This is a genomic window from Candidatus Nitrosopumilus salarius BD31 (genome assembly GCF_000242875.2).
Taxonomy (GTDB): domain Archaea; phylum Thermoproteota; class Nitrososphaeria; order Nitrososphaerales; family Nitrosopumilaceae; genus Nitrosopumilus; species Nitrosopumilus salarius.
This window is the reverse complement of the sequence record NZ_AEXL02000016.1, coordinates 1-57671: the sequence shown is the minus strand read 5'-3', so window position 1 is coordinate 57671 and position 57671 is coordinate 1. Positions and strand designations below refer to the sequence as shown.

The following is a 57671-nucleotide window of genomic DNA, read 5'->3' as shown; positions in this document are numbered from 1 at the left end:
CTAGAAAAGATAACAGAAGCAGGATTGATGGTAAATTGAAAAATGCACTAATTTTTGGATTGACTGGTCAAGATGGAACTTATCTGGCAGATTTTTTATTAAAAAAAGGATACAATGTTTTTTGGTACTTTTAGACGTACTAGTCACAAATGTTTTGAAAGATTAGAAGAATTTGAAATAGTTGATAAAGTTACTGAGATCAAAGCAGATTTAGCAGACTATGGTTCAATTCAAACTGCCATAAAACAATCAGAACCTGATGAAATATACAACTTGGGAGCTCAATCATTTGTAGGAGCATCATTTCAACAACCAATTTTAACTTCAGATATTACAGGATTGGGAGTTTTGCGAGTATTGGAGGGAATTAGAGAAAATGTTCCAGATGCAAAATTCTATCAAGCTTCTTCAAGCGAAATGTTTGGGGATTATCAAGGAATTAAAAATGAAAAATCACCTTTTATTCCAAGAAGTCCTTATGGAGCTGCAAAAGTATTTGCACATCATATGACAAATCATTATAGAGAAGCATATGATATTTTTGCATGTTGTGGAATTTTATTTAATCACGAATCACCATTAAGAGGTCTTGAATTTGTTACAAGAAAAATAACTTGGTCACTTGCAAAAATTAAATTAAAAACACAAGAAAAACTCCATCTTGGAAATATTAGTGCAAAAAGAGATTGGGGGTTTGCTGGTGATTATGTAGAAGCCATGTGGATGATGTTGCAACAAAAAACTCCAGATGATTATGTAATAGCAACTGGAGAATCCCATTCTGTTGAAGAATTTCTAACTATTGCATCAGAATATGCAGGATTGGGAGACTGGCATAATTTTGTTGAGATTGATAAATCTATGATGAGGCCAACTGACATTAAAGAATTGGTTGGAGACGCTTCAAAAGCGAAAGAAAAGATTGGCTGGAGTGCAAAAACAAGTTTTGAGGAATTAGTAAAAAAAATGGTTGATCATGATATAGAATATCATAAATCACATCCATTGAGTTTTTAGAGAAATGAACGATGCTGCAATAGTAACAGTAAGGAATTCTTCATCTAGATTACCAAATAAAGCTATAATGAAGGTTAAAGGAGATCTAACAGCAATTGATATTGTAATTAAAAGAGCAAAAAAAACTGGGTTCCCAGTGATTATTGCTACTTCAACTGCTAAAGAAGATGATATTTTTGAAGATGTTGCAAAACGAAATAATGTAAGTATTTTTCGTGGATCATTACTTAATAAAATTAAAAGATGGTTTGATTGTTTTAATGAATTTAAAATCAATAATGCATTATTAGTGGATGGAGACGATCTATCATATAACTATGAGATTGGAACAAGGGCAATTTCTGAATTAAAAGAAAAATCAGTAGATTTGATTACACATCCGAAAAATATTGTTACAGGATTTTTTACATATGCAGTTTCTAAGGAAGGAATAAACAAATTATATTCTAAAGCCAATTTGGAGGAGACTAACACAGATGTAATCACTAGATTTATTGAAAAATCAAATTTGAGTAGTGATATAATTACACTAGAAGATTTTGAAAAAAATGAAAAAGTGAGATTTACACTAGACTATCAAGAAGATTTAGAATTTTTTAGAAAATTATATGAGGAAAATGATATTTTGACTAGTGGAAAAGAAATTTTAGAGTATTTAGAAAGCCATAAAGAAATCATTGAAATAAATTTTCATAGACAAAAAGAATTCCTAGAAAATCAAGCAAAATTTAATGAAAAAATCACATAAGCATTTCTAAAATAATTAAATTCGTTTTTTAGTAGGTTTAATTTTCATAGACCAGATAGATTTTTGGCATTGTACCTTCCAAATATTCTTCATAATTTGATTCTTTAACATTTTTAGTTACAAATTCACATGCATTCTCCAAAGCATGAAGGGTATCATCAATATCTTTCTCAGTGTGAGAATAACAAAGGAAAGTTGGTCCTAAAACAGACATGAATATACCACTTTTTACCATTTCTTGAAGTATTAGGGATTTCATTGCAATTGATTCTTGTTTATTTGAATCAAAGCACTGTAAGTGCATTCGGATTGGGTATCCATACATTTTTGCATCCAAATCAAATTTTGAAACAATTTGATTCCACCCATCAAACAATTTTTTCCCCATATTCCAACAATGAGGTATCGTATTCTTTTCTTGCATTTCATTAATTACTGCCATGGTTCCTGCAAGAGAAATGTTTTCACTATTATTAGTAGATGATACCCATAATTCATCAAATGATTTCATAAATTCTGATGGACCAGTAATTGCTGAAATTGGAAGGCCATTACCCATACCTTTACCAAAACAGACTAAATCACCTTTAATATCAAAATATTTTTGTGCTCCTCCTAAATCAAATCTAAATCCAGTTACAATTTCATCTAAAATTAAAAGTGAGTCATTTTGATCTGCTAATTTTCTTACTTTATTAAGAAAATTATTTTCAGGTTTATCATAAACTGTGGGTTCTAAAACTATTGCTGCAATCTCATTTTTGTTATCTTCAAAAATTTGTTCTAAACCATCAGCATCATTATAATCAAATAATTTTATCAATTCCGAATTAAATTTTGGAACCCCATTATCTCTACTAACCATTGCAGCTTGCCAATCATGCCAGACTCCTCCAGAACCACAATATGCAATTTTATCTTTAGTGGTAAAAGCTCTTGCAGCTCGAACTGCACCAGTAACAACGTTAGATCCTGATTTCTCAAATTTTACCATATCAGCATGAGGTATTACTTCACACATTTTTTCAGAAAGTTCAACTTCTTTAGGATGAGGAAGTGAAAATAGAATTCCTTCTTTTAATTGTGAAATTATTGCATGATTTACTGATTCATAGTTATATCCTAATGTTATTGGACCCAAGGCCATCAAATAATCAATGTATTCATTTCCATCCACATCAATAAAATGAGAACCATTTGCAGATTGAGCATATACTGGAAAAACTCCTTCAACGAATGATGGGGCAGCTCTGCTAAAAGTCCCAGTCATATGAGGAACTACTTTTTTTGCCCGATTCTTGAGACTGTTTGAATTCTCTAATGTTCGTGGCAATGAATTGATAAACTTCTACTAATCTATTTATCTTTTGTTAAGTTTTAATTATATCAAATCAATAAAATTCTAAAATGAGTGAACCAAATTTGAAGAAAATATCAAAAATTCGTGAAACACTTCTAAGACTTAATTTAATCAATGAAGAAAATGTTGAAGTTTATTCAAAAAAAACTCGTGATAATAATAATCTGACTGTCTATAAAGACAACAATACAAAAATTGTTTTTATTGATGAGTATTATGTAGGAGATGAAGAATATGAAAATGGTGATTATCGAAATAAAGTAATTCCATCAATGAGATCCCAAAGTGGAAGTTTAGAAGATACAGTAGATAATGAAAGAAGATATAAAAAATATAGACAATTTGTTGTAAACAAAAATATTTGTGATTATGGTTGTGGAGAAGGGAATTTTTTACGACTAGCAAAACGATCTGCTAAATCAGTTTTAGGAATAGAATTACAAAAAAATTTTAACGATACTCTGAATAATGAAGGAATAAAATGCATCACAAAATTGAATGAGTTAACAGAGCCCGTCGATACGTGTTTTATGTTTCATTGTCTAGAACATTTGCCAGATCCAGTTTGTACGCTCAAAGAAATCTTTCAGAAATTAAAACCAGATGGAGAAGGGAAAATTGTAATTGAAGTTCCTCATGCTAGAGATTTTCTACTAGATCAATTACAGTGGAATTCATTTAAGAATTTTACATTATGGTCACAACATCTGGTATTACATACAAGAAATTCATTAGAATTATTTTTAATCGATTCAGGATTTAAAAATGTGCATATTGAAGGTGTTCAACGATATAATATTGCAAATCATCTAAATTGGTTGATGAACAATAAACCAGGAGGTCATGAAAATCCACTTAGTATTATTGAGACTGAAAGTTTAAAGAATTCTTATTCTGAGGCCCTTTCAAGGATTGATGCAAACGATACTCTTGTAGCAATTGCAACGACTTGAAAATAGAAAAATTAGGATGATTTTAAGTTCAATATTGCTTCAGAGATTCTTTCTGTAGATTTTCCATCAAATTTGTAGAAAAAAATTCTCACGAGCAGAAATAAATGAAGAATCTAAAATGAATATCCTGTTTTAAAAAAATCAAAAATCATATTATTAATTTGAGATAAATTTGAACATTTCCTAATTATTCCATATTCAATACCTTCTTTGACAAAAGGAAATAAAGGAAAATTGAAATCAAGATCTATCAAAATTGTCTTCATGCCTACTACAGAAAGTTGAGAATGAATTGTGGAGAAACCAAATGTTAAAACCATATCAAAATTTCCTAAAATATCCCAAACATCTTCACTTTGATATATTTTTGAATTAACTCCTAATTTTTTTTATAAGATTTTCATATTTTATTATATCTTCAGATGCAGGATGTATTTTAAATGAAAAAGAAAATTCGGATTTTTGAGATAGTTTATCAATTAACTCATTGAAAAATGAAGAGAATTTTCGGTTATTCCATATACCGTGTTCAACTAAGGCATCAGTAATTATTAAAATGGATATTTTTTCAAAATCAATTTTTTTGGTCTAAATTCTTTAGTTTTATAGAATAATTTATCCCAAAAAGGAGAACCAGTTACACAGATTTTATTTTTTGCAATTCCCATTTTTCTTAAAGGTTCCACCCAAGAATTATCAGGCAATATATGAAGATCCGGTATGCTAAATACTTCTTTCTGATCTAATGAAGCTGTAAAATTTGAGATGAGATCTTTAGTAAAACTAGTTTTTTTGGCCAACTGTTTTTCGAGTTTTAGAAAGAAATTTTATTTTATATAAAATGAAATTTAATCTTCTTAGAAATGATTTTTGTTTGTCAGAATCAGTTGGGATTGAATTAGAAAAAATATTTCTTAAAGTAGAAATAATTTTTTTTGGACCTCTAATAGATTGAAATTTTTCAAATTCGTATCCAAAATAATAAAATACTATTAATGGAATTTTTAATTTTTTACAACTAATACTGAAAGCATATTGGATTGGCTCAAAATTAGGGCCAATCATAACACAATCAGGTTTAATATCCATCAAACAATCTAATGCATTATTAAAATCATGGATGTCCAAAATCTTAAAATCTTGATGTGTGGAGGAATTAATTCTATCAGGTTGGTAAATGAACCAAAAAAAATCTAAATCTATTTTCTTTTTAACTTGTTTCATGATCTCAGAAACATATACTATTCTAACACTATTTTTATCAGGAGTAACAGGAGACGGTACTAAAATTTTCATATTTGACTCACAAGTTAATGTGTATTTAATTCACCGGTGAAATGATAATATTGTAGTTTATGAGTAAGATTATTTTATGAGCGCTTAAGGAAAAAGATATGTTTGAAGGGAAAAAAATTCTTATCACAGGGGGGACCGGTTCTTTAGGTAATGCACTAACAAAGCGTCTTTTAGAATACAATGTTGACACAATTAGAATTTTTAGTCGTAATGAAGATAAACAAGTAAAAATGCGTTCTGAATTTAAGGATGAAGATCGTTTAAGATTTCTCATAGGAGATATTAGAGATCTTTCTAGGTTAAACAGAGCATTTGAAGATATAGATATTGTTTTTCATGCTGCTGCCTTAAAGCATGTTCCAGTGGTTGCATACAATCCATTTGAAGCTGTAAAAACAAATGTGATTGGGAGTCAGAATATCATAGATGCCTCGTTACATGAAAATGTTGAACTAGCAATAGCTATTGGTACAGATAAAGCAGTGTCTCCTTTGAATACCTATGGCGCAACAAAACTTTTGATGGAGAAACTCTTTGTTACTGCAAATAATTACATTAACCCTGCAAAACATAAAACAAAATTTGTTGCATTAAGGTATGGTAATGTATTAGGAAGTAGTGGATCTGTAGTTCCACTATTTATCAATCAAATAAAAAATAATCAGAAGATAACTATCACTGATCCTGAAATGACAAGATTCAGCATTACAATGACTGATGCACTTGATTTTATTTTAGAATCGTGTAAAGAGGTAAAAGGTTCCGAAGTTTTCATTCCTAATTTACGTGCATATACAATCAAAGATATCAAAAATGCATTAACTGAATTATTAAACGATCCAGGTGAAGAAGTAATTGGAATCAGAGAGGGTGAAAAAATGCATGAGATATTGATTAATCATGATGAAATGCGTTATACATGGAAATTCAATAACAAATACGTAATATTGAATGAAAATAAGAAAACAAAAGAGATTGAAAATAATTATAAGGACATTTCGAGAGTGAAAGCATCATCAGAATATGATTCTAATACTGCCGAAAAAATATCTAAAGAAGAATTAAAAAAGATTATCTTAAATTCAGGTCTATTAGAAAATTAAACACTAAGACGTTTACCAGTTTTACCACTTTTAATAATTAAATTAGAAAATTTGTGTGAATTTATTCCATTATCTAAACCTATAACATTTGAAGGCTTTTTTTGTTTAATACAATGTAAAACATGTTTTATTTCTTGCACATACATGTCATTTGTATTCTCTTTGGTTGAATAAATGAGCCATTTGTTATTTTTTGAATTAAATATTTTGATTTTATTTTCTTTTAATGACCAAAAAAGTATTCCATTTTCACATAATATTTCAACAGAGCGTCTGTATTCTCGGCGAATAAAATCAAGATGAATTGTACCAAGAAGATTATTCTTAAATTTCAAAATAATTTCTGCAATACCTTCAACATCAGTTTTTATAATATCAGTCGTCACGTAATTGGATTGAATCTCTTTTGGATTTCCAAATAACCAAATCAGGTAATCGATTTCATGAGAGCTGTCATGAATAATTCCACCACCTAATCGCTTTATTGCGGAATAATTTTTTTTATAATTTTGTTTTGGTCTCCAATCAGGAAGATATTGACCAAAATAAGCAGACACAGAAAGTGGCTTCCCCAATTGTTTTTTTTGAAGAATTTTTTTTATATTATTTAAACCAGAATTAAATCGAAAAGTATAACCAACAAAAACTAAAAGATTCTTTTTTTTAGCTAATTTTTGTAATAACGATATTCCTTTTGAATTTGAGGATAGAGGTTTTTCAATAAATACATGACATCCGCACTTTAGAGCATTAATTGCTAGTGATATATGAGTAGATGGCGGTGTACAAATAAACAAGCAATCATAAGCATCATAAATCAATTGATCAGTAGAATTAATTTTAAATTTTTTTGATACAAAATCAAGTTGATTTTTTTCTACATCATATAGATAGATACAATTCCTAGAAATTATTTTAACAAGATTTGAAATGTGACGTTGGCCAATAGACCCACCACCTAAAACTAATATCTTCAAAATAGATCAATTTTTTATGAGTTTTAATATGTAATTAATTGTATCATCAAGATCAATAGAATCATGACTAATTTTAGGAATATTTTGCAGAAATTGAGATGAAATATGTAATTGTTTTATGTCTTCAAAGGAAATTCTGGAATTAATTCCTCTATTGATTAATTCGTTAGATATGGCCATTTGTTCAGGATGGCTATCATCTGCCAGATAAAAAAATGGAGTTCCATTACTTAAACACTCAGAAATTAAACCATATCCACATTTGCAAATAACTAAATCTGCAATTGAAACTAAATTTTGACCTTCAACAGTATCAGAAAGGTCATGTGTTGTAATTGAATCTTCAAACTTTGTGTTTAAAGATATGATTTGGATGTTATCGTCATATGAAAATGAAATTTTATTTTTTGAACCACCTAAAGCGAATAAAACACATGGCAATGATTTTTTAATACCATATAGTTTTCTGATCTCATCTAAATTTTCGGTTAGATTTCTTGCAATCAATTTAACTTTATATTTTTTTTTAAAATGATTCATCTCGGTTCCCAACGGTAATTGAAGACAAAAATCAGCCAAATCATAATATTCCTTAAATTTTAATCTAATATTTTCTGGAAGGAATGTTAAAACATCATACCAAGAAAAATTTGAGATGACAACTGATGGAATATTTATTGAGTTTGCTGCAATTAATGGCATTGGCGATACATCAGATATGATGAGATCGGGATTTTCATATTTTAGAAATGCTACTTCTTGGCTAGAAATACTATTAATATTATTTATCCAATTAGAAATTTTCTCAATTGATTCGTTATGATTGATAGATATTCCATCAGAATTTAAAACAGGTCCAATGTCAGTAACACCTTTTTTAATCTCAATTCCAGGTAAGGATTTTTGGAGAAAATCTACAACATTGGAATTTCTGATTATTATCTTGATTCCATAGAGTTGTAATTTTCTAATAAGAGCAACTGAACGTGTAGCATGTCCTCTTCCATGATCGGTTATATAATAAATCAATTTTTTCAATTTCTAAAATAGTTGTGAATCTGTTTTGATAAATGGGTTTCTAGGTTAAGAATAAAACTAATAGTCACGCTAATTTGATATTGCTTGTGGATAAAACTGTCATTATAGGATGTGGGTTTTTAGGATCTAAAATTTTTACTAATTTAAAAAATAATAACAAAAAAGTTATTGGAACAAATTTTCAAAATACATCAAATGAATTTAAGAAATTAGATATAACAAATTTTGATCTTGTGAATAGTTTTTTAAATAAAGAAAAACCAGATTTAGTAATTAATTGTGCAGCAAACACGGATATTGACTATTTAGAAAAAAATGAAAAATTTGCAAATATGGTAAACGGTATTGGAGTAGAAAACATTGCAAAGACATGTAAAGAGATCTCTTCAAAATTAATTCATATTTCTACAGATTCAGTATTTGACGGAACTCAGGGATTATACAAGGAAGAAGACGATGTAAAGCCCATCAATGTTTATGGAAAATCAAAATTATTAGGAGAGAAATTACTTCAAGAAAATTTAGATGATTTTATAATTATTAGAACAAATTTATTTGGATACCATCATCAAGGAAAATTTTTATTCAATTGGATATTAAAAAATTTAAAAGAGAATAAAGAATTCACAGGATTTGAAGATATTATTTTTAATCCTTTAGAAATATCATTTTTGAGTGATTTAATATTAAAATTTGGAAATATGGAATATTCAGGTATTGTTCATCTTGGTTCTGATGAAATTATAAACAAATATGATTTTGGATGTGAGGTTTCTGATATTTTTGGTTTCAATAAAAAATTGATAAAAAAGGATCTATTGAGCATTCAAGTTTGATTGCAAAAAGACCAAAAAACACATCATTATCAAATTTAAAAGCAAAAAAAATACTGAAAATGAATTTTCCTTCATTAAAAGAACAAATATTAAAAATCAGAGAGGAGATCAAGATAAACTATAATGACAATCAAAGCCATTAAAATCAGGAAGAGAAAAATAGGTGAAAAGCGTCCTTGTTACATCATAGCAGAAATAGGTTCAAATTTTGATGGAAGTTTTTTAAAAGCAAAAAAAATGATTAAACTTGCAAAAGATGCAGGAGCAGACGCAGCAAAATTTCAAAGTTTCACTACTGAGCAAATTTTATCAAAAAAAGGATTTGAGAAAAAAACAACTTTTCAGTCTAAATGGAAAAAACCAATTTGGGAGGTTTACAAAAATGCAGAATTTCCTTTATTGTGGCATGAAAAACTAAATGAATATGCAAAGAAAATTGGAATTGATTTTCTATCAACACCTTATAATTATGATGCAGTGAAATTATTAAAAAAAATCAACATTCCAGCAATAAAGATAGGTTCTGGAGACATAACAGATACAGAATTTTTGAAAGTGGTTGCTAAAACAAAGAAACCGATTTTTCTTGCTACTGGAGCAAGCACGATGAAAGAAGTAAAAGAAGCTGTTAAGATAATTAAATCATCAGGCAATAATAAAATAATTTTAATGCAATCAATTACACAATATCCTTCTCCAATAGAGGAAGCAAATTTAGAAGTTTTAAACACCTTTAAAGATGAATTTAAACTCAATGTTGGATACTCTGATCATTCTCCAGGTTCATTGATAATTCTGGCAAGTGTTGCATTAGGTGCATGTGTAATTGAAAAACATTTTACAGACAATGTAAAAATAAATGGGCCTGATCATCCTCATTCTATGAATCCAAAGGAATTTGCAAAAATGGTAAAAGAGATCAGATTAATTGAAAGTGCAAAAGGAGACGGAATAAAAAAAGTGGAAAAAAGTGAAAAAGAAACAAGAATCATACAAAGAAGATCAGTATTTACAATTAAAAAAATTAGAAAAAATGAAAAATTTACTAGAGACAACATTATGACATTAAGACCATTCATAGGACTTCCAGCTTCAGAATTTGGTGAAATTTTAAACAAAAAGGCGAAAAGAGATCTTGATGAATATGTAGCCATATCTTTAAAAGATGTTTGAATTAAATGTGAAAAAATGGAAACAATTAATGAATTTTCAATAGATGAAGTAGAAATAACAGAAAACATTGAAAAATTATTTAAAGAATTATTTCCAATTTGTAGAAGTATTACAGGTAATGGAGTAAGAAAATCATTAAAACTTTTAAATCAAGTAACAGAATTTAACGTAAAAGAAATACCATCTAAAACTCAATGCTATGATTGGGTAATTCCAGATGAGTGGAATATAACAGATGCATATCTAGAAGACGAAGAAGGAAAGAAAATAATTGATTTTCAAAAAAATAATTTACATGTAATGAATTACAGCATTCCAATTGACAAATGGGTGCCATATGAAGAATTGAAGAAACATTTACACACTCTTCAAAATTTGCCAGATGCAATACCATATAGAACTACATATTATAAACGAGATTGGGGATTTTGTTTATCATTTAATGATTTTTGTAAATTAGACAAACAAAAAAAATATCATACAGTAATAAATTCTTCACTTGAATTAGGTTCTCTAACATATGGTGAATATAATATAATAGGAAATTCAGGAAAAGAATTTATTTTTTCATCATATTGCTGTCATCCGTCACTTGCAAATGATAATATGTCAGGAATGATCCTATGGATAATATTATTAAAAATTCTTAAATCTTTAAAATTAAAACATTCATACAGATTTGCATTAGTTCCAGAAACAATTGGTGCAATAGCATATCTTGCAAAAAATGAAGAAATGATGAGTGGGGTGGATGGAGGATTTGTATTAACCTGTGTAGGAGGACCAAGTAAATTTAGTTATAAAGAGACATTTTTAGGAAATAGTTTCATAGATAAAATTGTAGATGAGTCATTTAAAGAATCAAATGTAGATTACATAAGATATCCATTTGATATCAATGGAAGTGATGAATCACATTTTTCTGCACCATATTTTAGAATTCCAATAGGAACAATTTGTAAAGACAAATACTATGAATTTGATTATTATCACACATCTCTGGATAATCTAGATTTCATAAAATCAAAAAGTATAGTAGATACATTGAGAATTTATCTAAAAATCATTTCAAAATTAGAGAAAATTGAAATTATTGAAAAGAAAGATAATTTTAAAATTAAAAAAGCCAAAAATAAAACATTGACTTCTTTAAATCCATTTTGTGAACCAATGTTAAGTAAAAGAAATTTGTATCCTTCTACAGGAGGGCAAATTGCTCAAAAGGCAATTAACTTTACAAAAATTCATAGAACCAGAAATTACACTAATACTAATAACGATAATCAAAAATATTCTGGGAAATTTATTGATGCAATAAGTTGGATAATGTTTTATGGAGATAATCTTACCACAATTGAAGAAATTTCAAAAAAATCTGGATTAGAAATAGAATTACTAAATGAAGCTACTAATACTCTATTGGAGCATGGATTGATTAAAGTCAATGAGTGACAAATTAGAAATTTTATGTATTAGTGGGAATCACCGTCGTCATTTATACTATCTAAACGAAATAGCAAAAAAATTTGATATAAAAGGATCTATTATTCAAAAGAGAGAAAATATCAATCCAGAACCACCAAAAAATATTTCCAAAAAAAATAGAGAGAATTTTATTTTTCATTTTAAAACAAGAGATGAAAAAGAAAGACAATATTTTGGAAAACAAGAATATCCTAATCATGATATTTTAGAAGTTTTACCAGAACAACTGAATACTACAAAGAGTATCGAATTTATTAAAATGAAAAACCCAAACGTGGTATTAATTTTTGGCTCTGATTTAATTAAAGATCCTCTCTATAGTCAATTACCAAAAGATTCTATAAATTTACATTTAGGATTATCACCTAGATATAGAGGTGCTGCAGGATTATTCTGGCCTTTTTATTTTTTAGAACCAAATCTAGCTGGAAGTACATTTCATCATATTATTTCTGAACCAGATGCAGGAGAAATTATTCATCAATCTCTTCCTACATTACAGGAACAAGATGGTATTCACGATGTAGCATGTAAAACAGTTATCGCTTCAACTCAAGATATGTGTAAATTACTTGAAATAAAACAAGAAAAAGGTTTTTGGAAAAGATTTGATCAAAAAGGATCTGGAAAGAATTTTTTAGAAAGTGACTTTAGACCTGAACATTTACAATTGATTTATGATTTGTTTAATGATAAAATTGTAAAAGAATATCTTCAAGGTAGAATAATTTCAAAGAAAATGAACATAATAAAACAATTTTAACAAATTTTTCTATCATTTTTTAATGATTTTATGTAACCAGAATCTCTTTGAATATGTTGATTTATCTGTAAGAGTTTTGGTTCACTGGATATAACGTTTAAAATTTCATCTAACGAAAAAATGGTTTTAGGTTTCAATTTTTTAAATATATGACGTATCAAAGTAAGATCATTAATTTCATCAACAGTCAATCTAATGCCAGATAAATCTTTTTTATTTTCATAATTAAATAATTGAAATTTTTTAGGATTATTTTTTATATATGGAGTTACATGTTCAAGTTCAGATTTTAATTTGGATAGTTTATGAGCTTGTGTTAATGTTTTAAATGAAAAAATTTCTACATCCAACCCATCAGGAAAAGTTGGTTTTAATGTATTTGATAAATAATCATAATTATTGTTTAAATAAAAATTTAACATTTTTTGAATTAATTTTGGATCTAATAACGGACAATCAGCTGTTATTCTAATAATTATATCTGCATCAAATTCTTTAGCACATTCATAATATCTATTTAAAACATCATTGGTTTTACCTTGGAAATAATCTATATTGTTTTGTTTTGCAATTTTTATTAAAACAGAATCCTCATTTTTTGTAGTAGTAGCTAATATAATATTATCAATTTTTGGGATTGTCTTTAAACGATTTATCACGTGCCAAATAATTGGCTTTTTTGAATTAATTTGATGACTTTTTTTGGAAATCTGGTAGAACCTAACCGAGCTTGAATAATTATTACTATTTTTGACATTCTTAGCAATGAAATATTCTTCTATTTACACATATAGAGTAAAAAATTTGTGAAGTTTTTTGATTTTAAAAAAAAATCATTTAAAGATCATGAATATATTTTGCAAGAAATTCTGATGAATTCCCTTGGTTAATCATGTATTTATTTATAAATTTAGTTCCATTATTAATAATATTTTTCCTAAACTTTTTGTCAACAATGATTTTATTGAGAACTACAGAAAACTCTTCTAAATTTGTTACATATGCAGTAGCATTTTCCTGAATTATCGGTTCATCATGAAAATTATTATGATCAAAAAGCAGTGTAATAGTAGGTTTTTGAAGAATCATAGCATCTAGTAAAACTGTCGAAAACTCTGTAGAAATAACTACGTCTGAATTAACAATATAATCAAAAATGTTACCTGTTTTAGAAACATTTAATGGAAATTTAATTTCTTCCAAAATTTTTGGGATTACATCAATAGGAGGTCTACCAGGATGCAATTTGATTATTAATTTTTTATCTGAAATGTCATTAATAATTTCAATTAATTTTTTTAGTTTAATTTTATAATCATTATAAACTCTAGAATCAATACCTTTGTAATTTTGACCCAGTATTACATTAGTTGCCAATAAAATAGCATTGTTTAATCTATTAGAAGATGTGGAATTAAAAAAGAAATCATGACGTGGACTACCAGTCAAAATTAGATCATTGACATCAATACCTAGTTTAATGAAATGATCCTTAGTTTCATTCCCCCATATTGCTTCTTTTTGATCTAAGTTAGGTAAATATCCAAGAACAGGAATGAATTTTTGAAAATATTGGTTTTGAGCATAAATTCCATGCTGCATTAATATTGATGGAATTTTAGATTTCTGTGCAACTGATAAAATTGCTCTTTCTTCAGCACCAGCATTATACATAGTTAATACACAATGGATGTTATTGTTTTTGAAAAAATCCTCTGAATTTAAAATTCTGGATACAGCCTCTAAAAATCTATGATTGCAAATAGAGGTAAAATCTTCTTTAATTGCAAACCAAAATGAATTATTTTCAATTGTAAAAATGCTTGTAAAATCATTATCTTGGGAAAATAATTTCTTAATTTTTTTAATAAATCATTTCTTTCATTGTCAATTTGATGTAAAACATTATCTGAAGTTGTTGATAATCTCAAAATTTTAGATTTGGTATTTTTAACTATAGTTAAACTTTTTAAATTCCAAACTGCCGGTCTGCGTTCATTCAGTAAAATTATTTCATCATTTAATGAATATATTTCATGCATTAATTCATTGTATTGAATAGGATTAAACTCCAATAACAATATTTTGCTATTTTTAGAATTATTGTCATGATATTTTAAATTAAAAAATAAATTTGTTGATTGTTCTAAAAACTTTTTAATTTTTAATGCAAAATTTCTAGAAGTATGAATATTAATTTTTTTAATTCCTAAATTAATTGGAATTTCTACATTATCAAAATAAAATTCTGAAGAAGTAATTTTTGGAAATGTTTTTAAAATAATTTTATTTTCATGATCAACAGATTTAAGAATTGAGTTTAGAAAAAATGAAGAAAAAATTTTCAAAGGTTTTTCTTTTTCAATTATACGTAATATCCCTATCACATGCTTCATTACTTGAAGTAAATATTGATGAAATTCTATTTCTAATAACCAACCTAAATTGATATTGTTAAAAATTAGTAATTCTTCAAATTTATCATTTTTATACCATGATAATGCTTTTTCTAATGCTAAATCTTCAATTTTTTTTTCGTCTTCTAAAGAAACATAATTTTCCATTAATTCATGATTTATACCAAGTTCAGATAAAATTGTGGTAGATTCAATATCAAAACAAATAATTTTTTTGTTTTTAGTATTTTCAGGATTAGAAAGGATTGAATGGATATCTGAGGATTTGTCTAAAAGTAATAAGGAATTTTCCATGTTTTTCAATGTTTGTTGGTTTTAATGTATTTTGACAATTTTTTGCCAATCATAATTTAAAAATTGAATGTTTTCCATTTCATTATCATTTGGCCTCCATGCTACATCTGCCAATGTAAGTACTCTAGATACATCATCAGAGAGATTTACATGTGCAGAAGCCATTCCTTTAGGAACTAACACCATCATGGGTTTTTCAGAACTGGATTCTATTTCAACATATGATCCAGTCTTATCTTGAATTATGAACACAACTTTTCCATGAATACATGTAAAATAGCTATTTCGTTTTTTGTGTAAATGCGGACCTTTAATTTCACCTGGATTTACAGAACTCACATAAATCATTTTAATTGGATGTTCAATAATTTCATCCCAATCTCTCCATACAACTGTTAATGAACCATTTTCATGTTGATCATGAATGTCTTTTGTTTTATGAACCTCCAACTTAAATTTTTTAACTTGATCTTGCATACATAAAATTAAAAATTTTTGGTATTAAATCTTGTTGAAAAAATGACAAGTAATTATTTCTCTAGGTTTAAATAATTATTTTTTTACAATGTATTAATTGAAAACCAATTTTAAAAAAGACAATGTCAATAATTCTACAAACTCTAGTTCCAGTACTAAAGATGTAGAAAAGGATCTTACTCAAGAAGAATTTGAAGAGTACATTTCAAAATCTGGTGCCAAGGGTTCGTTTATGATCTATAGATCAGCAAAAAAAGATGAAGAATTAGGTATCGATGAATTATAGATTTAAAATTTAATTCTGAGCTAAAATGAATCTAAAAGAATCTATAGAAAATACAATGAAAGAAACTCACTATAAATCGTTTGATCAGTGGGTACAAAATTTTGCTCTAAATCTTCCTAATATTTGGAATGAAACATCAGCAAAAGAAATTTGTCATATTAATTCAGAATATGATCAAAAATCATCCGCAATTGTAATAGGTCGTGGACCATCTATTGACAAACATGAACATTTGAAAGTATTGGCTGAAAGCAATTATAAAGGAAATATAATTTGTTGTGATGGAAAACTTGTTGATGCATTAAACGCAGGAGTCACGCCAACAAAATTTCCTAAATTTTTTGTAACATCAATTGAACCATATTCTGGAATACGAAAACATTACGATGATCCTATTATAGATAAATACGGAGATCAAATAAAAGGGGTTTTTTCAGTTTTGACAGATCCTTCTGTTGTAGACAGAGCAAGAAAATCAAGAATTAAAATTCATTGGATGCATTCGTTATTTGACTATAATGAAGGTAAAAAATCATTTAATCATATTTCAGCATTAATGGTAAGAGCAAAAAATCATTCAAATGGATTACCAGCAATACAAACAGGGGGAAATGTTGGAACTTCGTCATGGTTTGTAGGTTGGAAAATTCTCAAATGTTCTACTGTTGCATTAATTGGATTAAATCATGGTTGGGAAGAGGATGATTCTTGGGAGAAGATTATCTCTCATGGAAATTATTATGATAGCTCTAAAGGAGTTGACAGAGATAGTCCTACTTTCAAAAAATTATTTAAAAAAATTTACAATCCAGATTTTGGTTGCTACTGTATTTTGGATCCTTTGTTTCAATTTTATAGTACAGCATTTAAGGAATTTATTTCACGTTCTCCAAAATGGCTAACAACAATAAATGCTACAGAAGGAGGTTCTATTTTTGGAGATAGAATTCATGGTATGAAATTTAAAGAATTTTTGAAAAAATATTCGAATTGATGATTTGTGACGACTAGAATTGATACTAATTTAAATATGCTTTTGGAGAAAAACCTTCATGAAGGTTTTATTTGTTGTTCCAGAAATACGATTAGATAGTGCCCCAAATCATTTTCCTTTTTGGGCAGGAATCTTAGCAGCAATTGTTGAACAAAAAGGTGGACAAGTTGGGATTTTAGATCTAAATGCATTAAGGGATAATTATGATGGAAGAGCAGTACCTGTAAAAAAAATTGTAGAAGAAATTTCATCTGAAAAATGGGACATGATAGGTATAGGAGGGTTAACTACTACATACGCAAGAATAAAACAACTATCAAAAATAATAAGAAAATGTTCTCCAAATTCTCTATATGTTGGAGGAGGAGGATGGAGCACTTACAATCCTACAGAGATTTTGCAATTAATTCCAGAATTGAATTTAATAGTTATTGGGGAAGGTGAAGAAACGTTTTCAGAATTATATGATGAACTTGAAACAGGATCAAATGATTTTGAAAAAATTAATGGTTTATGTTACAGAGATAACAATAATGAGATCAAATTTACAGGTCCTCGTGCATTAATATCTGATCTTAACACAGTTCCTTATCCCGCATATGATTTAATGGAGACAGAAATTTATTTTAAATATTCATCATTTTCGCTTTCTGCAGCATCATTTAATTCAAAAAGACGTGCTTCAACTGTTTGGGAAAGAGGTTGTCCCAGAGGTTGTACTTTTTGTTCACATAATGGAATGTCAAGAATCGATCTTCAAAATATTTATGGTGAAGGAGATAGAAAAGAAGGTGAAAAATTAGTTAGAATTTCAGATAAGGAAAATGATACATTTCAATTGCCTGCTAGATGGCCAACTCCAGAATATGCTGTAAATAATGTAAAATTATTAGTTGAAAAATTTAACGTTGATTTTGTTTCAATCCTAGATGAAAATATGACGAGTAACTTGAAATGGACCAAAGAATTTTGTGATTTGTATGTTTCTGAAGGATTAGACAAAGATGTAAAATGGGGCACATTAGGTGATGCACCAAGTGTGGCAGTTAAACCAGAAATAGTACAAACTATGAAAGATGCTGGATGCGAATACATTTCTTTTGGATTTGAATCAGCGTCAGATAAAGTTCTCAATCAAGATATTCAAAAAGGGCAATTACGAAAACACCTGCAAATTACTGTTGACACAATCAAAAGAGCAAAAATGACGCCAATTACCACATTCATGATAGGTAATGCTCATGAAAATATTGATGATTTGATGGAAACAGTAGATTTTTGGATACAAAATAATGCTGAAATTGATCCTTTCATTTGTACACCTTATGTTGGAAGTCCAATCTTCTACGATAATCAAGACTATCTGCTACAGCAATATGATTCTAAATTAAAAATGATTTCTGACAAAGGACTTAAAATAAGCGATGACGTTCTTAAAAAATGGAAATTAGATGCATTAGATAAATTTATGACAGAATGTGGAGATGCAACAAAATATACAGCAACAGTTAGTCAATATTTCACAATTGCAGAATTATTTGCTTTGAAAGAATTCATGTATAAACATGATACAAGAAGAATGCTTCAGATGGCACATCAAAAATTTGATGAAACAGGTTTGCCACAATGGAGACATAATGAAAAATGGGAAAAGTATTGTGAAGTATGTAAATCTAAAAAAGAATTAGAAAAAACAATGAACTGTGTAATCTCAAACGAAATTGGGGCAAATTAAAAAAATTATAAAATATTGATGTGTTTCATTAATGGTAGAAAGCAAAAGAGAACGTGTAAATAACTTAATCAAAGAGAAAGGTTTTCTTTGGACTGTTTCCTATATTTTTAATAGCCAGGTAAAAGAAAAAATTTCTGATAAATACGCTCTTTGGATAAATAAAAAACAACTAGATGCAAAAGACGAAAAATCATTTATAGATTTGCCATCGCATACTGTTGAAGAAAATAAACGATTATGGAATAACTATGATTGGTCTGAAGAAGGTGAGGAATGGACAAGTGAGGTACAAAAATACAAAGGAATTGATCCGAATCAATGGAAAAAACAATTAATCAATGATTTGATGATAAAGAATTTTACAGCAAATAAAACAATTCTAGAAATTGGTCCAGGTGCAGGAAGATGGACAGAACACTTGCGAAAGATTGGAAAAAGAGTAATTTTAGCAGACATTACTAAAAAATGTCTTGATGTTTGTCAAGAACGCTTTAAAGATGACAATAAAATTGAATATCATTTAATTGAAAACAATTTAGATTTTCTTCCAGAAAATTCTATTGATCAAATCTGGTCATATGATGTTTTTGTTCATATCAATCCATCAGATATTAAAAAATATATCAAAGAATTCCAAAGAGTTCTAAAACCAGGAGGGATAGCTATAATTCATCATTCAGGCATGATTTCAGATTATATAGATAAAAAGGAAGGATGGAGATCATTTATGGGCAAAAACCAGTTCAGTAAGATCTTAGAAGACAACAATCTAAAAATTATTTCTCAAAATGAGGATTTGGTGCATTTGAAGGGAGATATTGTCTCAATTTTTAGCAAATAACAAAAAAATAATTTTAGCAAAAAGATTTTACACGTAAGTGATTTACAAAGAATATGAAATTATTAATCACAGGCGGTCTTGGCTTTATCGGAAGTAATTTCATTCTAAAATTACTTGAAAAATTTCCAGATTACCAAATTACTAATCTTGATGATGAATTGTATGGATCAAATCATCAAAATGTTTTACAAGTAAAAAATCTAAATAATTATGAATTTGTTAAGGGTAACATTACAGACAACTCAATCGTAGAAAAACTTGTTTCAAAAGTAGATATTGTAATTAATTTTGCCGCAGAATCACACGTAGACAGAAGCATTTCAAATGCAAAGCCATTCATTGATTCAAATATTTTAGGGGTTTTTACAATTTTAGAAAATATAAAAAAATATAAAAAAAAGTTAGTACATATTTCAACAGATGAAGTATTTGGAAGTTTAGAATCAGAAAGTGCTAGTGAGGATTACAAACTAAATCCTTCAAGTCCATATGCTTCATCAAAAGCCTCTGCTGAGCTTTTAATTAATTCATATTTCAAAACATATGATTGTGAGGTTATAATTACAAGATGCACTAACAACTATGGTCCCAGGCAATTTCCAGAAAAGCTAATTCCTAAAACTATCATAAGAGCAGAGTTGGACAAATCAATTCCCGTATACGGAACAGGTAAAAATATCAGGGACTGGATTTTTGTAGATGATCATTGTTCAGCTATAGAGATGATTATTCATAAAGGAACAGAAGGAGAATCGTACAATATTTCAGCATCAAACGAAATAGACAACATAACAATTATTGAAAAAATTTTATCATTTTTAGGCAAACCATTGGATTTGATTAATTTTGTAGACGACAGACCTGGTCACGATTTTAGATATAGCTTAGATTCGTCAAAGATTCGTAGTTTAGGTTGGAAACCCAAAACTAGCTTTGAAGAAGGAATCAAAAAAACTATAGAATGGTATCAAAAAAATAAATTATGGTGGAATGATATTGATAGGAATATCCTAACAGAGACACCATGGAAATAGACTCTATTTATTAATAATAATAAAATTGATCCACATATGAAAGGAATAATTCTACACGGCGGTCATGGGACTAGACTCAGACCATTAACGCACACAGGTCCAAAACAACTCCTTCCAATTGCTAACAAACCAATGTCTCAGTATTGCGTAGAATCAATAAAGAATGTTGGAATTGACGAAATTGCCATAATTATTGGAGGTATTGGTGCAGATAAAGTGAAGGAATACTACGGAACTGGAGAAGATTTTGGTGTAAAATTTACCTATATTTCTCAAGACTATCCAAAAGGCATTGCTCATGCAATACAACTTTGTGAGGATTTTGTAGATAATAAAAAATTTCTTGTTTTTTTAGGAGACAATATAATTCAAAAAAATATTGAACAGATAGGAAAGAAATTTGAATATTCTGATGCAGATGCATCTATTTTGTTATGTGAAGTTGATAATCCTTCTAGATTTGGTATAGCGGATGTAAAAGATGGGCAGATTTTAAAAATTATGGAAAAACCAAAAGAACCACCTACTAATCTTGCAGTAACTGGAATCTATTTTTTGACTCCTAAAATTTTTGAAATCATAAAAAGAGTAAAACCATCATGGAGAAATGAATTAGAAATTACTGATGCGCTTCAAATGCTTTTAGAAGAAGGAAATAAAATAACTTATGATATCATAACAGATTATTGGAAAGATACAGGAACTCCTGAAGACATAATTAATGCCAATAAAGAAATTTTGAAAAATATGAAGTCTTCCAATAAAGGTAAAAAAGAAGAAAATGTATCAATTAATGGAAATGTGATTATTGGTTCTGGAACAATAATAAAGAAAAATTGTCAGATTATCGGTCCGGTAATAATTGGGAATAATTGTATTTTAGAAGAAAATGCATCGATTGGACCTAATGCAAGCATAGGAAACAATACGAAAATAGCAAAATCTCATATTGCAGACTCAATCATTATGGAAAATTGTGAAATAATGACTGATATAAAAATCAAAAATAGCATTATTTCTGCAAATTCAAAAATTTTTCAAGCAGAAAATGAAGAAAAAATACTGCTGTTAGGTGAAGGAACCAATATCAAAATTTGAAGTTACTTGAATAGTAATTGTTAATATAAATAAATTAAGGATTTAGAAGAAATGAAAGAAAAAGAATCATTAATCAGCATAATTATTTTAAACTATAACGCAGGAAATTTACTTTTAGAATGTGTAGAATCAATTTTCAATTCAAATTATAATAATTTAGAAGTAATTGTTGTAGATAATGTTTCAAATGACAATAGTCACAAGATTTGTAAAGAAAAATTTGCAAACATAGTTTTGATTGAAAATGAAAAAAATTTAGGATATTGTGGAGGAAATAACATAGGAATTGAGCATGCAAATGGAGAGTTTGTGGTAATTTTAAATCCAGATGTAATTGTTGAATCAGATTGGTTGAATCAATTATTAATTGCTTTTAGAAAATATGGTGATGGATTATATCAGCCAAAGATTTTAGCCACCACAGATCATAATACCATTATCAGTACTGGAAACATGATCCAATTATTTGGATTTGGATTTTCAAGAGGAAAAGGGGAAAAAGATGTTGGGCAATTTGAAAAAGATGAAGAAGTAGGATATGCTTCTGGAACTTGTCTATTTTCATCAGCAGATATTTTTAGAAAAATTGGAAATTTTGATTCATTTTTGTTTGCTTATCATGATGATTTAGATTTATGTTGGAGAGGTAGATTAAAAGGAATAAAATCTTTCTATGTTCATAAATCTATAATTTATCACCCACTTGAAGGTTACAGTTTCAAATGGAATTCGTTCAAGTTTTTTTTAATGGAGCGTAACAGATTATATTGTTTAAAAAAAAATTTTAGCAGAAAGACAATTTTCAAAATGCTTCCTTCTCTCATATTAGTTGAGATTGCGGTAACATTGTTTTACTTGAAAAAAGGATTTGTGTCAGCAAAAATTAAAGCAAATTTAGATATTTTAAAAAATCTTAACACGATTTCAAGAAATCATAATTTAATTCAAAAAAACAGAATAGTTAACGATGATGAAATAATTAAAAAATTTGTAAACAAAATTGAAGTTCCAAAATGGGTAATAGAGAAAGAAAATAATAATTTATTAAATAAAATATTTGAAAAATTAAGCGTATTTTCTCGCTTAGGTTTTAAATGAAATTTTTAATTATTCAAAATCATATTTGCCCAATATAGCTTCTACAAAAAGAGATTTCCACATACTTCTTTCTCGCAACAAAAATCCAATAATTCCAAGTGGGAATGTTCTGCCATTATTATTTAGAGTTCCAATCATAAATTGTCTGAAAAAGATCATCGTCCTGCCTCCAGATTTACGAAACCTTGCATTAGCTAGTAATGTATCTGCTCCATAATCAAATTTGAATGCAAATGCAAGACTATCAGAATCCATAATTATATCTGCATCTTTTTTTGAAAAATTTGATTTGTTGATTCCATGAACAAGATCAAATGTTACTGAAAGTTCTAAATCTTTAAGAAATATTTTTGCAGTTTTTAAAAATGATATAGAATGAGCTAATTTTATCAGTGTCCAATTATTTCTACTACGTATATTTTCGATGTAATTATTTGAAGCTGTTTGAAGTTCTTCTAAAGAAATTTTAGGAGAATTTCTATGCGGTTCATGCTCTTTTGCAAAATCATTTTCATAAAGTTCAATAGCCTTATTGTTACCATGATCTTCACCTAAAATCCATTGATCGCCAGGATAAAGAATTATTGGGGTGGATTTTGTTTCTTTTCTAATAAATTCTTCAACATTTCGGATTTTATTTACCTCATCATTCATGTAAAAATTATCTTCGTGTGAAAACCAGACAAAACTTGCAAAAGGAATAACATATTTTGCATTAAATATTTTTGATTGAATTTGAATTCTTGATAATTTCTCTTTTGAAGTTTGTTTTCTTAATTCTACATCTTCAGGATCACCAATATGAGCAGCATATCCAAATTGAGTCAAAAGCAAATCAACATTGCCAGTAATTTTATGAATATACTCTGCTTGCCTGATACTATCCACTCCACAATCATTGAGATTTAGAATTTTTTTATCTCCTATTTCCAAATACAATAAGGAATCATAAAGAAGATAAGGCCTGCATTTGACTTGGAAGTCATTATCAAGTTTATAGAATTTATTATGTTTCATCTCAATTACTGAAAATCCTAGCTCTCTGCATTTTTTAGCAACTCTATGATCTAAAGTGTCTTGAAAAAGAACAGTAATTTTCTTACGAATTTCTTCAGGAATTGAAGATAAAACACGAGGGTAAAAGTGATCTGGGTGCTCATGTGAAAACCATATATGAGAAACATCTTTGAAATCTTCTACTTGCATTTTTGATTCAGAAATTAAATCCCAGCTATCGTTAAAAGCACTACCAAAAAGCCATGGATCAGTAATTAAATTAATTTTTTTAGATGAAAAAATTACAGATGCATGGTTGACGAACGTGATAGTTGGTTGTGTCAATGGAAGCAAACTAGTTGGATTTTATTTAATATTTGCGTATATTTTCATTTTAAAAATTTCATCTAATATCTATACACAAAAAACTGTTTAGAATAGTCAAAAATACACCTATTTTTGAGATTTAAAGTAATCCAATGTTTTCATAATTCCTGATTCAAGAGAAACTTTTGGTTTCCAACCCAATTTTTGTAATTTAGTATTATTAGCAACAAAATTTCCAACATCAACTTTTTTTGTATATTTAGGAGTAGGAGTGAATATGACTTTTGTTCCAGTCTGTTTTGTTAATAAATTTCCAAATTTATAAAACCAAGTTTTTTTACCAGATGAAATCCAATAGAGATTACCAGATTTTCCTTTTTTCATAATAACTTTCAAAGCTGAAATAACATCTGAAACATAAATCAAATCTCGATAAAATTGACCCTTGTTAAATAAAGTAATTTTTTCACCGTTAAATGCTTTGTATATCAGGTAGTTTATTGCATTTTTATCAGAAATTACTTGTTCTCTTGGACCGTAGCAATTAGTAATTCTAAAAGACATGGAATCTAATCCATACATATTATGATATATTTTGCAAAGATGTTCACTGGTTAATCTATTTGCACCATAAATTGTAGTAGGATCACATTTACTCCCTTCGGTAACAGGCAATCTTTCAGGTTTGCCAATTACAATAAATGTACTACCAAGAATAAGTTTACAGTTTGGAACATGTTGTCGAATTGATTCTAAAATACACATAGTAGATTTAATATTCACGTCAATGTCATAGAGAGGATTTTCAAATGAATGTTTGTGAGATGTTGTACCTGCTAAATGAAAAATAACATCAGGTTTTTTTTCTTTAATATATTGCTCTAGTGAAACAGTATCAGTAACATCAATTTGTACAATATTTATTTTTGAAGAGTTTTTTGAAATATTTTTTTCTTTGTTTAAATTTCTTACAATTAATGTGATTTCATGGTTTTCTTTAAGCAATTCGTCAGAAAGATGACTTCCAATGAAACCAGATCCTCCAGTAATGAAAATCCTCATAAAACCATAAAGAAGGCGATTAGTTAAAAAATCTTCATTAGAAATGTATTAAGGAATTTAGAAAGAACGTTCTAATATAATGGGGTTATCATTTTGGGAAAAACTAAAGATTTTGATTAAATCTATTAAAATGGTCAAAAATTGGTATTGGATTCCATTGATCTATCTTGATTTAGTTAAAAAAGAGAAAATAGTCCTAAAAATGAGGGAAAATCTCAACATCGTAGTAAGAGGCACGTTGTCGGATATTATGCAATTCTCAACAGTTTGGTTAATCAAAGATTATGAACATCCAGATTTTACAATAGATGACACGGATACGATCATTGATGTGGGAAGTCACATAGGATTATTTTCAATCTACGCTGCACAAAAATGTAATCATGGGCAAATTTTTTCATTTGAACCTGTTAAAACAAACTATGAAATCTTTCTTGAGAATATACAGTTAAATAATTTAAAAAATATTTTCCCACAAAATATGGCAGTTTCAAAAGAAACAAGCCAAGTGATGATCAACCTTCATGAAGATGAATCAGGGCACAGTATGTTTAGAACAGGTGGAAAAGAAGTAAAAGTAAAATCGACTTCACTAAAAGATTTTTTTGAAGAAAATAGTATTAAAAGATGCAATCTTGTAAAGATGGATTGTGAAGGAGCAGAATATGAAATCATCGATTCTATTCCAGCAGAGTATTTAGACATAATTGATAAATTTATTATTGAATATCATTTTGAAGATGAGAAACCAGATGCGGTGAAAAAGCTTATTGAAAAATTAAAATCAAATTCATTTGCTGTTGAAAAAAAAGAATGGAAGGATGGTATGGGATTGATTTATGCTAAGTCTAAAAAAAATGCATATAACTAAAAGGCGATCGATATATGATTAAAAAAATAGTCTTATCAGTTTTTGTAGCATTTGTTATGACATTTACAATATTTTTGCTTTTTCAATTAACACTTCAAAATGAAATATATTCTATTCAGAAAGATTTCTACTCTCAAAATTTTGAGCATCAATCAAAGAAAATATTTTTAATTGGTTCAAGTCATGTTGGTCAAATTAATGCAACTCATATTGAAGAATATGTTTCAAAAAAATCTCAAGCGTATGAAGTCTATAATCTAGCAGATACTGCAGATAAACCAAAAAGCCGCCTTAATTCTTTAAACAAAATTATTTCACTCAAACCAGATGTTGTGGTTTATGGAATAGGATATCGCGATTTTACTGAACCTGAAAAAATGCTTAAAGAAAATATTTTACCCAATCCACAATCAATTTTTGAGCGTATTTTTTCAATAGAATTGTATGGAATAAACACAGAGTTTTTTGAAAATCCGAAACTTAACACATTAAAAATTTTGCAGGGAATTATAGGAATTAAAACACTGGTATCAGATTCAATTTTTGAAGAAAATACACCATTTTACCCATATCATAAAACTAAAACAGATATCATTGTGAAACAGTCAGAAATTCAAGAAAACGATTTTCATGTAGAAAAATTAATTCTTAAACCTAATATTGAAAATACACAAGTACAAGCATTAAATAAAATTATTTCAGAATTAGAAAAAAACAACATTAAAGTAATAATTTTCATTACTCCACACAATAAATTCTACAGAGATTCGCTATCTGTAGATACTAAAGAAGGATTTAATTTGTTGATTAGTAAATTAGCACAAAATCACAATATTAAAATTTTTAATTTTATTGATTCCTATGATAATTTAGAAATTTGGCGTAGTACTAATCACATTTCACATAATCCTAAATCTTCTATCTATAGTGAAGATATTGCAAAGATAATTGTTGAGGAGTTAAATAATTAATGCTGTTTAACACTATAGATTTTGTTGTATTTTTTGTAATTGTTTTAACATCAATTACCATAATTAAACATAGAAAATTCCAACATTTATTTTTGTTAAGTGTAAGTTATTTTTTCTTTTATTATTCTAGCAATTATCTAATTGTTCTTTTGATAGCATCCACCATATTAGATTTTTACATTGGAAAAGAAATATGGAACACAAAAGATATTACAAAAAAGAAAATTCTTCTCATAGCTAGTCTTGCAGGTAATTTAGGATTATTGGGATTTTTCAAATATGCAGATTTTGCAATTTTACAGTTTAATTTCTTAGGAAATTACTTTGATTTAGCAACGAATATTCCATTACTGAATTTAGCTTTACCAATTGGAATTTCATTTTATACTTTTCAGACCATATCTTACACAGTAGATATCTATCGTGGAAAATTAGAACCCAGTAGATCTATGGCTGAATTTGCATTATTTGTATCATTTTTTCCACAATTAGTGGCTGGTCCTATCGTAAGAGCAAGTGAATTTCTCCCTCAATTGCGAGAAAAGATTGGAGATTCCAAAATAGGAACAAAATTAAGGCAAATTACAATTGAGGAAAAAAATCTCAAACTAGGTATTACAATAATGGCATTTGGTTTTCTCAAAAAAATGTTCTTTGCGGACAACATTTCACCATTTGTAAATGAAATATTTACAAATCCAATTGGTCATGAATCACTTACAATAATTCTTGCAACAATTGGATTTGGTATTCAGATATACGCTGACTTTTCTGGATATTCAGACATTGCAATTGGCGCTGCATTAATTCTGGGATTCAAGCTGCCAATGAATTTTAACAAACCATATTTTGCTACATCTCCATCTGATTTTTGGAAGAGATGGCATATTTCACTATCATCTTGGTTAAGAGATTATCTGTATATTCCACTTGGAGGCAATAAAAAATCAAAGAATAGAACTTATCTGAATTTAATGACAGTTATGTTTCTAGGAGGTCTATGGCATGGTGCATCATGGAATTTTGTAATATGGGGTGTTTTGCATGGTGTATATCTTGCGATACACAAGCTCATGTCTGATCGTTTTCCTAAAGTTGCAAGTAATTCCTTTTTCAAATCAAAAATCGGAAAAATCATATCAGTAATTGTAATGCAGTATTTAGTATTTTTAGCTTGGATTCCATTTAGAGTTTCAGATATTGATCATATATTATACTCAATTCAGAAGTATGTATTATTTGATTTTCAAATATCAGGAGTTATGAATTTAAATTCTTTGCACAAAATTTCAATTGGGCTTATGGTAATATTTCTGGTATTGAATTATGTTTCATACAAAAAATATAATTTACATGAAATAATATACAGATTGAAAACAAGTTATTGGGTATTATTCTTAACAACAGTAATGGTATTGATAGTATTTTTCTTTGATGGTAATCCTGAAGATTTCATTTATTTTAGATTTTAAAGAGATTCATAAATCATTGATAGTTGTTTACAAATATTAGACCAAGATACTTTTTGAGCGAAATTTATAGCTGAATTACTAAAAAGCGATTTTTGAGAAAGAGATTGTTCTATTTTTTCACAAAGTTCAGATGCATTATGTTTAAAAAATATCATTCCAGCCTTAGATTTCTCAATTATTTCCTTATGAGGTTCTATGCCATAAAGAACAAGAGGTTTACCACATGCCATGGCTTCCAAGGTTGGAACAGGACAAACCTCAAAAGTACTAGCAGATACATATAGATCACATGATGAATATCGTATTCTTAACTCATCATCAGATATTTTTCCGGTAAGCTCAACATATTTTGCTAAATTTTGTTGGTCTATCATAGATTTTAATTCTAACAAATCTTCACCATCACCTACAATCTGTAAATGAGCTTTTGGGAATTTTTTTAAAATCGTAGGCATTGAAGAAACTAAAAAAGTTGTTTTTTTGTAACTTCTAAGGGCACTGACAAAAAGTAGTTGTGGATCACCTTTCTTATATGTAATCGGAAGTTCAGGATGATAAAAATTTGTATTGACACCGTTGTAGAGAACATCAGCAAGAATTTTTTTATTTAGTTTTTTCATTTGTGTTATTCCGGCATTAGAAACAGATAGAATTTTTGAGAATTTTGTTCTATGTAAAAACATAGAGATCTTAAAATTAATTTTTTGAATTTTGTTTGATGCTCCATGATAATGAAATAAAATTGGTTTATTAGATTTTCGTGTCATTAAAAAATAATTAACTTGAGTCTGATGTGAATGAATAATATCAAAATCTAAAGATGAAATTCCATGAAATAATAATTTTAATTTACTTAATTTCACTTTTTGAATTCCATTGGGGGGATCTTGTTCAAATCGAAATGAACCAATAGCGGTTTTATATCCTAAATTTTTTAATTCTAAACACAGATTATTAATCACACTAGTATGTCCATGCGTTGCAGGATATTTTGCTACAATCATAATCACAGATGTGTGTTTCATTGTCTATACTGTTAAATCTCTTAAGGGGTTATTTATTAAATCAACAAGAAAAATATGATTCTTAAACAAACCTTTATGACTTCATTCCTATAATGCCTCATAAAGTGACTGATTTAGGATCAACAGTTGTTACAGGTGGAGCAGGTTTCATTGGAAGCCATATTACAGAAAAGCTGATCTCGATGGGTGAAAGTGTTACTGTAATAGATAATTTTTCTTCAGGAAGTAAACAAAATTTAGAACAATGCAAAAATAGTAAATTGTTAAATTTAATTAAAGCCGATTTGAGTACGGATCGAATCGAATTTGATAATATCAAAAATGTTTTTCATTTAGCTGCTTATCCAGAAGTCAGTACAGGATTTGAAAATCCAGGGTTAGCATATAAAGAAAATATTGAAAACACTTTCAAATTATTAGAGTCAATAAGAAAATCTAATGTAGAAAATTTGGTTTTTGCATCTTCGTCAGTTATTTATGGAGAACCAGAGAAAATCCCTACTCCAGAATCATATGGGCCACTATTACCAATTTCAGCTTATGGAGGATCTAAATTGGCTTGTGAGGGTTTGATTTCATCATATTGTAATAATTATGGAATTCGCTGTAGCATGGTTAGATTTGCAAATGTGATTGGATCAAGAAGTAATCATGGGGTGATATGGGATTTTACGCAGAAACTTCTAAAAAATAACGAAAAATTAGAAATTTTAGGAGACGGTACACAATCAAAATCATATATTCATGTTGACGATTGTATTAATGGAATTTTAATGAGTTTAGAAAAATCAAAAAAAATATAGATGTGTTCAATATTGGAAATAACGATAGTGTGGATGTACTAACTATTGCAAAAATAGTTTGTAATTCTTTATCATTAGAAAATGTAAAATTTATCACATCTGGTGGAACATCTGATGGAAGAGGGTGGATAGGTGATGTCAAACATATGTTATTAGATGTATCAAAAATGAAAAATTTAGGTTGGACTCCCAAATTATCTAGTTTGGAAGCAGTACAATTAGCCAGTAATGAAATTTTGCAATATATTCAAAATACTAACTCAAATTAATTAATCCAGAGCTTTATCAATACCATAAATGATTTAAAAATTAAGCATGATATGGGATAAGATTAAAAAATTTTCGGGTAAAAAAGATCTTGCATCAATAGGTATAGCAAATATCGTTAGTAGTGGAATTTCTGGATTATTTTGGATTTATTTGGCAGCTTTGATTGGAGCTGAAAATTATGGTGAATTAAGTTATTTACTTGCAATTGTAGGAATTGTAGCAACTGTTGCTTCAATGGGGTCTGGATATACTACAATTGTATACACTGCTAAAAATATCAATATTCTTCCAGCAACTTTTATTATCACATTAATTGGTAGCGCAATAGCTGCAGTTGCGATATATTTGGGATTAAACAATCCAGTGTTATCGACATATGTTCTGTTGTATGTTGTATTTAATTTGGGTGTAGGGGTAATATTTGGTTTAAAACAATATAAAAAATATGCATTTCTTGCAATTTTACAAAAAGTCATTATGGTGGCATTAATACTATCATTATACCAATTTTATGAAAACAATGGAATCATCTTGGGATATGCACTTTCATTTTTAGTTTTTCTTCCAACAATCTTTAATGAAATAAAAACAAAGGGAGTACAATTTTCGGTAATTAGACCAAGACTTGGTTTTATGATTAATAGTTACGGTATTGATTTAGTAAAAGTGTTTAGCGCAAATACAGACAAAATAATCATAGGTCCATTATTAGGATTAAGTATTCTAGGAAATTATTATTTGGGAATTCAATTTTTGGCCATTGCAACATTGATACCAAATATTGTAATGCAATATACTTTACCAAGAGATTCTAGTGGACAATCTAACGAAAATTTAAAAAAAATTACTGTAGTTTTTTCTGTTTTAGTTGCCATAATAGGAATAATAGCAGGTCCAAGTTTGATAAAGTGGGCATTTCCACAATTTGTTGAAGCTATAACAATCATTCAAATAATAATAGTAATAGTTATTCCAAAAACAATTAGCCAAAATTTAATATCAAAATTTTTAGGATTTGAAAAGAGTAGGTTTGTAATTATTGGATCAGTTATTTTTCTTGCAGTTCAAATTCCATCAATATTCTTACTTAGTGAAACATTGGGCATTATTGGAATTGCAATATCACTAGTTCTAGCAGAAACTATACAAGCTGTATTTTATATTATTTCAAATAAATTGTTCTTGGCAAGAATGAAATGAACAAGATATTCTACATATCATTAAAAAGAGGTCAGTCATGATAAAAAAGGACAATAATCAAATTGATGAATTTAACGGAAACAGATTTTCAACAAAAAAAATATGTTTGTTTTTAGCGAGCATTCTAGTTGGTTCTTTTATAATAAGAATTTATTTTGTAAATTTTGAAATACCCCTTACTAATGATGCTTTAAACTATTTTTTTTATGCTCTAGATATTAAAATCAATAATCAGTTACCTGTGAATTATTCATTAGCAAATCCTGGATGGGGAATTTTTCTTTCTACATTCTTTTCAATTTTTGAATCACAAAATGTTATAGATTATATGAATTTACAAAAAATTTTATCAATTTCTATTTCTTCATTGACAGTTTTACCAACGTATTTTCTATGTAAAAAATTTTTTAAAAAATCCTATTGTTTAATTGGTGCGTTAATTATAGGATTTGAACCACACTTAATTCAAAATTCCTTATTTGGGATCAGTGATTCATTATACATTTTTTTGATTGTAATTAGTTTTCTGTTATATTTTAATGAGAATAAAAAAATAACATACATTTCGTTTGTAATGGTGGGTTTTTGTACGATTGTAAGATCTGAAGGTATTTTTGTATTAATGACATTTTTGATTATGATCATTTTAAGAAGGGATAAAAATGAGAGGAAAATTTTAGACGTGTTAATATCAGTACTAATTTTTTCTGCAGTTTTTTTACCAATGGCATTAATTCAAATAGAAATTAGTGGTAGTGATATGGCATTTGGGCGAGCCATTAACAGTATAGAAACACATGTAATAGATCCTAAAAAATCTACAGACATCACAGGAATAGATTTTATCTTTAATGGAATCCAAAACTTTCCAAAGTATCTAGGATGGAATTTGATTCCAATTTTTCTACCTTTTGTACCAATAGGATTTATTTTGATGTTTAAGAATTGGAATTATAAAATAAAGACAGTTTTTACAGGTTTAGTTTTGATGTCAATGCCTGCATTTTACGCATATGCAATTTCTATTCAAGATGGGAGATATTTTTTCTTTTTGTATCCACTTTTTGTAATTTTGTCAATGATTACAATAGAAAAAATAGGAAAAAAATTCAATAAGAAAATTGTTTTTATTGCGATAATTACTTTCGTTATAAGTTCATCAAGTGTATATTCTATTTTAAAAGTTGATAATAATCAAAGTGATGAATATTTGATAATTGCACAAAAAATTTCAGAATCTCCAAAAACAATTAATAATTATAAAAATAGTGAATACTTAGAACCACTAAATTATCCTAAAGAATTTAATGAGTTCAAAAAATTTTATGATTTAGATAGAATAGATAAAAAAACAATTAGATTTAGTGTTACACAACAAATTTCAATTATAACCATGTTAAATCATCAGGAAATTCATGATTTTATTGCTTTAAATAAAAATAGTCTGACTCACATAATAGCTGAAAATGATATAGAATCAAAATTTTATGATGTCTTTTTAAATGAAAAAAAATACCCCTATCTTGAAAAAGAATTTGACTCTCCTGACAATTCTAAATATCAGGTAAAAATTTTCAAAATAAATTATGATAAGTTCAATTGTATTACAAAAGAAATATGTTCTTGATGATTTAATACAGTTCTTTAAGGATTAATAAAATTTCTTTTTTTGAAAGAGTTTTCATGTCTTCAAAGTAAGATTTTGTATTTTTTGGTTTTTTGGCAGCAGGATATTTAGAATTTTTAACAGACATATTTAGTGATGGAATAATAAAGAAATCTTTTGTTTCAAGAACATTTTCCATCTCAAATGAAGTTAACAAATATTCAATTAATTTTTCTCCAGGTCTTGAACCAATAATTTTAGTTTTTATTTTTGAGGGCTTGTAACCATATTTTGATGACAGGGTTTCTTTCATTGCTTCAAAAAGATCTTTAAGACGAATTAAAGGCATTTTTAGCACAAAAGTTTCGCCACCCTTTGCAAGGGTTGTAGCCGATATGATTAATTTTACTGCGTCATCTTTAGTCATGAAAAATCGCTTCATTTCAGGATCAGTAAGTGTGATTGGTCCACCACCAGAAATTTGCTTTTCAATTCTAGGTAAAATAGATCCTCTAGTATGAAACACATTGCCAAATCTTACGGATGTAAATATGGTGTTTGTTTTATGAGATGCTTCAGCAGAGATTAGTTTTTCTCCCAATAGTTTTGTTGCACCCATTACACCAATTGGATTTACTGCTTTATCGGTACTGATCAGAATCATTCGTTTCACATTTTCTTTTTGTGCAGCCTTTGCAATGTTTTTTGTTCCTATAATATTTACATTAATTGTCTCTAACGGATTTAGCTCACATCTATCTACATGTTTTAAAGCGGCAGCGTGAAAAATAATATCTATATCTTTTACAATCTCTGATACTGTTTCTTCGTTTTGAATATCACCTATCACATATTCAATGTTTTTGTGATTCCCATATTCAGACTCCATTTCATACAAACCATTTTCATCATTGCTAAAGACTCGAATCAGTTTTGCTTTATCTGAAATTGCTTTTTTGACTAGAGCAGTCCCAATGGAACCAGTACCTCCAGTAACAAGAATGGATTTTTTAGTTAAAATTGACATTAGAGATCTTTGTTATATCATTTTAATAAATTAATTACTTTATTTGTTGACTAGTTTTATGTAAAATTCTTAATTCTTCATCAATTTCAGTTTGCGTTCTCCATCTATGAATATCTAAGAAAAAGCTATTTCGTATAAAATCTTCAGCATTATTGCGATTCTTCTTTGGACGATATTTTCTATAAAGAGGGACATTGTATTGAGTTGTTTTGTAACCAGAGCTAATAATTTTTCCGGGTCTAAAATTCAATCCTTTGATATCAGATGTTTGTTCATTGGCAAGAAATTTTTTTCTATTTTTTGTTAGTTTTTCTAGAAACTTTTCTCGTGAAATTCCTGCCTTTTTTTCATCGTATTTACAACCTAATATCAGAAATGAGTGTTGAATGTCTTTAGAAATAGTAGGTGGTAAAATCATATCAGGAAGATTTTTCATAATATAATTTGCATTGTTACGAAAACTTTTCAAAATACTAGGCAATCGTTTTAGTTGAGATAATCCAAATGCTGCCTGAGTATCAGTTAATCTCAAGTTAAATCCCACAAAATTCTCATCCTTATAATATTCACCATGATTTCTTATACTACGACATTTTTCTGCAAATTCTTCGTTATTTGTAATAATCATCCCACCTTCACCTAATGTTGTAATATGTTTTGTTTCTTGAAAACTAAAAATTCCACAATTGCCCACACTTCCAACAGATTTATTTTTATATTTTGCACCCGTTGCTTGTGCACAATCTTCAATTACAAACATACCATTTTCTTTCATTTTTTTTATCATATCAAAACTACATGGATGACCTAACAAATGAACTGGAATTGCAAATTTTATTTTCTTTTTAAAATCAAAATCCATGCAATATGATTCAGTGTCTATGTCTGTAAAATATGGCACGCCACCAGAAGCAATTACTTGTGATGTAGTTGCAGTAAAGGTAATGGATGGAACGGCAACTTTGTTATCTTTTACTCCTGCAGCTAATTGAGATACAAATAATGCACTAGTTCCAGAATTTACTGATATTCCATATTTACAATTATGAAATCTTGCAAACTCTTTTTCAAATTTCTGCAAAATCTCCCCGCCTAGGAATTTATTAGTATATCCTGAAAGAAGTGATGCTTTATTTATCGAATTGACCACTGCATTAATTTCTTCTTTTCCAAATCTTTTGATCATGGTATAATTTTTTTAATCCTTTTCTTAAGCGTTGTTTCTACATTGCACCCATCATGGAATCAAGGGTTTGAGAACCACCAATTCCTAATTTTTGTTTCTTTCTGATTATTGGGGCAAGTTTATCAGAGTATTTTTCAATTAATCTGGATTGTTCTCTACGCAGTTCTTGATTTGTGAGATTATTAGAACTCCATGTTGTGTTTGAAAATTCGTCTATTTGAGACCAATCCAACTCATCGTATTCCGGTTTCCAATATGCAGTTCCTGGATATGGTGCTAAAATTGAAAAACCAATTATTTCTGGATCAACATAATCAATTAATTCCTCAGTTTGTTTTATTGTCTCATAAGATTCTAAAGGAGTTCCTAATAACGCATAAGTTCTTCTTTTTATGCCGTATTTCTTTGAAACATCAAATGCTTTTTTGATCATTTCTACAGTAGTTCCTTTGTTTATGTCGCGATGAATTTCAGGTGAGCCAGATTCTAATCCCATCCAAAATTCTTCACAATGAGCTTTTACCGCTAATGCACACATTTCATCATCTACTTTATCGCATCTCATATTGCATCCCCAAGGAACATTTACCTCTTGTTCTATCATTTCTTTACACAATCTAATGAAATGCGGTTTTGAAGGATTTGTTTCAGCATCATTCATTTTAAAAAATGTGATGTTAAATCGATCTCTAACTTCAAGCATCTCTTCTACAACTAATTTTGCGCTTCTTTGTCGTAATCTAACAGCTCTTTCGTATTCGAGTTTTTTATTACTAAGATCTGCTTTTCGCCATATAGTTCCAAATTCACCTTCGGCGCAAAACGTACATCCAAATGCACATCCTCTCTCAGTCATTATTGAGGTAACTCTTCGTCCTTCATCTTTTTCAGCAATTGAAATGTATCTATTCAGATCAATTGAGTCTCTATCAGGATTTGGAATAGAGTCAACATCCATAATTGGTTGATTACTCACTAATTTTTGGGTAGCAGTACCATTAAGAATATCTAACATGGATTGTTCTCCCTCACCAACAACAAGATAATCAATTGTTGGATCATTTAGAAAAGTAAATGGTTGTAAAGATGGCCCATAACCACCAACAATTGTTTTCATGGAAGGATATTCTTTTTTTACTAATTTGCTTAATTGTTTAATATGTGGAACTTGAGGTGTAGTCCCACTAAAACCTACATAATCAGAACCAGAAATTTTATTCAGAATTTGTTCATCAGAATCAAAAAAACCATCTAAAATTTGTACATCTAGATTACCTTTGTATCGATCTTTTACAAAAGCTGAAACATACATTAAATTTGTAGGCTCCCAAACACTGGGATATCTAGCTCGCACGAAACTAACTTTCAATATGTTTCATCTTTCAAATTTAATATAAAAACATATGAATGAAAACTAGATACTATTATAGACATCAAGATATTTTTGTCCCACAGATTCCCAATCATAATTAGATACCATTTCATAAGCATTCTCAGACAGAGTTTTCTGCTTTTCAGGATTAGATAACAAGTCATTTACAGCATCGTAAATTTCAAGGGGTCGATTTGGGGTTACAACATATGCAGTCTTCATATGAATTATTGTCTCTTTATTTCCACCAACAGATGTAGCAATTATTGGTGTTTTACATGCCATTGCCTCTAAAAGAGTAGAACTTGTACCACCCTCCATAATTGATGGCTGAATAAGTATATCAGAACCACGAATTAATTTTATAGTGTTTTCTTTTGGCTGGTATCCTAAAAAATGAATATTGGAAAATTTATTTGCGACATCTTTAACTTTAGATTCTTCAGGACCAGAACCGACAAAAATAATATGAACATCTTTAGGTATTTTTTCTGCAATTTTTAATAAATCCAAAATTCCTTTTTCTTCAGATAACCTGCCAGCATAGATTAATTGTTTTTCATATCTTCTATCTTCATCTTTTGGGAATGATGATATCTCAATTGCGTTTGGAACATGAAAAACTTTGTAACCATTTTTTGTATATTCATCATACATTTCTTTGGAGGGAACAGTGATTGCATCAGCCCATTCTAGTGCATTTTTCTCTAATTTTGCGGATATGCTACCTAAAGTGTTTCCATGAAGCAATGAAATTTGTTTAGAAAAATTTCCTTGTAAAGAAAGTATTTTTTTTCCTTTTACATTTTTCATAGCTATAGCCGATATAGGATTTTGCGCATGAACTACATCAAAATTTTTTTTAAACTTGGATTTAAAAAAGGATGAAATCATGAAACTGGGGTTTTTTAGGCCTTTAATTGGAATGGTAAATGTGTTTTCTGAAGAAATTATTTCGACTGTATTTCCTTTACTTTCCAAAAAAAATTTCAAACCCTGAACGTGTTGAGAAATTCCCCCTATCCCAGAGCTTGTAGGGGAGATCATTAAAATTCTCATTGAAATTCAAAATCATCATTTCTATTAAAGGTGTTAGGATCAATCGTTAAACGAAAATTCAAGATTAGGATATTTTTAAGATGATTGTTCTTTGAAAAATAATTTCAACATTTACAAATGTCTAAGATCGGTAAATCCCGGTTCTTTCAGATTATTTTTATCTCTGTATTTTTTTGCTTCTAATGCTAGTTGAGTAAAATAATAGCCAAAATTTTTGGCTGTTGGATCATTTTTGTTCCTTTCATTTTGTTCTCTTTGAATATCATTTTGTAAAGCAATCCAAACTCTTCTAACAGTATCTGAATATAATGCAAATAACATATCCTTAATATCAAATTCTTCTACAAGAAAACCAATCTCATCAAAATCACCATTTAATTTCTCTATAATGGATCTTGTTTCTTTGTCTGATGATGTCCCTAGTTTTTTATCCATAAATAATTCATAAATTTTTTTACGTGCAGTTATATTTTTTTCATCCCTTAAGATTCTTAAAACTTCAAGAAGTACTAACGTTTGTGAGTCAGATAGTTTAGTATTCATTAAAAACAGTATTTTTCTTTTAATGAAAAACTTTTAGTCAGTATATCAAAGTGAGATTTTAAAGTATCAGATGATGTACACTACATTGTTGCTTGTGCAGCGTCATGGAACATCTGACTCTTTGCACAGCCAGCAGCAAGTTCATCACCTGCTCCACGTCTCATTAATCCTCTATACAGACCGTCTTCTAGTTTAACGCCTTCTCTTTCTTCCCATTCCTCTACGGTAATAGAGTATTTCTTTTGGATTCTGTCTCTGTACCATTCTGGAATTACATTAAATGCACAGAATGGAACTATCCTAAGGTCTGGAGTAAGATAGTGAATATCACATCTTTGTAGTCTTTCCAAGTCTTCATTGTATTTGTCTTGAAAGTGCATCATACCAAGGAACAATCCCTTGACATGCCATGAACCAACTGAATCAAATGATCTCTTCATGAGAATATTTCCAAACATCTTTGCTAAATCTAATCCTGCTGGTTGTTTTTTAGTATCAACAAATCCTTTGAGTTTTCGTACAACCTCAAGCATTGTAAAGTACTTGTTCTTACCAGAGCGAATCTCTTCTGCTTTGTCTTCAAACAATTCAAGCATTCCTTGAATATCACAGAATTTAGTTAGTGGAACAAACTTCTTTGTATCTGCATCCTCAAAGATGTATGTTCCTGCACCACAAGCAAAGTGGATTGACAATTCATACTTTGGTTTGCTTGAGAATGCTTCAATTACATTAGTTAGTGGCATACAACTTGGGACTGGGAACCAGTCATCTACAGTTACCTCGCCGTTTGTTTGCTCTTCAATTCTTTGAATACAATCAGGAACGGTAATTCTGTATTTTTCACGTTCACCTTTACCCATTCTTCCAGTTAGAGATACTGGTTGAAAGTTTACTGCATGAACAACGTCCATGTTCTTTTGTGCATATCTAATAATTCCACCTAATTCGTGGTCGTTAATTGATTTGATTACTGTTGGAACAAATACTACTGTAGTTCCAGTCTTTCTGCAACTGTCAAGTGCGTATGGAATCTCCCAATGGTTTTTAGGGTTTGTTCTTGCAGTTACACCGTCAAATGACAGATACAGGTTGTTACATCCAGCTAGTCTTACTTCTCGTGCAGCCTCTGGATCCATTGCGTGTCTGATTCCATTGGTGTTCATTTGAATATGGTCGACACCCTCTTCCTTCATTATTTTAATGACATCTGCAATGTCTTCTCTTAGCATTGGTTCGCCACCAGTAATCTGCATAGAGTTTCCTGGAATTGGTCTTTCAGCCCTCAGAGTCTTCATCATTGCTCTTACTTGAGTATGGTCTGGCTCGTACATGTAAGCGCCTTCAAGGCCTTTCTTTACATAGAAAAAGCAATACCAACATGTTAAATCACATCTGTTAGTTACGATCATGTTTGCCAATCCGCTGTGGGACAAGTGGTTTGAGCATAATCCACAGTTGTTTGGACATGAACACTTGTCAATCATTACGTTTGGAGAATGAGCACCTTTGCCATCCATCCAGTATGTACTGAATTTCTTGTACATTTCATAAGAACCAAAGTATAATTCCTCACATTCACCGTGAGTAGGACATACTTTGGACATGAAGACCTTGTTATCTCGCTCAAAGACTTCTGCATCCAAGATCATGTTACAGTCTGGACAGATACTTTGAGTGAATCTAATTGTGGACTTTTTACCTAAATTTTTGGTTGATTGATTTGATATTTGAATTAGTGCCATACCTACATTGGTCATTTTTCTGAGATGGTATATAATGCATTTCATACTCGCCCCCGGGTGGAATTTAGTAGTCAGGCATATCTGATTTAAATACCGAAAATGATCGATTAGATCGCATATGAGCATATCAGACAATACAAGAAAGGCCTTGGAAAAAATTGGGCTAACAAGTTATGAGATCAGAACGTTTTCTGCACTCCTCAAATCAGGAGAGCTAACTGCATCAGATCTTAGCCAAAAATCAGGAGTACCATACTCAAAAATTTATGAAGTGTTGGGAACTCTAGAAGATAAAGGCTGGATTGGTTCAGATGATTCAAGACCAACAAAATACTTTGCAAAATCACCATCTACAGGGCTAGAAACTACAAAACAGAAAATGGAAAACGATTTTTCTGTAAATCAAAGTGTGATTTTAAACGAATTAGTTCCACTGTATGAGAAAAGTGGAACAAGTGAAAGACCAGACATATGGGTGCTTTCAGGTGCCGTTAACATTGTAGCCAAAATTTTAGAAATGGTGGAGACATGTAGGAGTGAAGTAATGATTGCATTACCTGAGGCAGGAGTAGATCTAGTAAAACAAGCATTACCAAAATTAAGATCACTTCACGATAAAGGAGTAGACATTACAATACTCACATCAGATAAAATGGATAAAGAATCTATCAAGGCAATTAAAAGAGTTGCAACTGTGACAATCAAGAAAGGCTTGTTTGGAGGAGGAATAATATCAGATAAAAGATATGTGGTAATTTTACTAGGTCCAGAGATTGGAGGTGTAAATACTTCAGAAGTTGTTGCAATATGGGCAGATCATGCAGGATTGGCAGGATTTGCACGTCAGTACTTTGAATATTTATTAAAAGACTCGAAAAAAGCATAGTATGGAAGAATTAGATGATGAGACACTCTTTGTTGGAACTGCAGAAGCAGAACATGTAGAGATGTATCTAAAAGCAATTTGGCACATCAAAGAAAAAGGAGAGGATGTAAAAATTAGCACCATTGCAAAGATGCTAAATGTCAGACAACCAAGTGTTGTGCAGATGCTCAAAAAATTAAACAATAAAAATTTAGTAAATTACAACAAGGCAGGTGTGAAACTCACAGAAGATGGTGAGCGAATAGGTGCAAGCATGATGCGAAACAGTAGATTATTAGAAGTACTCATGGACAGTGCATTGAAAGTAGAGATTGATGAAGAAATGGTTTGTGGCATAGAACATCACATGAACAAACAATTTACAGATGCTCTTTGTACAATGTTAAAGCATCCTAGAAAGTGTCCACACGATCACGAAATTCCAATGGGTCAATGTTGTAATTCCGTTTAACCATCCCAAAAGATATATCGTCTTAGAAATTATATTCAATCATGGCATGTTTTTGTGGCTGTGAAACATATGAAAAAAATGATGACGGGTTCAAGATTGCATGTGTAAAATGTGGACATGGACCTCAAAATCACGATGAGGAGTTCAGAGCTGCTGCAAGAAAGAATGAATCACAAAGTCAAAAGCGTGATGCAGACTTTGGATAATTATTCTCCGATTATTTTGACTAAAACTCGTTTTGGTCTTTTCCCATCAAATTCCCCATAGAAAATTTCTTCCCATGGTCCAAAATCTAGATTGCCATTAGTGATTGCAATCACTACTTCTCTTCCCATAACTTGGCGTTTTAAATGAGCATCAGCATTATCCTCACCAGTTTTGTTGTGCTCGTATTGACTAGTTGGCTCATGTGGTGCCAATCCTTCTAACCATTTTTCATAATCATGAAGCAAACCACCTTCATTGTCATTGATGAAAACACTAGCAGTAATGTGCATTGCATTTACAAGACACAACCCCTCTTGGATTTTGCTTTTTGTAACTAGTTTACTTACATCTTCTGTGATATTTACAAAGGCTCTTCGTGTTTTTACTTCAAATGTAAGATATTCTGTTAATGATTTCATAGATTTTCAACGGTAATCATCCATTAAAATCATAAGGCAGGCTCAGAACTCAAGATCTTCATCATCAATCAAAGGGATAGATTCATCACTGCCTGCAAGCCATATTTTAGTCAGATTCCTATTGAGTCTTTCAAAAAGCTTGATTAATGGCTAATAGTTTAATCATTCAAAATGGTTACAATTGACACTCCAGCTTCATTAGAAAGTTTCAGACGATTCATCATTTCAAGTACATGCAAATCTTATGCACCAAGAAGTTATTTAGAAGATTCTGAAGTATTTGCAGAAAGAGAGGATAGCCTGGGAGCAATTTATGTGGAGGCAGCTGACAAAGTGACCTTGAAAAAGATCAGAGACATTACATTTGTAAATGCAAGAGATGTTCTTGGAATAATTTATAATTCAAAAAGTGGCAACACTGCACTAAAGTGGCGTCAAATTAGAAGAAACAATGGCAAAGTTACAGGGGAGGCATCTGCAAACTCTCTTACAAATCTCTCAGAGTCAGGGGTTCTTACTTTAGATTGGGTTGAAAACTATCTAAAGAAAAAATCTGAGGAAACAAAGACTACAGAAACTACGAACTAAACTCTTTTCTTCCTGTAGTATTCAACGTTATCATGATTACAAAGATTATAGATGAGAATTCAATTTCAGTCATTCCAGAAGATTCTGAAGATCTCTTGAATTTACGTAGAATAATTAAAGAAAATGACAGAGTAATTGGCGATACAACAAGAGTTCTAAAACAAGATAAGGATTATTCAAGACCAGACAAAGGTGAGAGAATTAAGATAAGAATTTCGTTAACAGTAGAAAAAATTTCATTGGATGGTGTACTAGATAGATTAAGAGTTGGTGGAACAATTTCTGAATCAAGTAATGAATCAGTACCACATGGATCACACCATTCATTTATTCTAAAATTAAATGATGGAATTACAATTTCAAAGAAAAAATGGTTACCAATAGAAAAAAAACTTTTAGAGTCATCTAACAACCAAGTAAGTTTTGTTCTAGTAGCAATCGATACAGCTGATTGTGGAATTGCACGATTACGAGGAACACATCTAGAATTTATGCCAAACATTTATTCTGGTTCAGGAGGAAAAAGATACAAGACTAATTTCAATATTGAGAAATTCTTTGAGCAGACACAACAAGCAGTATCATCAGTTCTCAAAGAAGGAGATACAATAATAATTTTTGGTCCTGGTGAAACAAAAAAACGATTTGCAAATTTTCTAGAGAAATTACAAAAATATAAGATTCAGGTTGTAGAAGGCATTGATTCTGGAGGAGAAGATGGAATTTACACATTTACAAAATCTCAAACAATGCACGAAATAATGTCAGATAGTAAATTGGCAAAGGCTGCATCAATCATAGATGAAATAATGATTCTTGCAAATAAAAAGAGCCGAAAATTTACAATGGGGTACAATGAAACTTTTAATGCAAATCAAATGGGAGCAGTTGAATCTCTTGTATTTTCAGATAAAGCCATTCAGGAAAATGATGAGCAACAAATTATCGACTTTCTAAACGATGTTGAAAGTAAGGGAGTAAAAATTTACAGCGTTGATTCATCTACAGATATCGGTCTAAGAGTTACGGGTTTAGGTGGAATAGTTTCATTGTTACGATACCCCATAGAATCCTAGTTTGTGGATTCTATTAACCAATTCAGATATGACTTGTTAATAGAGGTAACATCAACTTCTGCAATTTCAGGAATCTCATATGGATGAGTTTCTTTGATTTTCTTTTTTAGAAGAGTTTTGTTTTTTGTTATTGTTTTGAATATTGCAAGATATTCCGATGTATTTTCTATTTTATCATTCCAAGAATAAATTGAAGATATTTTTGAAATATTAACACATGCCACTAACTTGTTTTTTACAAGATTTTGTGCAATTTTTGATATTGATTTTTTGTTAGGATATGTTGAGATAATTACTACTGGTTTCACAGTAACCGATAAATGTCCGTACCTTAAAAAATTAACAATTAGTTTGGAACTTGATTTTATTACTCAAAATTCGATAATCTATGTCTTAATAGCTTGGGTAGTAATAGTCGTAATTGCGAAAGCTCTAAAACTAGAAAAGTATGGTTTTGAGATAAAATCTTACAGTCTCGTGTACAAAAATAAGGGAGTAAATTCAGCTCTATTAAAAATTCTAGGGAGAACAAAAAGGGGAATCAGAGTTTTTGCAGATACAAGCGTAATTGCAGGTTTTATAATGATGGGTTTTGCTTTTTGGTTTTTATTAAATAACGTTTCAAACTTTTTTGTAGCACAAACAGATTTTCAAGAATTAACTGTGCTTATTCCAGGAGTTACATTGACTTCTGCATCATCAATTGCATATTTTTTACTTTCAATTCCAATAGTACTAGTTGTTCATGAAGGAGCACATGGAATAGTAGCGGCACTTGAAAAAATAAAGATCAAAACAGGTGGCTTTGCAATATTTATTGCAATGTTTGCAGGTTTTGTAGAGCCTGATGAAGAGGAATTCGAAAAAGCAAAAAAGATTTCAAAGTTAAGAGTTATTGGTGCGGGAGCAACATCAAATGTAATTTTTGCATTTGTTTTAGGTGCCATTCTATTAACAAATCCATTTTTTGCCATGGTATTGCCTGAACCTCTCCTAAGTGTATTCTATGAATTGCCTCAAGGAGTTTTGATTTTATCAATAATTGAAAACTCTGGAGCCGAACAAGCAGGATTACTTGCAAATGACATTATTACTTCAATTAACGACATACCGATTCATAGTCCTGTAGATTTTCCCAGCTTGAATCCGGGAGAAACTGCAAGTGTTACTGTACTCAGAGACGGTCAGACATTAAAATTTGGTCTAGAAGTAATGCCATCACCTGAAGATCCCGAAAGAGGACTGATAGGAATCATGAGAGACAATTCTTTTGCATACAAACCTGTAATGAACTTCATTGAATGGAATGATCCAAATGTTTCAATGTTTTTGCTGTGGTTATGGATGATTTCATTTTTCATAGGAATAATCAACATGCTGCCATTACCAATATTAGATGGTGGAAAATTCATTCATACAATTATTGATAAAAGAGCTTCAGATAAAACAATCAATATTGTAATGTGGGGAATTTACGCATGCACCTTTGCCCTATTTGGCCTCAACATTGCGTTATCATATATGAAATCTGGATGGTTTACGATATAGAAAATACCTAAAGAATCATTAATGAAAAAAAATATCCTAATTTATGAAATGCGATAGATGTGAAAATCTAGCGGTATATACTAGAAAATATTCAGGTGAGAAATTATGCTCAAAATGTTTCTCAAATTCAATAGTGAGAAAAACTGCCAAAACAATTTCAAAATATAATATGATTCAACATAATGAATTGGTTGCAGTAGCAGTATCTGGAGGAAAAGATTCCTTAGCACTTTTAAAAATCATTAACGAGATGGCATCAACTCATAATTTTCAAATTAAAGCAATTACAATAGACGAGGGCATTCCAGGATATAGAAATGAAGCATTAGAGATTGTAGAAAAGTTTTGTAGTGAATTAAATGTAGAGCATAAAGTTTATGCCTACAAAGATCTATTTGAGATGACACTTGATGAGGCATTAGAGTTAAGAGATAACAAAAAAACTTCATCATGTTCAATTTGCGGTACACTCAGAAGAAGAGCGATCGACTTTGCAGCAAATGATGTTGGAGCAGATGTTATTGCTACAGGTCATAATCTAGATGATACATTACAAACATTTGTGATAAACATGCTTTCAGGAGATACAACCAAAATTGGTTGGATGGATCCTGATACGTCTTCAAATTCTTTAAGAAAAATAAAACCATTTTGTGAGATATATGAATCTGAAATAGTATTTTATGCATTTACAAATAATATGCCATTTCAATCCGAACCTTGTCCACACATGAATGAAGGAATCAGAACAGAAATTCGTGAGTTTCTGAATTCATTGGAAAATCAACATAGTGGAATTAAAAATAATTTGTATCAATCAATTCTCAAAGTATCTCAAATTGTAAAGAATTCAAATTCCAAACAAAAAACAACATGTACAAAATGTGGAAGTGAATGTACTGGAAATGTATGCTCAGTTTGTAGCATGGTTTTAAAACTAAAAGAAAATCAAACCTAATGCAAATATAACAATACTTTCTAAGAAAAAATGGTAGTAGGTAAGATCAGGGTGCCAGCCGTGCCCTATTCTGAAACCGGCTATATGCAGAGATCAGCAACTGTTGGGTAAATCTCTAGATGGGTAATTCCCGCTTGGTGTGCGGAAATGAAATCACGCCGAGGCGGGTGGTTGCAGGACTAGAACTATTCGAAGGAATAACTTCTAAGACCGAACTATCGAAAGGGATGAGGTCCGGGAGGGAGCAATCCTAAGGTGGAGCATCCACGCTTCCTCGTCAACGTGGCGGATCTTGTATGCCTTGAAATGGGGCTATTCGTCTAGACTGGAACCAGCAGATCTACTACCATTTATAATTAAAATTAAATTTCTAAACTCATGGAAGGAATAATCTCATTTGGAAATAAAAAAAGTTATGAGGATTTTAAGAAACAGATTCCAAATTCGGTATTACCACTTTTTGATTCAATTAGAGAATTTTGTTTCTCTTTAGGTGACAAAGTAGTAGAAGATGTAAGAATGCATAGAGTTGTTTTTTGTAAATCAATGACATTTAGATGGTTTGTAGATGTGGAACCTGAGAAAGAAGGAGTAATTATAAAAATTCAAAAAAGCAGAAAGGATCCAATTCAAACAATTCAGATCAAAAAAGATCAAAAAATTTCAGAATTTAGTCAAACAATAAAAGACGCATTTGAAGAAATTCATTAGTATAAAACATCAAATGTTGAAAATTCGCTGGTAAATTTTTCATTACGTATATCCACATCTTCAACTCTTGCATTAGCTGGACCTCCATGAGCCCATTCTACAAGTCTGCTAACTTTTTCTTCATCTCCTTCCAAAACAGCTTCAACGCGTCCATCTTTGAGATTTTTAACCCATCCAAAAACATCATTTTTTTTTGCCATTACTTTTAGTGCCTGACGAAAAAAAACGCCTTGTACTTTACCAGTCACAAAAATTCTAATGCGCTGTTTGGACATTAAAGTTATTTTTCTAAAAGGTATTAATCAATTTTAGCCTAAAAGAACTACTTTCTTTCTTTAATTCTAGCTCTACCAGTCTTTCTGGCAGCAATACTACCTACCTTTGCACCAGGAGGTGCATCTCTAGAAACTGTTGAACTTTGTCCAACGTGTTGGTGACGACCACCACCGTGTGGATGAACATAAGCTGCTTGAGCAACACCTCTAACAATTGGATATTTCTTTCCTTTAGCTCTAAAACTACGCCATTTGTTACCTGCACTCATAAAAAATCTTTCAGTAGCCCCACCACCAGCAAGAGTGCCAATCATCGCTCTATTTTTTGGGTTTAATGTAGCAAATTTACCAGAAGGTAGTTTGACAGTAACACCATCATCACCATGAGAGAAGACTGTAGCATTAGTACCTGCAGATTTAACAATAGCACCACCATCTCCAAAGTGCTTCTCAATATTACATACAATTGTACCATCAGGAATATTTTGAATACTAATTACATTTCCATTTTCTATTGTTGATTTTAATCCAAATTGTAAAACTTCACCCACTTTAGCACCAAGTATTGCTGGAACAAATGAAACAGAACCATTTTCAAATCTGATTTTTGCTAATGGTGCTTCTCTACCACGTTCATGAACTAGATCGATAATTTCACCTTCATGTTGTTCTGCTAGTGGAAAACGAGGATAATTTGCTTTTGAGCCTACTTTACCAGTAGATGTAGATCTAAATTGATGTCCTCCTCGGCCTCGTCTTCGAACTAATGGTCTCTTACCCAAGTTGATCGTTTCCTACGTAAAGAGGATTTTAAGCTTGTGGTATTCTTTGTAATTTCGAGAAATTACCACAAAGGTATAAAAATTAGAGTGAGGGGTTTTATTTATGAGTCAAAATGCTCTTTCTCTCAAAGTTCTTGAAGCATATACAAGAGATGTTGGAAGAGGAGTAGCAAGAATTGATTATGATTCTATGGACACATTAAATGCATCTACAGGTGATGTAATAGAAATTAAGGGTAAACGAAGAACAGTTGCAAAATGTCTTCCTCTATATCCATCAGATGAAGGAAAAGGGATTATCAGAATTGACGGACTAGGAAGAAATAACTCAGGAATTGCAATTGGCGATACAATTTCAGTTAGAAAAATAAAAGCAGTAGCTGCAGAAAAAGTGGTAGTTGCACCATTAGAGGCAATACCTCCTATAGATGAAAGATATCTTGCAGATGCTTTAGAAAGCGTTCCTTTGATAAAAGGAGATAATGTAATGGTCCCATATTTCGGTGGACGTTTGACTTTTCAAGTAATAGGAGTAACACCTTCAGCTGATGCAGTACTAGTAACTCAAAAAACTGTTTTCCATATTGCAGAAAAAGGGGAGACTCTACGTGGAGTTCCACAAGTGACCTATGAGGATATCGGTGGAATATCAAATGAGATTAAGAAAGTCAGAGAAATGATTGAGCTTCCATTAAGACATCCAGAAATTTTTGAAAAGTTAGGTATTGAAGCGCCAAAGGGTGTTTTGTTGTATGGACCTCCAGGAACAGGAAAAACATTACTTGCAAAAGCAGTAGCAAATGAAAGTCAAGCTCATTTCATCAGCATATCAGGTCCAGAAATTATGAGTAAGTTTTATGGTGAAAGTGAAGCAAGATTAAGAGAAATTTTCAAAGAAGCTAGAGAAAAAGCTCCATCAATTATTTTTGTAGATGAAATTGATTCTATTGCGCCAAAGAGAGAAGAAGTAACAGGGGAAGTAGAAAGAAGAGTAGTTTCACAAATGTTATCATTAATGGATGGATTGGAAGCAAGGGGAAAAGTAATTGTAATTGCAGCAACAAACAGACCAAATGCCATAGATCCTGCACTTAGAAGACCTGGAAGATTTGATAGAGAAATTGAGATTAAAGTTCCAGATAAGAAAGGAAGAAAAGACATTCTTTCAATTCATAGTAGAAATATGCCATTGTCAGATGATGTAGACATTGAAAAAATCTCAGCAGTTAGTCATGGATATGTGGGTGCAGACTTGGAATATCTTTGTAAAGAGGCTGCAATGAAGTGTTTGAGAAGATTATTACCGGTTCTAAATTTGGAAGAAGAAAAACTTCCTCCTGAAACTTTGGATAAATTAATTGTTAATCATGAAGATTTCCAGAAAGCATTGATTGAGGTAACTCCATCTGGAATGAGAGAAGTTTTCATTGAGAACCCAGACGTAAAGTGGGAAGATGTTGGAGGTTTAGAAGATGTTAAACGAGAATTACAAGAGGCTGTTGAATGGCCAATGAAATATCCAGGACTGTATGATAAACTAGGACATAAAATGCCAAGAGGAATATTACTTCATGGCCCAAGTGGTACAGGAAAAACACTACTTGCAAAAGCAGTAGCTACACAAAGTGAAGCAAACTTCGTATCAGTGAGAGGACCTGAACTTTTGTCAAAATGGGTTGGTGAATCAGAAAGAGGAATAAGAGAGATTTTCAAGAGAGCACGTCAATCAGCTCCATGTGTAGTATTCTTTGATGAAATTGATTCAATTGCACCAATTAGGGGAGCAGGTGGAGAAACAGCAGTTACTGAAAGAGTTGTCAGCCAATTACTTACAGAATTGGACGGGATGGAAAATATGCACGGAGTCATAGTTTTGGCTGCAACAAACAGAGCAGATATGATTGATCCTGCATTACTAAGACCTGGAAGATTTGATAAGATTATTCAGATTCCGCTTCCAGATAAAGAAAGTAGAAAGAGTATCTTGAAAATTAACGCTGCAAAAATACCAACAAATATTGATGAAAACGATCCACAGCGTGTAGATATTGATAAAATTGCTGAATTAACAGATGGTCTAAGTGGAGCTGATACAGCATCCATTGCAAATACTGCAGTATCAATAGTAATTCATGAATTCTTAGATTCACATCCGGATGTCAAAGATATTGAGAAAAACAGTATGGATGCAAAAGTAACTATGAAACACTTTGAGGAAGCAGTAAAGAAAGTAAGAGAACAAAAAGACCTCAAGTTAGGCGAAAAATTAGTAGCTTCCTACTACAGGTAGTTTTAATTAAATAACAAATCTAATCTTCCTAAATGTCAGAATATACAGGATATCAAGGAAATTCATTAGAATTTTTAAAGTCAAAGCAGATTTCAGTAGGAGATTCCGTCAAAATATTAGCAGATCTTACTTACTCAGGCATCATTATGCCCAGATACGAACATAGTGATGACAAACACATTGTTTTAAAATTGAGAAGTGGTTACAACATTGGCTTAGAAATTGAAAATATTACAAGTATTGAAAAAATAAAATCCGCAGAAAAAATAATTGAAAAAATCGAAGAGGCAAAACAAGTTGAAGGATTGCCGAAAATTTTACTATTATCTACAGGAGGAACAATTGCAAGTAAGATTGATTATAGAACAGGTGCAGTCACACCAGTTTTAACGGCAGAGGAATTAAATTCATCAGTTCCGGAGCTTGCAAAAATTGCAAATATTGATGCAAAAGTATTATTTTCAGAATATTCTGAAAACATAATGCCAGAACATTGGTTAAAGATAGCCGAAAATATCAATGATTATTCTAAATCAGATTATTCAGGAATCATTGTTGCTCATGGAACAGATACAATGCATTATACATCAGCATTTCTATCTTTTTCACTTGCAGGTTTTCCATTACCTATCGCATTAGTCGGCTCACAAAGATCATCAGATCGTGCTTCATCAGATGCAGCTCTAAATTTAATCGGAGCAGTAAAATTTCTTGTGGAGTGTAAGACAAACGGAATCTATGTAGTAATGCACCAAGACGAAAATGATGAAACTATTGCATGTCATATTGGAACTAGAGTTAGAAAAAACCATACAAGTAAAAGAGGAGCTTTTCAAACAATTGGTAATAATCCAGCATTTATGATTTACAATAATGAAATTCATAGAAATATGAAAAATGATTTTTTTACAATTAAAGAATATAAACATAAAATTAAATTAAATCAAAAAGTTGCCCTAGTAAAATATCACCCAGGATATGATCCCAACATGTTAAAAACAATAATAGATTCAGGATACAAAGCAATAATTTTTGAAGGTACAGGGTTAGGACATGTTGGAAAAAATATGTATCCAATGATAAAAATTGCTAATGAAAGAGGCATCTTTATGGGAATGACCTCACAATGTATTGATGGAAGGGTTAGAATGACAGTTTATGAAAGTGGAAGAGATCTACTGAATTTAGGAATAATTCCTCTAGAAGATATGATTCCAGAGATTGCATTAGTTAAGGCAATGTGGGCAACTGGGAATAGTGAAAATAGTAACGAGATTAAAGAAATTATGCTAAATAAAATAGCATCCGAGTTTTCAACGTAATTAGGATTAACGATGAAAGAATTTTCGATCAAAGATTTAGGCGTTAAAGTTGGATTAGAGATTCATCAACAGCTTGCAACAAATAAAAAATTATTTTGTAATTGTAAACCTATAGAATCAGATGAATACACAATAAAATTCCAGAGAAAATTACGAGCGTCTAAAAGTGAATTAGGTGAATTTGATCCTGCAGCATTATTTGAGAGTACAAAATCAAAAACCATAATGTATTATGCAAATCCAGAGAGTAGTTGTCTAGTAGAACAAGATGAAGAACCACCACATGAATTAGATAATGATGCAAGAAAAATTGCTTTAATTATTTCATCCATATTAAAATCAAATATTTTCAGTGAAATCTACCCCATGAGAAAAACGGTAATTGACGGTTCCAATACGACTGGATTTCAACGAACAATGTTAATTTCACAAGGTGGATTCTACGAGGTTGGAGAAACAAAGATCGGGATTCAATCAATTTGCCTCGAAGAAGATGCTGCAAAAATATTAGGTGATGAAGGTTCTGTAAGAAAGTATGGATTAGAACGTCTAGGAGTCCCACTAGTTGAAATTGCAACAGATCCTTTTGAAGTGGAATCAGATCAAATTAAAAAAATTGCTTTATCTTTAGGAAGAATTTTGCGAACTACAAAAAAAGTAAGGAGGGGTTTAGGCTCCATTAGACAAGATGTCAATGTTTCAATTAAAGAAGGGGGGGTAGTAATTGAAGTGAAAGGAGTACAACAATTAGATCAATTAGAAAAAGTGGTAGAATATGAAGCAAAAAGACAGCACGGATTACTATTAATCTCAAAAAAATTAAATGAAAAAAATTGGAGATATAATGATGAATCAGATAAAAAAGACATTACTGAATTATTTTCAAAATGCAAATCAAAAATTATTCAAAAGGCTATAAAACAAAATCAAAAAATTTTTGCCATATCCTTTAGAAATTTGGCAGGAATTTTCGGATATTCGCCATATGAAGGCATACGATTAGGAAAAGAAGTAGCAGAACTGGTACGATTTTTTGGAATAGGAGGAGTTTTTCATTCAGATGAATTACCAAATTATGGAGTAGAAGAATCAGACATAGGAATCTTAAAAGAAAACTTGAAAATTTATGACAGTGATGCATATTTGATTTTAGCTGCACCGGAGGAAAAAATATTCACGGTGATAAACCAAATAATTCTAAGAATTGAATATATCAAAAATGAAGGCATACCCATTGATACACGATTAGCTACTCAAGCAGGCGAAACAAAATTTCTGAGACCAAGACCAGGTGCAGCAAGAATGTATCCTGAAACAGATATTCCACCAATCATAATTACAAAAAATGAATTAGAAGAAATACAAAAAAACATACCAAAATCTTGGGATGAATCTATTAAGGAATTACAAACAAAGTATAAAATTAATCCACAACTTGCAGAACAAATTTTTGATTCTAGATACATTGAATTATTTGAAAACATAGTAGAGAAAACTAAAAACAATCCTACTTTTGTTGCATCAATTCTATGCTCTACAATTACAAATTTGGAAAGAAGTGGATTAGATTCAGACTTGTTAAAAAATGATGAGATTATCAGAACATTTGAATTATTAGAAGATGGAAAAATAGCCAAAGAGTCAATTGAGATAATATTTGAAAATATTATGTCTGGTAAATCAAAAACCACTGAAGAAGCATTGAAAAACACTTCGATTGAGGCTGTAGATAAAGCAGAATTAGAGAAAATTATTGAAAATATAGTAGAAAAGAATCATGAAATTATTAAAAATCAAAAAGAAAGATCAATAGGACCATTGATGGGAATTGCCATGAAAGAACTAAGGGGCAAAGTTTCTGGTGAGATAATAAATGATCTTCTTTTAAAAAATATCAAAAAGAAGTTAGAAAGTATCTAATTATAATGCGGGAAGTGGGATTTGAACCCACGAACTCCTAGAAGATAAGGATCTGAACCTTACGCCGTTGACCAGGCTGGGCGACTCCCGCATTGTAAATTTTTGAAATCTAGAATAAGTTTCTTTATTATACTCTAAACTAATTACAGAATAATCAAGTAAAAAAATGGAATTTAAAGAAGTATATTGTCAAAATTGTAAAAAAGTAATTGGACGTTACAATATTAAATTCTACAATGATGAAAAAATAAATGAGTTATTAAAAACAACTCATTCAACTCATATTAAAAATGGACATCAGGTAAATATCAGAAAATTTGTAAAAGATTAATCAATCTATTTTATCTATTACTTCTGAAAGATTTCTTATTCGATGAATTTTATCATCAGATATGTGTTCATTCCAAGGTTGTGAATAAAGAATTACTTTTTTGTTATGTTTAAGAAATTTTGCTGCATTTAGAGGCGAATCATCAATAAACACATCATAATCTAAATCAGCTTTCATAGGTCCATCAATTACAGAGACATAATTGTCATACGATATGTTGTGATGAGTTAACCAATTTTTTACAAACAAATCAGTAGATTTTTCTCTTGCAGTAACGATATCTACTTGGCCTAGATTTGAAAGACTTTTTGTGACATATGATAAATTTTTTTCAGTTGGAGGTATTGAATTCCAATTTTTCCAACAAGAACTTAACTCTGAATAAAAATCAAAACGATTTATTTGAAATTTCTTCCAGAATTCCCAGTCAGTAATCTCATGTTTGAAGATTTTTGGTCTAATTGTATTGCTGTACTCAAGCCAAGATTTGATGACATCAGCAAGTACTCCATCAACATCTAATGCAATTTTCATTTTATCAATCATTCACTACTTTTCTTAAATTCATCTAGAAGATTTTTTTGATGCTTATTGAGTTTTTTAGGAATATTTACCACAATTCGGACATATTGATCTCCTCGGCCTCTATAATTGATATGCGGAACTCCCTTTCCCTTTAGTTTGATTATAGTATTTGGTTGGCTACCAGAATCAACTTTAATTTTTTCTGTACCTTCCAAGGTTGGAACAGTAATTTCACTACCTAATGCTGCATCAACCATTGAAACATCCTGATCATAGAAAATATCTTTTCCATCTCTAGTGAATTTAGAATGAGGTTGAACCCTAATTCTTACAATTAGATCACCATTTGAACCATCAGGAATTTCATTTCCTTCTTCAGGAACAGTATAATCACCTGAATCAATACCAGGTGGAATTTCAAAAGAGACTTTCTTGGTACCTTTTTTCCTTCCTTGTCCTTTACATTCACTACAAGGTGTTTCAATGCTAAATCCTTGACCTCTACAGGTGGGACATGGTGCAGCTGTTACAAATGATGCAAACCCCATATTACGACTTTGTCTTACCTGACCTTGACCATTACATGTAGTACATGTTTTTTTGTTAGTACCAGGTTTACAACCAGATCCATTACAAACATCACATTGAATTTGTTTCTGTAGATCAATCTCAATTTTTTTTCCATGTAAAACATCTTCTAATGTTACTGTAGTTTCATAAAGAATATCAGAACCACGTTGTTGAGTAAAACCGAATCCACCTCCACGACCAAAGATTGATTCAAAAATAGAATCAAATCCAGCTCCTCGTGCGCCTTGAAAAATATCCTCGCTTGTAAATCTGTCATCAACACCAGCATGACCATGTTGATCATAGATTTGTTTTTTCTGAGGATCAGAAAGAACTGCATATGCTTCAGAAATTTCTTTGAAATGCTCGCCAGCATCTGAGGACTTGTTACGATCAGGGTGAAATTTTAATGCTAATTTCCTATATTGTTGTTTAATTTCATCAATTGAAGATGATTTAGAGACGCCCAAAACTTCATAATAATCTCGTTTTGCTGCCATGAATCATTCCTTAAGCATAATTACAGTATAAATGATTGAATCTGGAAAACTAGTTGGTTTTTGTTTCATCAGTTGAAGATGATTCATTTGTTTGGCTATGTCCTTCAGCACCCTGTTGTCCTTCAGCACCCTGTTGTCCTTCAGCACCCTGTTGTCCTTCAGCACCCTGTTGTCCTTCAGCACCAGGTGGTGGTGAAGCATTTTTGTAAAGTTCCGTGGTAACTTCACTAACCATAGTTTGTAATGCTTCAAGTTTAGGTTTTAATTCAGATGGCTCTTTATCAAGAACTTCTTTGACTTCTTTTACAGCATCGGTGATCTTAATTCCCTGTTCTTGAGAAATTTTGTCTTTAAGATCATGATTGACTAATTTTTCTGTAGTGTAAATATAGCTCTCAGCTTCATTTTTTAGATCAATTTTTTCTTTCTTCTTTTTATCTTCATCAGAGAATTTTTCTGCATCCTCTTTTAATTTTTCAATTTCATCTTTAGATAATTTGGATGATGATTCAATTGTGATTTTTGCCTCTTTTTGTGTTCCCAGATCTTTAGCTGTAACATTGATAATTCCGTTAGCATCAATATCAAATTTTACTTCAATTTGTGGAATTCCTCGTGGAGCTGGCGGTAGATCTGTAAGATTAAAGCTTCCTAATGACACATTATCAGTGGCCATAGGTCTTTCACCTTGAACAATGTGAATAGTTACTGCAGTTTGATTGTCAGCTGCAGTTGTGAAAACTTTACTCTTTGAAGTTGGAATTGTCGTATTTCTTTCAATTAATGGTTCTCTCACCCCACCTAAAGTTTCGATTCCTAATGTAAGTGGGGTAACATCAAGCAAAACAATATCGCTGCTTACATCTCCAGCAATAATTCCTGCCTGAATTGCAGCTCCCATTGCTACTGCCTCCATAGGATCTACTCCGGATTCAGTTTGTTGACCAATTACTTCACTTACAAATTTTTTAACTAAAGGAATTCTTGTTGGTCCACCAACCATAACTATTTTTTTGATATCAGAGTTGGTTAATTTTGCATCTTCTAATGCTTTTAGAATAGAAGGTTTACAACGCTCAACAATTGGTCTTATCAAATCATCTAATTTAGATCTAGTAATTCTCAATTCAAGATTTTTTGCACCTGAAGATGGATCATGTGCAATAAAAGGTAAATTAATATCAGTTTCCATTACTGTTGATAATTCAATTTTGGCTTTTTCAGAAGCTTCTCTTATTCTAGTCATCGCGGTTGAATCTTGAGTTAGATCAATACCTTCTTTTTTCTTAAATTCATCTACAACATAATCGATTAGAACTTTATCCATATCTGTACCACCTAACTGAGTATCACCAGATGTACTAAGAACTTCAAAGACACCACCGCCCATTTCCATTATAGTGACATCTAATGTTCCTCCACCAAAATCAAATACAAGAATTTTCATATCTTCTTTAATTTTATCAAGACCAAATGCCAAAGATGCAGCTGTTGGTTCATTGATAATTCTAACCACATCAAGTCCAGCAATTGTTCCAGCATCTTTAGTTGCTTGACGCTGATTATCATCAAAATATGCAGGAACAGTAATTACTGCTTTTTCTACAGGTTCGCCAATAAATGCCTCAGCGTCTTTTTTGATTTTTTGAAGAATAAATGATGAAATTTGTTGAGGTTTGTATTCCTTATCTAAAATTTTAAAAGTATAATCAGAACCCATTTTTCTTTTTGCAGCAACTATAGTTCTATCAGGA

General features: G+C 30.3%; 58 protein-coding genes, 1 tRNA gene, 1 other RNA gene and 1 pseudogene (1 of these 61 running past the window's edge). 36 read left to right on the top strand and 25 right to left on the bottom strand.

All coding sequences use genetic code 11. The features are described from left to right. The 4 genes in view from BD31_RS00715 to BD31_RS00705 are tightly spaced (at most 4 nt apart) and all read left to right on the top strand, a layout consistent with a single transcriptional unit that may run on beyond the window. Window positions 1-39 carry the end of a TIM barrel protein gene (locus BD31_RS00715; RefSeq protein WP_008296888.1) on the top strand. The gene continues 783 nt to the left of window position 1, outside the view, so the window shows 39 of its 822 coding nt (coding positions 784-822); its start codon lies beyond the left edge, outside the window; the stop codon is at window positions 37-39. Further along, complete coding sequence (locus BD31_RS11185; RefSeq protein ID WP_369324078.1) at window positions 36-134, top strand: GDP-mannose 4,6-dehydratase; 99 nt, start codon at window positions 36-38, stop codon at window positions 132-134. The genes BD31_RS00715 and BD31_RS11185 overlap by 4 nt, the downstream gene beginning before the upstream one ends. After that, window positions 115-1017 (top strand): GDP-mannose 4,6-dehydratase, encoded by a 903-nt coding sequence (locus BD31_RS00710; RefSeq protein ID WP_008296839.1) that lies wholly within the window; start codon window positions 115-117, stop codon window positions 1015-1017. The genes BD31_RS11185 and BD31_RS00710 overlap by 20 nt, the downstream gene beginning before the upstream one ends. Window positions 1018-1021: 4 nt before the next feature. Then, window positions 1022-1765 carry a cytidylyltransferase domain-containing protein gene (locus tag BD31_RS00705; protein ID WP_008296847.1) on the top strand — a complete coding sequence of 248 codons (744 nt, stop codon included), beginning with the start codon at window positions 1022-1024 and terminating at the stop codon, window positions 1763-1765. A gap of 37 nt (window positions 1766-1802) precedes the next feature. Here the strand turns inward: BD31_RS00705 and BD31_RS00700 are convergent, their stop codons facing one another. Then, the gene (locus BD31_RS00700) at window positions 1803-3098 is read right to left on the bottom strand and encodes an aminotransferase class III-fold pyridoxal phosphate-dependent enzyme (RefSeq protein ID WP_008296873.1); all 1296 of its coding nucleotides are present in this window, start codon (window positions 3096-3098) and stop codon (window positions 1803-1805) included. A gap of 74 nt (window positions 3099-3172) precedes the next feature. Between BD31_RS00700 and BD31_RS00695 the strand changes: the two genes are divergently transcribed. Then, window positions 3173-4078 (top strand): class I SAM-dependent methyltransferase, encoded by a 906-nt coding sequence (locus BD31_RS00695; protein WP_008296844.1) that lies wholly within the window; start codon window positions 3173-3175, stop codon window positions 4076-4078. A 783-nt stretch (window positions 4079-4861) separates the two neighbouring features. Here BD31_RS00695 and BD31_RS00680 read toward each other — a convergent pair. Continuing rightward, entirely contained in the window at window positions 4862-5374 is a 513-nt protein-coding gene (locus tag BD31_RS00680) for a hypothetical protein (protein ID WP_008296863.1), read from the bottom strand. A gap of 98 nt (window positions 5375-5472) precedes the next feature. On the opposite strand from BD31_RS00680, the gene BD31_RS00675 reads away from it, so the two are divergent. Then, window positions 5473-6477, top strand: a complete 1005-nt coding sequence (locus tag BD31_RS00675) for an SDR family NAD(P)-dependent oxidoreductase (protein WP_008296845.1) — start codon at window positions 5473-5475, stop codon at window positions 6475-6477. Here the strand turns inward: BD31_RS00675 and BD31_RS00670 are convergent. Both BD31_RS00670 and BD31_RS00665 read right to left on the bottom strand, forming a co-directional pair. Next, on the bottom strand, window positions 6474-7454 hold the full coding sequence (locus tag BD31_RS00670) for a Gfo/Idh/MocA family protein (RefSeq protein WP_008296926.1): 981 nt from the start codon (window positions 7452-7454) through the stop codon (window positions 6474-6476). The genes BD31_RS00675 and BD31_RS00670 overlap by 4 nt on opposite strands. 6 nt (window positions 7455-7460) lie before the next feature. After that, on the bottom strand, window positions 7461-8483 hold the full coding sequence (locus tag BD31_RS00665) for a hypothetical protein (RefSeq protein WP_008296861.1): 1023 nt from the start codon (window positions 8481-8483) through the stop codon (window positions 7461-7463). Between the two features lie 95 nt (window positions 8484-8578). Here BD31_RS00665 and BD31_RS00660 point away from each other — a divergent pair, with 95 nt between their 5' ends. The 4 genes from BD31_RS00660 to BD31_RS00645 all read left to right on the top strand — a co-directional run bounded on the left by BD31_RS00660 (window position 8579) and on the right by BD31_RS00645 (window position 12749). Continuing rightward, window positions 8579-9328, top strand: coding sequence for a dTDP-4-dehydrorhamnose reductase family protein (locus tag BD31_RS00660; RefSeq protein WP_008296928.1), 750 nt, complete (start codon window positions 8579-8581; stop codon window positions 9326-9328). 123 nt (window positions 9329-9451) lie between these two features. After that, window positions 9452-10501: an N-acetylneuraminate synthase family protein gene (locus tag BD31_RS00655; protein WP_008296852.1), complete on the top strand. Its 1050-nt coding sequence runs from the start codon at window positions 9452-9454 to the stop codon at window positions 10499-10501. 15 nt (window positions 10502-10516) lie between these two features. Further along, complete coding sequence (locus BD31_RS00650; RefSeq protein ID WP_008296906.1) at window positions 10517-11953, top strand: DUF4910 domain-containing protein; 1437 nt, start codon at window positions 10517-10519, stop codon at window positions 11951-11953. Then, a complete protein-coding gene (locus BD31_RS00645) occupies window positions 11946-12749 on the top strand; it encodes a formyltransferase family protein (RefSeq protein ID WP_008296902.1) in 804 nt (267 codons plus the stop codon). Before BD31_RS00650 ends, BD31_RS00645 begins: the two co-directional genes overlap by 8 nt. Here BD31_RS00645 and BD31_RS00640 read toward each other — a convergent pair. The 4 genes and pseudogenes from BD31_RS00640 to BD31_RS00625 all read right to left on the bottom strand — a co-directional run bounded on the left by BD31_RS00640 (window position 12746) and on the right by BD31_RS00625 (window position 15937). Then, window positions 12746-13506: pseudogene (locus tag BD31_RS00640) on the bottom strand (cytidylyltransferase domain-containing protein). The gene BD31_RS00645 and the pseudogene BD31_RS00640 sit on opposite strands and share 4 nt — an antisense overlap. Window positions 13507-13586: 80 nt before the next feature. Continuing rightward, a complete protein-coding gene (locus BD31_RS00635) occupies window positions 13587-14423 on the bottom strand; it encodes a CDP-glycerol glycerophosphotransferase family protein (RefSeq protein WP_008296886.1) in 837 nt (278 codons plus the stop codon). A 68-nt stretch (window positions 14424-14491) separates the two neighbouring features. Then, window positions 14492-15460, bottom strand: a complete 969-nt coding sequence (locus BD31_RS00630) for a hypothetical protein (protein WP_008296919.1) — start codon at window positions 15458-15460, stop codon at window positions 14492-14494. A 21-nt stretch (window positions 15461-15481) separates the two neighbouring features. Continuing rightward, entirely contained in the window at window positions 15482-15937 is a 456-nt protein-coding gene (locus tag BD31_RS00625; RefSeq protein ID WP_048097290.1) for a WxcM-like domain-containing protein, read from the bottom strand. A gap of 97 nt (window positions 15938-16034) precedes the next feature. Between BD31_RS00625 and BD31_RS00620 the strand changes: the two genes are divergently transcribed. Genes BD31_RS00620 through BD31_RS00590 form a run of 7 tightly spaced genes read left to right on the top strand, consistent with a single transcriptional unit; the run spans window position 16035 to window position 23023 of the window. After that, a complete protein-coding gene (locus BD31_RS00620) occupies window positions 16035-16223 on the top strand; it encodes a hypothetical protein (protein WP_008296872.1) in 189 nt (62 codons plus the stop codon). Window positions 16224-16248: 25 nt separating this feature from the next. Then, window positions 16249-17217 carry a 6-hydroxymethylpterin diphosphokinase MptE-like protein gene (locus tag BD31_RS00615; protein WP_008296875.1) on the top strand — a complete coding sequence of 323 codons (969 nt, stop codon included), beginning with the start codon at window positions 16249-16251 and terminating at the stop codon, window positions 17215-17217. Between the two features lie 58 nt (window positions 17218-17275). Then, complete coding sequence (locus BD31_RS00610) at window positions 17276-18952, top strand: B12-binding domain-containing radical SAM protein (RefSeq protein WP_008296930.1); 1677 nt, start codon at window positions 17276-17278, stop codon at window positions 18950-18952. Between the two features lie 31 nt (window positions 18953-18983). Beyond that, the gene (locus BD31_RS09640) at window positions 18984-19793 is read left to right on the top strand and encodes a class I SAM-dependent methyltransferase (RefSeq protein ID WP_008296858.1); all 810 of its coding nucleotides are present in this window, start codon (window positions 18984-18986) and stop codon (window positions 19791-19793) included. Between the two features lie 53 nt (window positions 19794-19846). Then, on the top strand, window positions 19847-20827 hold the full coding sequence (rfbB, locus tag BD31_RS00600) for a dTDP-glucose 4,6-dehydratase (RefSeq protein WP_008296921.1): 981 nt from the start codon (window positions 19847-19849) through the stop codon (window positions 20825-20827). A gap of 36 nt (window positions 20828-20863) precedes the next feature. After that, window positions 20864-21925, top strand: coding sequence for a glucose-1-phosphate thymidylyltransferase (locus BD31_RS00595; RefSeq protein ID WP_008296859.1), 1062 nt, complete (start codon window positions 20864-20866; stop codon window positions 21923-21925). A 51-nt stretch (window positions 21926-21976) separates the two neighbouring features. After that, the gene (locus BD31_RS00590; RefSeq protein ID WP_008296855.1) at window positions 21977-23023 is read left to right on the top strand and encodes a glycosyltransferase family 2 protein; all 1047 of its coding nucleotides are present in this window, start codon (window positions 21977-21979) and stop codon (window positions 23021-23023) included. A gap of 9 nt (window positions 23024-23032) precedes the next feature. Here BD31_RS00590 and BD31_RS00585 read toward each other — a convergent pair whose 3' ends face one another. Continuing rightward, window positions 23033-24364 carry an MBL fold metallo-hydrolase gene (locus BD31_RS00585; RefSeq protein ID WP_008296866.1) on the bottom strand — a complete coding sequence of 444 codons (1332 nt, stop codon included), beginning with the start codon at window positions 24362-24364 and terminating at the stop codon, window positions 23033-23035. Between the two features lie 108 nt (window positions 24365-24472). Next, on the bottom strand, window positions 24473-25408 hold the full coding sequence (locus BD31_RS00575) for an NAD-dependent epimerase/dehydratase family protein (protein ID WP_008296842.1): 936 nt from the start codon (window positions 25406-25408) through the stop codon (window positions 24473-24475). Window positions 25409-25538: 130 nt separating this feature from the next. Between BD31_RS00575 and BD31_RS00570 the strand changes: the two genes are divergently transcribed. Genes BD31_RS00570 through BD31_RS00560 form a run of 3 tightly spaced genes read left to right on the top strand, consistent with a single transcriptional unit; the run spans window position 25539 to window position 28722 of the window. Next, the gene (locus tag BD31_RS00570; protein ID WP_238536021.1) at window positions 25539-26279 is read left to right on the top strand and encodes an FkbM family methyltransferase; all 741 of its coding nucleotides are present in this window, start codon (window positions 25539-25541) and stop codon (window positions 26277-26279) included. A gap of 14 nt (window positions 26280-26293) precedes the next feature. Then, complete coding sequence (locus tag BD31_RS00565) at window positions 26294-27250, top strand: hypothetical protein (protein ID WP_008296843.1); 957 nt, start codon at window positions 26294-26296, stop codon at window positions 27248-27250. Next, entirely contained in the window at window positions 27250-28722 is a 1473-nt protein-coding gene (locus tag BD31_RS00560; RefSeq protein WP_008296854.1) for an MBOAT family O-acyltransferase, read from the top strand. Before BD31_RS00565 ends, BD31_RS00560 begins: the two co-directional genes overlap by 1 nt. On the opposite strand, the gene BD31_RS00555 is transcribed toward BD31_RS00560, so the two are convergent. Further along, the gene (locus BD31_RS00555; RefSeq protein ID WP_100222169.1) at window positions 28719-29747 is read right to left on the bottom strand and encodes a glycosyltransferase family 4 protein; all 1029 of its coding nucleotides are present in this window, start codon (window positions 29745-29747) and stop codon (window positions 28719-28721) included. The genes BD31_RS00560 and BD31_RS00555 overlap by 4 nt on opposite strands. A 104-nt stretch (window positions 29748-29851) precedes the next feature. Here BD31_RS00555 and BD31_RS00550 point away from each other — a divergent pair, with 104 nt between their 5' ends. From BD31_RS00550 to BD31_RS09635, 4 genes are read left to right on the top strand one after another with little or no spacing between them, the layout of a single operon-like run. After that, a complete protein-coding gene (locus BD31_RS00550; protein WP_202949126.1) occupies window positions 29852-30550 on the top strand; it encodes an NAD-dependent epimerase/dehydratase family protein in 699 nt (232 codons plus the stop codon). A 29-nt stretch (window positions 30551-30579) separates the two neighbouring features. Then, window positions 30580-30819, top strand: coding sequence for a Rossmann-fold NAD(P)-binding domain-containing protein (locus BD31_RS10460; protein WP_008296869.1), 240 nt, complete (start codon window positions 30580-30582; stop codon window positions 30817-30819). A 46-nt stretch (window positions 30820-30865) separates the two neighbouring features. After that, window positions 30866-32020, top strand: coding sequence for a lipopolysaccharide biosynthesis protein (locus BD31_RS00545; protein ID WP_008296881.1), 1155 nt, complete (start codon window positions 30866-30868; stop codon window positions 32018-32020). A gap of 37 nt (window positions 32021-32057) precedes the next feature. Continuing rightward, a complete protein-coding gene (locus tag BD31_RS09635) occupies window positions 32058-33647 on the top strand; it encodes a glycosyltransferase family 39 protein (RefSeq protein WP_008296879.1) in 1590 nt (529 codons plus the stop codon). Window positions 33648-33651: 4 nt separating this feature from the next. Here BD31_RS09635 and BD31_RS00535 read toward each other — a convergent pair whose 3' ends face one another. The 6 genes from BD31_RS00535 to tes form a co-directional block, all read right to left on the bottom strand. Beyond that, on the bottom strand, window positions 33652-34653 hold the full coding sequence (locus BD31_RS00535; protein ID WP_008296862.1) for an SDR family NAD(P)-dependent oxidoreductase: 1002 nt from the start codon (window positions 34651-34653) through the stop codon (window positions 33652-33654). Window positions 34654-34687: 34 nt separating this feature from the next. Further along, window positions 34688-35839, bottom strand: coding sequence for a DegT/DnrJ/EryC1/StrS family aminotransferase (locus tag BD31_RS00530; RefSeq protein ID WP_008296846.1), 1152 nt, complete (start codon window positions 35837-35839; stop codon window positions 34688-34690). A gap of 37 nt (window positions 35840-35876) precedes the next feature. Next, window positions 35877-37208: a B12-binding domain-containing radical SAM protein gene (locus BD31_RS00525; RefSeq protein ID WP_008296856.1), complete on the bottom strand. Its 1332-nt coding sequence runs from the start codon at window positions 37206-37208 to the stop codon at window positions 35877-35879. A 45-nt stretch (window positions 37209-37253) separates the two neighbouring features. After that, window positions 37254-38258 carry a glycosyltransferase family 4 protein gene (locus BD31_RS00520; protein WP_008296829.1) on the bottom strand — a complete coding sequence of 335 codons (1005 nt, stop codon included), beginning with the start codon at window positions 38256-38258 and terminating at the stop codon, window positions 37254-37256. A gap of 123 nt (window positions 38259-38381) precedes the next feature. After that, window positions 38382-38813 carry a hypothetical protein gene (locus BD31_RS00515; protein WP_008296850.1) on the bottom strand — a complete coding sequence of 144 codons (432 nt, stop codon included), beginning with the start codon at window positions 38811-38813 and terminating at the stop codon, window positions 38382-38384. A gap of 80 nt (window positions 38814-38893) precedes the next feature. Further along, complete coding sequence (gene tes / locus BD31_RS00510; RefSeq protein ID WP_008296867.1) at window positions 38894-40573, bottom strand: tetraether lipid synthase Tes; 1680 nt, start codon at window positions 40571-40573, stop codon at window positions 38894-38896. A gap of 103 nt (window positions 40574-40676) precedes the next feature. Between tes and BD31_RS00505 the strand changes: the two genes are divergently transcribed. Genes BD31_RS00505 through BD31_RS10180 form a run of 3 tightly spaced genes read left to right on the top strand, consistent with a single transcriptional unit; the run spans window position 40677 to window position 42101 of the window. Next, window positions 40677-41444 (top strand): TrmB family transcriptional regulator, encoded by a 768-nt coding sequence (locus BD31_RS00505; RefSeq protein WP_008296865.1) that lies wholly within the window; start codon window positions 40677-40679, stop codon window positions 41442-41444. Between the two features lies 1 nt (window position 41445). Then, window positions 41446-41895 (top strand): metal-dependent transcriptional regulator, encoded by a 450-nt coding sequence (locus BD31_RS00500; protein ID WP_008296848.1) that lies wholly within the window; start codon window positions 41446-41448, stop codon window positions 41893-41895. A gap of 41 nt (window positions 41896-41936) precedes the next feature. After that, window positions 41937-42101 carry a hypothetical protein gene (locus BD31_RS10180; protein ID WP_008296916.1) on the top strand — a complete coding sequence of 55 codons (165 nt, stop codon included), beginning with the start codon at window positions 41937-41939 and terminating at the stop codon, window positions 42099-42101. Here the strand turns inward: BD31_RS10180 and BD31_RS00495 are convergent, their stop codons facing one another. After that, window positions 42102-42521, bottom strand: a complete 420-nt coding sequence (locus tag BD31_RS00495; protein ID WP_008296932.1) for a secondary thiamine-phosphate synthase enzyme YjbQ — start codon at window positions 42519-42521, stop codon at window positions 42102-42104. A 171-nt stretch (window positions 42522-42692) separates the two neighbouring features. On the opposite strand from BD31_RS00495, the gene BD31_RS00490 reads away from it, so the two are divergent. Continuing rightward, a complete protein-coding gene (locus BD31_RS00490) occupies window positions 42693-43109 on the top strand; it encodes a hypothetical protein (protein ID WP_008296895.1) in 417 nt (138 codons plus the stop codon). A gap of 32 nt (window positions 43110-43141) precedes the next feature. Continuing rightward, window positions 43142-44185: an mRNA surveillance protein pelota gene (locus tag BD31_RS00485; RefSeq protein WP_008296831.1), complete on the top strand. Its 1044-nt coding sequence runs from the start codon at window positions 43142-43144 to the stop codon at window positions 44183-44185. Here the strand turns inward: BD31_RS00485 and cutA are convergent. Next, window positions 44182-44493 carry a divalent-cation tolerance protein CutA gene (cutA, locus tag BD31_RS00480; protein ID WP_008296923.1) on the bottom strand — a complete coding sequence of 104 codons (312 nt, stop codon included), beginning with the start codon at window positions 44491-44493 and terminating at the stop codon, window positions 44182-44184. The genes BD31_RS00485 and cutA overlap by 4 nt on opposite strands. An 88-nt stretch (window positions 44494-44581) precedes the next feature. Here cutA and BD31_RS00475 point away from each other — a divergent pair, with 88 nt between their 5' ends. The 4 genes from BD31_RS00475 (at window position 44582) to BD31_RS00465 (ending at window position 47402) form a co-directional block, all read left to right on the top strand. After that, window positions 44582-45733, top strand: coding sequence for a site-2 protease family protein (locus tag BD31_RS00475; RefSeq protein WP_048097295.1), 1152 nt, complete (start codon window positions 44582-44584; stop codon window positions 45731-45733). A 43-nt stretch (window positions 45734-45776) separates the two neighbouring features. Further along, window positions 45777-46691: a TIGR00269 family protein gene (locus BD31_RS00470; protein ID WP_008296893.1), complete on the top strand. Its 915-nt coding sequence runs from the start codon at window positions 45777-45779 to the stop codon at window positions 46689-46691. A gap of 34 nt (window positions 46692-46725) precedes the next feature. Further along, window positions 46726-47037, top strand: an RNA gene (ffs, locus tag BD31_RS09730) — signal recognition particle sRNA. Between the two features lie 32 nt (window positions 47038-47069). Then, window positions 47070-47402 carry a DUF5655 domain-containing protein gene (locus tag BD31_RS00465; RefSeq protein WP_008296904.1) on the top strand — a complete coding sequence of 111 codons (333 nt, stop codon included), beginning with the start codon at window positions 47070-47072 and terminating at the stop codon, window positions 47400-47402. On the opposite strand, the gene BD31_RS00460 is transcribed toward BD31_RS00465, so the two are convergent. Then, complete coding sequence (locus BD31_RS00460) at window positions 47399-47677, bottom strand: acylphosphatase (RefSeq protein ID WP_008296849.1); 279 nt, start codon at window positions 47675-47677, stop codon at window positions 47399-47401. The genes BD31_RS00465 and BD31_RS00460 overlap by 4 nt on opposite strands. A 47-nt stretch (window positions 47678-47724) precedes the next feature. Continuing rightward, on the bottom strand, window positions 47725-48459 hold the full coding sequence (locus BD31_RS00455) for a 50S ribosomal protein L2 (RefSeq protein ID WP_008296877.1): 735 nt from the start codon (window positions 48457-48459) through the stop codon (window positions 47725-47727). Window positions 48460-48562: 103 nt separating this feature from the next. On the opposite strand from BD31_RS00455, the gene BD31_RS00450 reads away from it, so the two are divergent. From BD31_RS00450 to gatE, 3 genes are read left to right on the top strand one after another with little or no spacing between them, the layout of a single operon-like run. Beyond that, complete coding sequence (locus BD31_RS00450; RefSeq protein WP_008296891.1) at window positions 48563-50749, top strand: CDC48 family AAA ATPase; 2187 nt, start codon at window positions 48563-48565, stop codon at window positions 50747-50749. 32 nt (window positions 50750-50781) lie between these two features. After that, window positions 50782-52071, top strand: a complete 1290-nt coding sequence (gene gatD, locus BD31_RS00445) for a Glu-tRNA(Gln) amidotransferase subunit GatD (RefSeq protein WP_008296910.1) — start codon at window positions 50782-50784, stop codon at window positions 52069-52071. 12 nt (window positions 52072-52083) lie between these two features. After that, window positions 52084-53991 (top strand): Glu-tRNA(Gln) amidotransferase subunit GatE, encoded by a 1908-nt coding sequence (gene gatE / locus BD31_RS00440; protein WP_008296853.1) that lies wholly within the window; start codon window positions 52084-52086, stop codon window positions 53989-53991. 6 nt (window positions 53992-53997) lie between these two features. Here gatE and BD31_RS00435 read toward each other — a convergent pair. The 4 genes from BD31_RS00435 to dnaK form a co-directional block, all read right to left on the bottom strand. Continuing rightward, window positions 53998-54082 (bottom strand) — tRNA-Leu (locus tag BD31_RS00435). 240 nt (window positions 54083-54322) lie between these two features. Further along, window positions 54323-54856, bottom strand: coding sequence for a 5' nucleotidase, NT5C type (locus BD31_RS00430; RefSeq protein ID WP_048097294.1), 534 nt, complete (start codon window positions 54854-54856; stop codon window positions 54323-54325). An 8-nt stretch (window positions 54857-54864) separates the two neighbouring features. Next, window positions 54865-55917, bottom strand: coding sequence for a molecular chaperone DnaJ (dnaJ, locus tag BD31_RS00425; RefSeq protein WP_008296857.1), 1053 nt, complete (start codon window positions 55915-55917; stop codon window positions 54865-54867). Window positions 55918-55966: 49 nt separating this feature from the next. Then, a partial coding sequence (gene dnaK / locus BD31_RS00420; RefSeq protein ID WP_008296860.1) for a molecular chaperone DnaK occupies window positions 55967-57671 on the bottom strand: 1705 nt, incomplete at its 5' end.

Coding starts and splice junctions, on each gene's coding strand:
- BD31_RS00650 (WP_008296906.1), top strand. CDS start 10,517: ATGGAAACAATTAATGAATTTTCAATAGATGAAGTAGAAATAACAGAA.
- BD31_RS00675 (WP_008296845.1), top strand. CDS start 5,473: ATGTTTGAAGGGAAAAAAATTCTTATCACAGGGGGGACCGGTTCTTTA.
- BD31_RS00515 (WP_008296850.1), bottom strand. CDS start 38,813: ATGAATACTAAACTATCTGACTCACAAACGTTAGTACTTCTTGAAGTT.
- BD31_RS00470 (WP_008296893.1), top strand. CDS start 45,777: ATGAAATGCGATAGATGTGAAAATCTAGCGGTATATACTAGAAAATAT.
- BD31_RS00615 (WP_008296875.1), top strand. CDS start 16,249: ATGAATCTAAAAGAATCTATAGAAAATACAATGAAAGAAACTCACTAT.
- BD31_RS00565 (WP_008296843.1), top strand. CDS start 26,294: ATGATTAAAAAAATAGTCTTATCAGTTTTTGTAGCATTTGTTATGACA.
- BD31_RS00520 (WP_008296829.1), bottom strand. CDS start 38,258: ATGATCTCCCCTACAAGCTCTGGGATAGGGGGAATTTCTCAACACGTT.
- BD31_RS00680 (WP_008296863.1), bottom strand. CDS start 5,374: ATGAAAATTTTAGTACCGTCTCCTGTTACTCCTGATAAAAATAGTGTT.
- BD31_RS00575 (WP_008296842.1), bottom strand. CDS start 25,408: ATGAGGATTTTCATTACTGGAGGATCTGGTTTCATTGGAAGTCATCTT.
- tes (WP_008296867.1), bottom strand. CDS start 40,573: ATGACCAATGTAGGTATGGCACTAATTCAAATATCAAATCAATCAACC.
- gatE (WP_008296853.1), top strand. CDS start 52,084: ATGAAAGAATTTTCGATCAAAGATTTAGGCGTTAAAGTTGGATTAGAG.
- BD31_RS00500 (WP_008296848.1), top strand. CDS start 41,446: ATGGAAGAATTAGATGATGAGACACTCTTTGTTGGAACTGCAGAAGCA.
- BD31_RS00545 (WP_008296881.1), top strand. CDS start 30,866: ATGATATGGGATAAGATTAAAAAATTTTCGGGTAAAAAAGATCTTGCA.
- BD31_RS00710 (WP_008296839.1), top strand. CDS start 115: ATGTTTTTTGGTACTTTTAGACGTACTAGTCACAAATGTTTTGAAAGA.
- BD31_RS00430 (WP_048097294.1), bottom strand. CDS start 54,856: ATGAAAATTGCATTAGATGTTGATGGAGTACTTGCTGATGTCATCAAA.
- BD31_RS00595 (WP_008296859.1), top strand. CDS start 20,864: ATGAAAGGAATAATTCTACACGGCGGTCATGGGACTAGACTCAGACCA.
- rfbB (WP_008296921.1), top strand. CDS start 19,847: ATGAAATTATTAATCACAGGCGGTCTTGGCTTTATCGGAAGTAATTTC.
- BD31_RS00495 (WP_008296932.1), bottom strand. CDS start 42,521: ATGAAATCATTAACAGAATATCTTACATTTGAAGTAAAAACACGAAGA.
- BD31_RS00490 (WP_008296895.1), top strand. CDS start 42,693: ATGGTTACAATTGACACTCCAGCTTCATTAGAAAGTTTCAGACGATTC.
- BD31_RS00645 (WP_008296902.1), top strand. CDS start 11,946: ATGAGTGACAAATTAGAAATTTTATGTATTAGTGGGAATCACCGTCGT.
- BD31_RS00625 (WP_048097290.1), bottom strand. CDS start 15,937: ATGCAAGATCAAGTTAAAAAATTTAAGTTGGAGGTTCATAAAACAAAA.
- dnaJ (WP_008296857.1), bottom strand. CDS start 55,917: ATGGCAGCAAAACGAGATTATTATGAAGTTTTGGGCGTCTCTAAATCA.
- BD31_RS00705 (WP_008296847.1), top strand. CDS start 1,022: ATGAACGATGCTGCAATAGTAACAGTAAGGAATTCTTCATCTAGATTA.
- BD31_RS00560 (WP_008296854.1), top strand. CDS start 27,250: ATGCTGTTTAACACTATAGATTTTGTTGTATTTTTTGTAATTGTTTTA.
- BD31_RS00655 (WP_008296852.1), top strand. CDS start 9,452: ATGACAATCAAAGCCATTAAAATCAGGAAGAGAAAAATAGGTGAAAAG.
- gatD (WP_008296910.1), top strand. CDS start 50,782: ATGTCAGAATATACAGGATATCAAGGAAATTCATTAGAATTTTTAAAG.
- BD31_RS09640 (WP_008296858.1), top strand. CDS start 18,984: ATGGTAGAAAGCAAAAGAGAACGTGTAAATAACTTAATCAAAGAGAAA.
- BD31_RS00485 (WP_008296831.1), top strand. CDS start 43,142: ATGATTACAAAGATTATAGATGAGAATTCAATTTCAGTCATTCCAGAA.
- BD31_RS00530 (WP_008296846.1), bottom strand. CDS start 35,839: ATGATCAAAAGATTTGGAAAAGAAGAAATTAATGCAGTGGTCAATTCG.
- BD31_RS00635 (WP_008296886.1), bottom strand. CDS start 14,423: ATGTATAATGCTGGTGCTGAAGAAAGAGCAATTTTATCAGTTGCACAG.
- BD31_RS00555 (WP_100222169.1), bottom strand. CDS start 29,747: ATGAAACACACATCTGTGATTATGATTGTAGCAAAATATCCTGCAACG.
- BD31_RS00570 (WP_238536021.1), top strand. CDS start 25,539: ATGGTCAAAAATTGGTATTGGATTCCATTGATCTATCTTGATTTAGTT.
- BD31_RS00535 (WP_008296862.1), bottom strand. CDS start 34,653: ATGTCAATTTTAACTAAAAAATCCATTCTTGTTACTGGAGGTACTGGT.
- BD31_RS00465 (WP_008296904.1), top strand. CDS start 47,070: ATGGAAGGAATAATCTCATTTGGAAATAAAAAAAGTTATGAGGATTTT.
- BD31_RS00460 (WP_008296849.1), bottom strand. CDS start 47,677: ATGTCCAAACAGCGCATTAGAATTTTTGTGACTGGTAAAGTACAAGGC.
- BD31_RS00450 (WP_008296891.1), top strand. CDS start 48,563: ATGAGTCAAAATGCTCTTTCTCTCAAAGTTCTTGAAGCATATACAAGA.
- BD31_RS00695 (WP_008296844.1), top strand. CDS start 3,173: ATGAGTGAACCAAATTTGAAGAAAATATCAAAAATTCGTGAAACACTT.
- BD31_RS00630 (WP_008296919.1), bottom strand. CDS start 15,460: ATGGAAAATTCCTTATTACTTTTAGACAAATCCTCAGATATCCATTCA.
- BD31_RS00505 (WP_008296865.1), top strand. CDS start 40,677: ATGAGCATATCAGACAATACAAGAAAGGCCTTGGAAAAAATTGGGCTA.
- BD31_RS00610 (WP_008296930.1), top strand. CDS start 17,276: ATGAAGGTTTTATTTGTTGTTCCAGAAATACGATTAGATAGTGCCCCA.
- BD31_RS10180 (WP_008296916.1), top strand. CDS start 41,937: ATGGCATGTTTTTGTGGCTGTGAAACATATGAAAAAAATGATGACGGG.
- BD31_RS00590 (WP_008296855.1), top strand. CDS start 21,977: ATGAAAGAAAAAGAATCATTAATCAGCATAATTATTTTAAACTATAAC.
- BD31_RS09635 (WP_008296879.1), top strand. CDS start 32,058: ATGATAAAAAAGGACAATAATCAAATTGATGAATTTAACGGAAACAGA.